Source organism: Nostoc sp. (assembly GCF_036917615.1).
Taxonomy (GTDB): domain Bacteria; phylum Cyanobacteriota; class Cyanobacteriia; order Cyanobacteriales; family Nostocaceae; genus Nostoc.
The window spans coordinates 1-57,671 of the sequence record NZ_JBALCZ010000087.1 but is presented as its reverse complement, the minus strand read 5'-3'; the positions used below and the strand labels follow the sequence as shown (position 1 = coordinate 57,671).

Here is a 57,671-nt window from a genome sequence, read left to right as displayed (position 1 = left end):
TTTTGGACTGCAATCAATTTGCGTTATGAACTAGACATCTCCAGAAAAGAATGTAGAGACGCGAAATTTCGCGTCTCTACAAGGGTTTGAGTGAACGCATAATTAATTTTCCCAGATGTCTACTGATAAGGTTAAACAGATGAGAATTGATCAATGATTGGTGATTAGATGAGTTTGGGCTACCAATTTAGGAGCAAAGTAACACATCTAAAACACCACTAATTTGTCAACTGTTTGCAATGAAGTATCAAGTTGGGGACGAGTTTTTACAAGAACTGCCATTGCTCTAATTCCCTCCTTAAAAAGGAGGGTTAGGGAGGATCAAGTCTTAAGCAAAGCAGGCGTATTGAATTTAGTTGTATATGTGGGCACTCTAGATTTAAGAAACTTACTGGAGAGTGATTTCTATGTCCACGACCCCAATTAGTGCAACATTCGCACAAACAGACAGAGATGCTGTGTTGCAAGCCATTACCACCATTAAAGAAAAGCTACCATTTTTGGTTGATTTGAGTTCCGATGATCGCAAGACTTTACCCAAGATGGGAGATAAGAGTCGGGCGTTTGTCAGCAAAGCATTAGAAGTGGCGGCGCAGAATCCAGAGTTTTTACCGCGATCGTTCGACTTGGAAGAGATGCGGAAGGATGTGCAATTATTTGAGGCGTTGTATCCGGTGTTATTGTCGTTGACGCAGTTACAAGAGTTAGTCGATGATACATCTCTTGCAGTCGGTAGTGAAGCTTATGCAGCTGCGTTGCAGGTGTATAACTACGCCAAAGCCAGTGGACAGGGCGCGGGTTTAGATGCAGTGGTAGTGGAAATGGGACAACGATTTGCTCGTAAACCTGGAAAATCCAAGTCTCAAAAGGCAGCGTTGTAGAAAATAGCTCAGTACTTGCACTTAAAAGGTGCAACGTTAAAGCTCAGAATTTGAATGTTGGAGTTAAAAGCACGACATTCCGAGTTCTGAGCTTCATTTTTTTAGTTAAAAGGCTCAACGTTCGAGTAAAAAGGTAGAACTTCCGAGTTCAGAGGCTCAACGTTCGAGCAAAAAGGTCGAAGTTCCGAGTTCAGAGGCTCAACCTTCGAGCAAAAAGGTCGGACTTCCGAGTTCAGAGGCTCAACCTTCGAGCAAAAAGGTCGAAGTTCCGAGTTCAGAGGCTCAACCTTCGAGTAAAAAGGTCGAACTTCCGAGTTCAGAGGCTCAACGTTCGAGCAAAAAGGTCGAACTTCCGAGTTCAGAGGCTCAATGTTGGTATTTTAATTACTAAAAATTGAGAATTTATCGAGTCAATTCAATCAATTAACACTCAGATTGTCATTTTGTACTTGCATCTTGAGCAAAAAGTTAATGAGTTAGTTCCAAAACTGGAAATTTGAGTTGAAAAAGATGTAACTTATGTTCTTCCTACTTCCGTTGTAGCGAGAAACCTTAGAGTCAGAGCCTTAAAGTTGATAATTCAGCACTTGTGGGCCGATAATAAGAAGGCTTTGATAATCAAAGTTAAGTTAATGGCAGATAATAACACTCCAATTTATACCTTAATTGATATCCTAAAATCTACTGATTATGCTTTAGATATTTTTGATCAAGAAAAAGAAATTGCCGCACTTCAACTCTTTGACAAAAAAGGAAAACCTTATCTCCGAGATTTCGTAGATGGTAAAGAGCGTCCGGCTAAACCAGAAGAAATTGTTCGCCAACTGTTTTTATACCGTTTAATTCATACCTACGGCTACCCAACTGCTCGAATTGCTGTAGAAAAGGGAGTCTATTTTGGCTCTAGTGTTGGGGATAAACGAGCAGATATCGTGATTTCTGAAAAGGATCATCCCAACACTGCATATATTATTGTGGAAGTCAAGAAGCCGAAGCGTCGAGATGGTTTAGAACAACTGAAATCTTACTGTAATGCTGAAGGTGCGCCTATTGCAGTTTGGACAAATGGTGGTGAAGTTGTCATTTTGCATCGAGAAGACCCAAATATCTACCGCAGTATTTCTGATTTACCTCATGCAAACCAAACGCTAGCTGAAGTTATTAATGAGCGTGTGACTTTACAAGAGCTTGAGAAACGTAACAAGCTGGTTGTAGAACGTCTTTCCCTGCGGGATGTAATTTTAGATTTGGAAAACCTGGTTCTAGCAAACGCTGGAGTTGATCAGTTTGAAGAGGTATTTAAGTTAATTTACGCCAAACTCTATGACGAGGCACAAGCAAAGCGGCGACCGGGTAAAGTTGTAGATTTTCGGGCGGCTGGTGAAACTCGTAAAGAATTATATGACAAAATTAATCGGCTATTTCATGCAGCTAGGGAAAAATGGCAGGGTGTATTTCTACCGGGAGAAAATATGGATTTAACCCCCGACCATTTAGCGGTGTGTGTTTCGTTCTTGCAAGACATTAAGCTCTTTAACTCCAACTTACAAGTCATTGATGAAGCCTTTGAATATTTGGTAACGCAAGTTTACAAGGGAGCGAAGGGGCAATATTTCACTCCTCGCCATGTCATTGATATGAGTGTCAAAATGCTCAATCCTAAATGGGAAGAGTACATGATTGATACTGCGGCTGGCAGTTGCGGGTTTACAGTTCATACCATTTTTCACGTCTGGGGTGGAGAAATGACAGCAGATGGGCCCACTAAAGATCAAGCAGAATATGCAAGTGAAATGGTGTATGGCATTGATTTTGATGCCCGGAGTGTAAAGGTTGCGAAAGCGCTTAATTTGATTGCAGGTGATGGCAAAACTAACGTCTATCGAGCCAATACCCTTGATCCGAGAAATTGGAATGACGAAATACGAGTTGCGCTAGGCCGCCGCTTACGACAATTTGAAAATCGCGCCGATGCTGAGTGGAACAAAGAAAATTTCCGCTACTTCAACTTTGATGTATTGATGACTAATCCACCATTTGCGGGAGATATTGTAGACAGCAAAATCCTGTATCAGTATGAACTTGCAAAGAAGTGGAAAGCTATTGATGTTGAGGCGCTAGCTGATCAAGAAGAACGTCAACAACAGGCTAGTGCCATTGCCAACAAACGCTATGAAAATACAGGAAGCTGGCAAACAAAGCAAAGCCGAGACGTGTTGTTTATCGAGCGGAATTTAGAGTTTTTATGTCCGGGAGGGCGAATGGCGATTGTGCTTCCTCAAGGACGGTTTAATAATATCTCTGATGCTCATGTGCGTTCTTGGATTAGTGAGCGAGCCAGAATTTTAGCAGTGGTAGGGCTGCATGTGAACACTTTTAAGCCCCATACTGGCACAAAAACCAGTGTTTTGTTCCTGCAAAAGTGGAACGATGATCCAAATTCTAAGCACTACTGTCCTCAACTCAAGGACTATCCTATATTTTTTGCCACCAGTGAAAACAGTGGTAAGGATAACTCTGGTGAATATGTTTACAAGCCGGGGGTGGACGGGAAGCCTATGATTGATGATCATGGACACATGATTATCGATCACGATTTAGATGAAATTGCCAGTGCATTTGTAGACTTTGCCAAGAAACAAAAGTTTTCGTTTTGACGGGAGGGTTAAGCAATGAGTGATTTACAAACCCAGTTACCCACAGATACATGGATTTACACCTCTTGGGAAGAGTATGAGCAGATAGTTACCAACTTGCTCGACGAGAAGGGAAAGAGTTACTACTACAAAGGATATATGAGGCTGGAGATGCCACCAGTTAGTTTTGATCATGGTCAAGACCATGTTGTAATTATTTTTGCGGTGACTCTATTTGCAGCACTTAAAGGGATTCAAGCAAGAGGTTTAGACACCACTACCTTTCGTAAAACTGGTATTCAGGATTGTCAGCCCGATGTGGCGTATTACCTCAGAGAACGCGCCCAAGCCATCCCAACAGGTACAGGAATTGTCAAACTTGATCGGTATCCTGCACCGGATTTAGTGATTGAAATTGCTAAAACATCTCTGTTGGATGACTTGGGAACAAAGCGATGTCTGACGACAAGCCGCTTCGCGTCTACGCTCTATGAAGAGTTGGGTATTGCTGAATACTGGGTAGTGGATGTGACAAATGCTCAAATCATTGCTTATGCGATCGCAGATCAAGGCAGTAAACGTATTCAAGAATCACAGGTATTGCCTGGATTGGCGATCGCTATTTTAGAAGAAGCTTTACGCCGTAGTCGTGAAACTAATCAATCTCAAGTTGGAACTTGGTTATTAAGCCAGTTTCAGCAAAAGGAGGATTGATCATTGGCAGTTTGGAGTATTGTTAATTACTTAGAACTTTCATTAGATTTACGATTGGATTCCGAATATTACCAGCCTGAGTATTTATTTCAAGAGAAGAAAATATCAAATCTTGAGCCAAGATACCTACAAAATTTAGCAATGATTTCTGATGGAAATCATTTAACAATTAGTGAAGAATTTACTGATGAAGGAGGTGTCCGCTATCTCAGAGGTCAGGATTTAGTAAATTTCTTTATTTCAGATTCAAATCCAGTTTATATTCCCTATAAAGCATATGAAGCCCTTAATCGTTCCCATATGTATGAAGGAGATGTTCTTCTGTCCGTAATAGGAACCGTTGGTAATGTTGCTTTAGTTACTAATAAACATGAGCATTTAACTGGAAGTTGTAAAGTAGCAATTATTAGACCTCACTCAATTAATCCATATTTTTTAGCCGCTTATTTAGCATCTAATATCGGCAAATCTCAAATATACAGAAGAGTTCGAGGAGCCGTACAGCAAGGTTTAATCTTGCCAGATCTGAAATATTTTCCAGTCCCAAAAGTTGATAATCAGCAAGCTAAAGAAGTTGAAGCATTAATTAAAGATGCTCACCAGTGTCAAAAAGATTCTGAGTCTCTCTATGCTGAAGCTGAGGCTTTGTTGCTGCATGAACTTGGGCTAGATAACCTCGACCTCTCTACACAGAAAAGCTATGTAGCAAATTTTAGTGAGACTGTAGAGAGCGATCGGTTGGATGCTGAGTATTATAACCCTAAGTATACAGTTTTAATAAATTACCTTCACAAGATACCTCATAGTAAATTGGGTTATTTAGTAAGTTTTTCCAACGGTGCAACTCCATCTGGAGCAAAATATTTAGATGAAGGTATTCCTTTTATACGGATTCAAAATGTAACTAAGAATCGGTTGGATTTTGATGATGTCGTCTACATTGATGAAAAAATTCATAATGGCATTCTTAAACGTTCTCAACTTCAACCGGGAGATGTTTTGATAACAATTACTGGGCGTATTGGGACTGCTGCTGTTATACCTGATAGCCTTCTATTCGCCAATATGAATCAACACAGTGTTCGATTACGAATACATAATGCTCAAATTAATCCTTACTATTTATCAGTATTTCTCAACTCAAAAGCCGGACTCTTACAAACTGATAGAGAAGCATACGGTGCAACTCGTGATGCTCTACCTTATTACTGTCTAGAGAAGATTATTATCCCGATAGCATCTCTTGATTTACAAAAGCAAGTTGAAGTCAAGATAAGAGAAGCTGAAAAGACTCTACAAGAAGCCAAGACTTTGTTAGAACGAGCCAAACACCAAGTTGAGCAAATAATCTTAGGAGGTTAAATTTATAAATGTCTACACCTCCTGAAATAATTGATGCTCTTGAATCAATTTTAGAAATTTACTTTTCAGGAGTGCGTCATCGAGAAAGGGCTGCTTTTATCCTTTGTGATAACCTTGTTGAGATGACCTGTAAGACAAAAGCAAAGCAGCACAATCATCGATTTGATATGACCTGTAACTTTCATGATGCTTGTACTGCTCCAGGTGTCATTTTAGCCGCAGATTTAAAAATCAGAGTTGTAGGTTATCGCAATACAAGAAATAATATGCAACACGCTAGCGCAGCAGCAACAGTTGATTCGATGCACTGTGCTACTGCGATTTTAGACGTAGTAAAAGTAATAGATCATTGCTGGTCTAGTACTTCAACAAGTATGTTTCTTGACAGAATTAAATGTGCCTTACGAATTGTTTACCTTTATTCTTCTGAGGGGGATGTTCCCAAAAGAGAGCCATTTGAAGACAGAATGCGGAGAAAGCGTTGGCGTACTCAGACTGAAGCTGTTCGGGCTGAGGGAAGACAGATACAACCTGGTCTTCGAGACTACTGGTATATTGCTATTCGGATGCAAACTCCTTTAGTTGATGAATGCTTGAATGATGTAGGAGTTTCATGAAAGTTTAAAGTATCATCGCCTTCCAATCTCCATCATCCAACCTCAAACCCTCAAGTTTCAAGCTCAGAACTCGAAAGTTGCACCTCAGAACCCGAAGTTTCGACCTCAGAACTTCAACATCCGAGCAAAAAGCCTGAAACTTCCCCTTCTGAACTCCAAGCCTCACCCTCTGAACACGAAACTTGGACTTCAGAAGGTCAAATATCCCCTTCAGAACTCGGACATTTGACTTCAGAGATTAAGGAGTTGAGCTAGAAGTTTAGAATTTGAGTTACAAGAAATATAGATTACTGGCAGAAGGGTTAGACAATGAGTGAAACTCAGACCCAGTTACCGACAGATATATGGATTTGTGCTTCTTGGCAAGAGTATGAGCAAGCGATCGCTAACTTGCTCAACGAGAAGGCAAAGAGTTACTACTATAAGGGGCACATGAGGCTGGAGATGGCACCAGTTAGTTTTGATCATGGTCAAGACCATGTTGTAATTATTTTTGCGGTAACTCTATTTGCGGCACTTATTAGATTCCGCAGACAGTGTTTGCGAAATTTGCCATTCGAGATAAAAACGACGCATTAACTCTAAATTACGCTCAGAAAAACCTTTGCTATATTTGGCTGTTAAATCTTCTGAAAGCCTTTTTATGACTGCTGCTCCATATTCGGCTCGCTTCTCTCCACCCTGCTCAAGTTCTACAATCCGTCGTCCAATTTCCCAGTAAGTAGCTGTCATGATTGCATTGACTGAACGAGCCGCTGCACGACGAGATGATTCGAGAAGTTTGATTAAATCAGTTAAAATATTTTCGTAGCCGTTAATCACGATGTTTTTATCAATTGCGGTTTTCAGTCTTAATAATTAATCTATTGCCTCATTTTACGATTTTTCAAATAACTATTATCAAGATATTTAGCAATCTGATTTAAATTGTCAGAATTGCAAATTGCAGATCCCCGACTTTTCAAAAAAATCGGGGATCATGTTTCTGCACATTTGATTCAGGATTGCTATTTTATGCAGAGACGCAATTTGACTCGCATCTCTACAATGTCTTTGCATGAGTTTTATTCTGCGTTCACAAATTCTAAATACCCATTGCTGAGTTCTTTCACCGCCAAATCATAAAGTTGTTTACCATGTTCAGGCGTTGCTAAAGCCGGATTTGATCCCATGCGTCCATCTGGATAACGCACTCGAAAGTCAGCTGCGCTATAAATCCTGTGTCCGCTTGCAACTTCTGGTGAAAGAGGCGCTTGCTTAATCGCATTTGGATAAACGTACTGGGTAAGGGCTACTTCACTTGGCGTTGCATGAGAACCTTCTTGATCCCCATATAACTCTTTAGCTAGCTTATATACAGAACCGCACATAAACCAGTTTGCGACTTGACATTGCACCTGTTGAGCATTGTTAATCTGCAAATCTTCTAAATGGGCGTAAGTTTCCGAGAAAGCCGCTTTCAGGGTGGCGATGTTACCGCCATGTCCGTTAATAAAGTAGAACTTGCTAAAACCAGCTTTGGCTAAACAAGTTACATAATCTCGCACTACTTGAATTAAAGTGCTGGGGCGCAGACTGATTGTGCCAGGAAAGGAAGTATGGTGCAGTGCCATCCCCACATTGATTGTAGGGCCAACGATCGCGCCAGTTGCATCACCCACACCAGCTGCGATCGCTTCTGCACAAATCGCATCAGTACCAATTAACCCCGTTGGCCCGTGTTGTTCTGTGGAACCAATAGGGAAAATAATCCCCTTTGACTGCTGTAAATAAGCTTCGACTTCTTGCCAAGTACTTAAATGTAGTAACATTTTTAATGATTTTCCTCAATAAAATTGCGGTGGGACGAAACCTTTTTCTGCTAAACAGCATCTTCTGTAACTAAACTCCCACTAACACGATTATGAACTCCCTGGCTTTCCTGTGGCGGGGATCGCTACGATTTTGATTTGTGAGAGGTTGTTTTAAAAGTAGTTGGCTGTGATTTTAAGCACTTATTGATCCCCCCTAGCCGACGCCAGTCGAGGAAAGGGGGAAACCCCCTGTTCCCGCTCTTTAGCACGTGGCGTGGATTTAGGAGGATTTAAAACGTTTTCCTACCAACAAGAGGACTTTTAAAATATCTTCTAAGAATTGCAAGCCACAGATCCCCGGCTTCTTTGAGAAGCCGGGGATCTTGTTTATCAGAAATGATTTACCATTGAGTTATGAAATGTTAGTTTTCTGGATCATCAAGAAAATAAAGGGGATCAATCTCTAATCTTGATTAATCAAAGTAATAATGCTTTTTTACGTTACTTGTAATTTCCCATATGCAAGACATTCCAGCGGGAAAAATTACTAAATCGCCTTTACCCATTTGCACTGGCTGTCCACCATCAGGAGTAACAACTACATCACCTTCCAAAAAGTAGCAAGTTTCTTGAGAATCATAAGTCCAAGGGAATTTTGATATTTCCTTTTTCCAAATTTCCCATTTAGAGACACCCAATTCATTGAGACGTTCAAGTCTTGGGTTGATGCTCAATTTTAATTTCCATATTGTGTTTTCTCTAGTTATCTTCAGCAGTAGGATTGAATATCCTCTCCACACTGATCTACTAGATAACACAAAGCGCGAAAACGCAAGTAGACAAGTTCGTTATAAAGCGGATTGAGCTTGCACATTGGCGGAATGTGACCTATTGTGCGACCAAAAAGCATGATATCACGCTCGAATGGACACTGAGCGGGAATCAGTTTAGCAATAAATTTAGCTAACTTCCGATTCTGAATCTCAATTTTGTCGAGCCATTGACGTAATGGTTGCAGTAAATCTAATTTAGGTAGAGCAAATTGTTTTTTACGGACTGTTTGATCCTTTTCTTCTAAAGGGCTAATAAAAGCAGGCAGAAAAATACGTCGATTTTTTGTTTTAAGCATAGTCGTAGACAAGGTTTTTCTGGAGTAGATGAATTATTTGCCGATTGGGGATATTACCATGCAATCTGTATGGTCAATTTGCATTGTGCTTGTAAATTAGGAAGCATAATAAGCACAATACAAAGAATTTACATGCATCTTTGGGGGGAAATCGTTTAACTAATTGTTATTTAAACCCACCAAATCAGGAAGAACTGTCCCGTTAAATACAAAATAACAAAGAAAATATAAAGATGGCATTTTTTTAACTTATGGATTGCTAATCTTGGATATAGCAATTTTATATATTAAATAGAAATGCCTGGTTCTGAAACTGCCTAGTATCTAGAGATGGACTTTGGGGGAGAAAAACACAGTTTCTCTCTGATTCCATATAGTCTTCACTAAGATTAGCCTCTAAATATCTAGCGATTTTAGGCTATTAAATATCCAGTAATCTGTCCGATATGTTACACTATCCAACCTAGATATTATCTAATAAGTAGCAAGAAACCGTTTGATAAGTCCAAGCTAATATACTTAGGACTTACAGCCTTTAGAAGAATATTTGCAAAAAATGCATCGGATCTAAGGGCGTACAGCAGTACGCCCCTACTGATATATATCAGGTATTTTGTGAAATGGTATAATTATGAAAAACTTATTTCTTAAAATATCTCAAGCCGTAACGATCTTGAGATTTGCTGATATACTCTACATTCTGTTGCTCTAATTTTGACAGCAATTTAGGTGGAAATGCTTTTGCTAAATATATAGGACGATACCAGGGTTGGTTATTAAAGTAATCTTGTAATTCAGGAGTATCAAAACGGCGACCATGACTGGCAAAAATCGAATTTCGCATTCTCGTACAGCACCAAAATCAATCAGCACTGGTTTACCGTCCCGATGACGCACAATGATGTTATCCGGTTTAGTATCGCGGTGAACGATATGCCTAGAGTGAACATAATCCAGGACGGGTAATAAATTCATGAATAATTCCTGGACAGCGCCTTCACTAAATAGCCCCTGCTTCTGGACTTTTCCAGTTAGGGTATCGCCTTGAATCCACTCTTGAACTAAGTAAAATTGTCCCCTTGAGAAGAAGTAGGCATACAATGCCGGGATTTGGTCATTTGCGCCACCGAATTCTTCTAAAATAGCTGCTTCCCGTTGAAACCTCTCTTGCACTAACTGGTAAATTTGGGGATTGTTGTGAATCGGTCATTAGCTGTTTAACCACACAACGGCGCTTTGAAGGCATATAGGTATCTTCTGCTAGATAGGTTTCACCAAACCCACCAGCGCCCAGTGTGCGGATAACTTGAATTCAGCAGGTGTATTGTCATGGGAGATTACAAGCGATATTGCTAAGATAGTTTTCCCCATAACTACCTTCATTTCAAATCTAGTAAACCTTCTTCTTTCAATTTAGGATTGAAGCGAATTTGCATTTGCAAACCACGCCCTTCTAGCAATTGCATTGAAATTTCTGCTTCTACTCTCCGTGCCACATTTTTAATAATTTTTATTTGTGCTAATTCATCATTAGCAGGATTTTGATATTTTGCCTGTTCTTCAGGTGTCATTACCACTTTGACATCAATGGGATTAGTCCATTTTTCTTTGTTCTCCCCATTTCCCCAAGGCACACTGCCATTTTCAGCAATCCAAGCATTCTCAATATTTTCTAAAATTGTGCGACTAGGGCGTTCAATAGTTTGAACTTTGACCCAATAGGATTGCTGTGGCTGACGGACTAAATGCTGCTTGAGGCTGAGATAAACATCACGGGAGTATCCGACAAATTGGAGTACTTTTTCTTGGTTAAAAATAGCATATACCCCGATTTTACCCTGAAATTGTTCGGGTAATTGACCGCGATCGTCAATGTAAGGAATGTATTCCAGGGTTGCCAAAGAAGAAAGATTCGTTTCCACCATACATCAAATATCAAACTTACTATTTGCCTTCAGAATTGAGAATTGCTAATTAGGTAAAAATTATCAAGATAATTATCCATTACCCAATTTCTGGTAAATGGCACAAAGGCGACTGGGTTTAAAAATCTTAGCACTAAACATGAAATTTGGTGGAACGTTGATGATGGCATACTCATCAGATTCATGGTATTTTTCAAATTCTGCTGGCATTCCTTTAGTGGTAGTTAAGCTGTAAGGAACTGGTTGGAAAAGTAATTCTGTAAATTTAACTTGCTCACACCGCAACTGTTGACAAATTTGGTTTAAGAAAGCAACGCTTGTCAATAAATTGAATAGAGTTTCTTGAGCTTGTGCTTCAAGAGTAAAACTGCCATCAAAGTTCTGGACGATTTTAAGGGGCATTTTCTGTATAGGTAGTTATTAACGACTAAGTAATGATAGAGGATAGGCAATATGTTGCACATGGTCATCAAAAAATGCTAGCCAACAAAGCCTATTTTTTTGAGCAGATGAACTTTGTGAAAAATCACCGCTTTAAGATCAGCCTATTGGATTGTGGAACTTCTGTCAGCTACAGGAGGAAGCTGGCATGATTAAGAATCGTGAAGTTGAGCAGATTTTCAGGGATAGGTGATTTCTGCTTGACGCTGTGCTGACAAACTTCAGATATTATACTTAGGGATATTAATGTCAAATCCATAACTAAATGTAAGGAAAATCATTTCTTCTGTATGGAGTAAAACCAAAAATATAAAGTATAAAATAGCACTTAATAGTGTAATACGAAATCGGTGCTTAGGTTGGGCTGCGCCTACATACTTACCACACCAGCCCTCACCCTTCCTAAAAACGATTCTCACACAACAAAATAAGTGGATAATCGTGATATAAATCACAACTATCCACTCAAAGTTTACTAAATCCGGGTTACTAGAAAAAACTCAATTAGATTATTGAAACTTGGCAAAGTTCAAACCAATTAACGTGACTCAGTTCCCTGATTGGGGCTACCTGCTATACCATCTTCTCCTGGTGCTTCTGGTTTAGCAGAGGGTTTAGCATCACTCTTTTCAGCATCGCCAGTTTTGCGGATACTTTCGTCAACGGGGGTTTGGTAGCCACCAGAAGAACTGGGCGTAGCTTCTTGATTATCAGATTTTTGTTTTTGTTCTTCAGCCATGATTACATTCCTAATCATTTATTATTGGCATTATCTTAAGAAGATTCGGGGTTTGAGTGCATCTATCTAGAATATAGTTATGGCTGATTCCCACCTCTATCGGAAGTATTGTTTAGTACTACTCATGTATGCTGACAAAAATCCATAAATATAGAATTTGTTAACCTTAGAACGCTTGCTGTCGTAAAGGGAGAACTTGGAACGGGTTTGATGTCCAAGATGCTTTTGAAATTGCTTTATTGATAGTTGACAGGAAATGGCAAATGATCTAAATGGATCTGAGTGAATAATATGGTGTGATAATTGTGATACAAACTATCTAAGTGTAATTAATGAACCAGAGTAATCTATCGTTACCATCTGGATGTGTCCTTCGCAAGGCAATCTCTGGGGATCAGTGGTCGATTCGATTGCTGGTATTTTCAGCGAAACTTGACCCAACCCAATTAAATTGGCAGCAATTTTGGGTAATTGAATGCGATGAGAATCTCGTTGCTTGTGGACAGCTACGTAATTTCTCAGGGGCACAAGAACTTGGTAGTTTGGTCGTTGCATCAGCTTGGAGAGGTCGCGGTTTGGGTACTTTGCTAACGCAGCATTTGATTAATACCGCAACACAACCACTTTATCTTGAATGTTTAGGTGAACGATTGGCGCAGTTTTACAGTCGCTTTGACTTTGTGCCAATATCTTTTGAAGACTTGCCACAATTTCCCAGCACAAGAGGCTTGTCTACGCTCAAGGGCAAATTTAGATTCTCGCAATTAGCTAAAAGGCTGCTCAGAGTTCCTGTGTTGTTCATGGAATATCGAGGTCAGTTAAGGCTTGATCCTCCCTAACCCTCCTTAAAAAGGAGGGAATTGAAGCAAGCTTTTTTAAGGGGAGAAAGTTATCCATCAATCCAACGGAGGTTTAGCAAAAATCGTTAGTAAGACAGGCCCTAGTAAATAGTGGTGATTCAAACACAATAGCCCAGCAGAGGAGCCAAGAAGTTGTCGTTGATTAGGACTATAGAGTCTAATTCCACGGGGAGAGACTGGCAATAATTGAGGTTCTGTCTCTTTTTTGGAAGTAATGTCAACCAAATAGAAGCGTCCATCAGCAGAAAGTACCCGTGCTATCTCACTAACCACCTGTTTAGGTTCCAAATAGTGCAAGAAGCTGATAGTGCTGAAAACAGCATCAAATTGACCATCAGCAAAGGGAAGAGACTCAGCTTTGCCCTCAATATAAATTAAACGTGGACGGTGGTAGTTGCTCTGCCTTGCTACCCGCAACATATTCGCAGAGAAATCCAATCCGGTGCCTTGTAGGTAGGGAAACTGAGTAGCAAGGCGGTCAAGTAAGCGTCCAGTACCACAGCCGATATCAAGTACATTTGCTGACTCTGGTAAATCGACGTACTCCAGTAACCGTTTGTGGACGGCTTGATAAAATACTGAAGGAAAGAGCCAGTCGTAACTTGGTGCCCATCGGTCAAAAAGTAGCTTTTTGTTACTAAAAAAGTTATCAGTCATCAGTTTTCAAAGCTTCCTTGAAGCTTGATGCTTTTTTAGGGTAAGTTTAGCTGCGCCTCCAAAGAAGTTGGTTATAGCTTTGCAGTCCAGCAATATCTAGCCTAGCGTTTGGCACAATACTATTTCACAAAATTCTTGTTAAAAATACGTTGCTAGAGGCGTACAGATGTAAGTCTCTATAGCCGATTCATTGATTGCAAAAATTTTGGGAATGGTCTAAATCATCCGGAATTTTGGCAATCGGATGTGTAGTTAAAAGTGTGCCTAGAGACTCATTCTATCTCTGTAGAGAACCAAAGAACGAGCAATCACTGCATAAAACTATAGAACCTAAGCGTATGTATTTATAGAGGTTCAAATACAACAGACTCAATCTAGTTTGAAATTATCAAGGTGAACAATTATGACAAGCTTTATTCAAGTCCGGTTACACAATGAGCTACTGCACCCAGTCCGGGAGTGGTTGGAAAAAATAGAAATTCATAACTCCAAATTGGCTCATTTCCTGTGCAAAGCTATTCCTGCTCAGTGTCCCTTTGAGCGAGACATGACGCTGTTTGGTCGGAAGCTATTTCACATTCCTCCGATGTGTAAATTAAATCCCCTATACGAGGAAGTGGTTGGTTTGCGTTTTAAAGCGCTCTGTTATCTTGCCGATGAATGCGGTGAAGATGTCACAGCCTATTGCTAATAGCCAGTTGGATCGTTCTTTGATCAAGCAGCCATCAGTATTTGCAGACTTACGGTTGTTACTTACTTAGGTTTATACTAAGCTAACGTACACCTAATTTAGATGTTTGGCTATTCAGTAGCCGGCACCTCGAAGACAGTGTTTCCAGACCGTATTGTTGCTTACCATACCCTGCTGAAATCATTAACATCATCATGACGCACATCTTACTGGTTGAAGATGAAGTCAAACTGGCACGATTTGTCGAATTGGAATTGAATTATGAAGGCTATCAAGTCAGTATTGCCTACGATGGATTAACTGCACTCACCGCAGCGCGTAAGTTACATCTAGATTTAGTAATTTTAGACTGGATGTTGCCAGGTTTGTCGGGGTTGGAAATTTGCCGCCGCCTGCGAAGTATTAGTGATAAAGTGCCGATAATCTTATTAACCGTCAAAGATGAAGTGAGCGATCGCATTGCAGGCTTAGACGCTGGTGCTGATGATTACCTCGTTAAACCCTTCAGCGTTGATGAATTATTAGCCAGAGTCCGCACCCACCTGCGAAGAAGCCACCAAGCAGACGCCGCAGATGTTTTAGAATTTGAAGACCTGAGTTTAAATCGTCGCACGCGCCAAGTGTACCGAGATCAGCGGTTAATTGAGTTAACTGCTAAGGAATTTGATTTACTAGAATATTTACTGTCCCATCCACGACAGGTAATTACATGCGATCGCATTTTAGAAGAAGTCTGGGGTTACAACTTCATGGGTGATGCCAACATCATCGAAGCTTACATTCGTTACCTGCGTCTAAAACTTGAAGCCAATAACGAAAAGTGCCTGATTCAAACTGTGAGTGGTGTCGGCTACACGTTGCATGATTGAATTGGGCATTAGTCATTAGTCATTAGTCAAGAGTTAGGAATTATTATTCTCCCCCTGCTCCCCCTACTTCTTTCCTAGTCCCCAATCCCAGTGTTAAATTTAGACTAACGTAGATGCCTCAAAGTCGAGTATACTGAACGGATTACAAATGCTGGCTTTAGTCAAGTTGAAATTCGCGCTCGTCGTCCTTATCGTCTACTAGATTGCCAGACTTACAATTTAGAAAAACACCTACTTTTAGAAAGCCTGGATTCTGTCTCCTTTAAAGTTGCTATTCCAGAAGATGGTGCTTGTATCTTCACGGGAAAAACAGCAATTTATGCTGGATTGGAACCCTTCTTCGATGATTCAGCAGGCCATTTACTTCAGCGCGGTATTCCTGCAGCAGTGTGTGATCAAACCGCTGGTAAACTTGCGGCTATAAAGCCAGCAGAAATAATTGTTACGAATTCGACCTGGCACTAAAGCGGTAGTGGTTGCTGTTAATTTATAAACCCCAAAATGTTGTTAATTAGTCTATTTATCGCTACGCTTTTTTTAGCATATTCCAATGGTGCGAATGACAACTTTAAAGGGGTAGTAACGTTGTTTGGTAGCCGAACCAGCAGCTATCAAACAGCAATTTTGTGGGCAAGTTTTATAACTTTGACTGGTGCAGTAACTGCGACTTTTTTGGCAAGTACACTAATTAAAAACTTCTCTGGAAAAGGACTAGTGCCTGATGCGATCGCTAACGCCCCAGAGTTTCATATGGCAGTAGCGATCGCGGCTGGTTTAACAGTGCTTATAGCCACCCTCATGGGGTTTCCCATTTCGACAACTCACAGTTTAACAGGTGCTATTGTTGGCGCCGGATTAGTAGCGATCGGACTCAAAGTTAATTTTGCAGCTTTGGGAACTTCCTTTATTTTGCCTCTATTACTCAGTCCAATCATTGCTATTCCCTTGGGAGCAGGAATTTACAGCTTATCTAACTATATCAATTCAAAATGGCTTCTACCAGTCAATCAGAAAATGATTGATACTTGTCATTTTATCAGCGCTGGAATTGTCAGTTTTGCTAGAGGATTAAATGATCCTCCTAAGATTGTTTCACTCATCCTAATTATTGAGTATTTCTCGATTCAGGGAGGAATGATCACGATAGCGATCGCAATGGCACTTGGCGGTTTACTAAACTCCCAAAAAGTTGCAGTAACCATGAGTGAAAAGATTACCTCAATGAATCATATTCAAGGCTTATCAGCAAATATAGTAACTGGAGTTCTAGTCATTGCAGCTAGTCGGTTTGGGCTTCCAATTTCCACCAATCATGTTTCAGTTGGTTCTATTTTTGGCGTGGCTTTGATTGGCAAAAAATCTAATATGCGTGTTTTTTATCAGATACTACTATCGTGGATTTTAACTTTACCAACTGCCGCAATTATTAGTGGAATAACCTACAGATTATTGCAAGGTTAGAAAATTTGAATATATTTGTACCATGTTTAAGAGATTGCTGGGTGTGGTTCTAATTGTGGTGGTGCTTTGCTCTAAGGTGAACTAAAGGATTAAAGTTAGAAGGAGTCAAATTTGAAACTCACCCTTCAGACTGGCTTCTTGAGTGAGGATGAAATCAATATCCTTTGGGTTAGTAGGCTGTAATCTCATCACACCTTACGCCTGAGAGTGTCATCGCCAAAAAAGTCTGTTACCAAAATTGTTACGAGTGCGTTGTTGTTGGGCAGTTACTTTATCATGATATTTAGTTAAGCTCCTCACACCACACCGAAAGCCGTGAAACACTATATTTCACGGTTTTTTTCTTTTTTCAAAATTGACGTAGGGACGTAGACACGGAGTCGTTTGTCATCAGACATTACGTTGTTAAGATAGAGATATGCGATCGCATTTTTCCACCCCTTCTAAAGAATTATCGCTCCTTTCAAAAGCAAATCTCCCCTTTATCCAATTTTTCTTGGAGTTTTTTTCTCACTGCACCGGTAAATTTTAGATCAGATGCCAGACTTTCTAAATGAATATAACTTTCACGTCGTCTAAGGTTTATTAGCTTATCGATAGTTGTTTGTTTTATACCTGTACCCTTGAAAGCAACAATAAGTCTATCTTTGTCAGCCTTATTAATATTGATAGCAGTAGATGGTGGTGATGGCGGTGGTGGCGGTGGTGGCGGTGGCGGCAGTGGCGTGTCTACTTTAGGTGGTGGAGCTACTTTTTTAGATTCAATAAATTGAATATTTTTAAGCTCTAGCTTTCTTTGTAAAAGAGATGGGCATGAAGGAGCAATCATAAAAGCCAGATCAGGTGGGTTTGCACCTGGCTTGAAATTAACATCACTTAACCATTTCTCAAACGTCTGCAAGTGTCCGCTCAAAAGCTCATAGTTTTTTGCTTCACCAAAAGCTCTAGCTACACTTGTACGGTTATGCAACAATTCCACGTAGCAGTCAAATGCATGACCTGATAGCACAGTTGTAGTTGAAACTGCTGATAAAGTATATGCAGATTTACTCAAATAACTTGCCCACTTTGTTCTACACTGCGCTTCCACTAACTCGCGGGCATTGCCTTCAAAGACTTGCTCAGGTGCTTCGCTAAAATATCTTTCATGTATTTCCAGTACTGATGATGCGTAGTCCTGGCAAAACTTCCTTAAATTATTAGTAGGGTTCAAGGGGATATTTTTAATTTCTTCCCATGCTTTTGCAAAATTATTATATCCCTGATAAGCACCTTGAATCCGCTCATCAATCTTAGCTCTGATCATCTCAAGCTCGTTGCTATAGCCCTTATGTAGATTAATAACCGCTCTATCTACGATGCTTTCTAATATAATATCTCCAGCAATAAAACCTTTTACATTATCTGTAGTGCCTACCAGATAGATTAGCAGATTTACTTTTGAATTAAACTGCTGGCGCACTCCCTTAATTAATGCCTTAAAAAGTGATCTAGTGTCTAGAATGTAATTGGGATATTCTTGGAGATGATCTAGCTCATCTGTAAGGTATACAAAGGTAAAAGCTGGCTCTAAAGCTGCGACCTCAGAGATAACATAAAAGAAAAAATCTTCAAAACTAACTCCACTGTCAACAAGATACTTGTTAAACTTAGGATAAAATTGAATTTTGAAATTTTTTGCCGATTCAAGTTCAGCAACTTGGCTTCTTTCTAATAAATCGCTAAGAATACGCTTTGCGACTTCTTTAACTGACGGAGATAAGTTTTGGTTGTGTAGTAACTCCCAGAAAGTGTGAGCTAATATATAACAGTATAATTTGATGCCAAAGTTATGAGCTCCACCTATTCTTAACAAGTCAGAAAGTGGGAAGCGAACTATTAAAGAAAGACTTCTGTAATTACGTTGAGTCTTGGTTAATTCATGTAAATAAGTTAGAAGTGAAGTCTTACCACTACCAAGCGCCGCTGCAACAAATCTAAAGGCAAAGTAGCCCTCATCAAAGGTATATCTTAGATCATCTTCCAGTAACTGAGTTATATTAGATATTGATCGCATAGAAAGACTGAGGGCGGTAGATCCCTCACCATCTGATCCTGGAGGTCTAACAACACGCTCAATCCAAATATCTTCTATGAAACCTTCACCTCCTTTAACTTGTTGCAAAAAGTCTTTTATAAATTTTTTCTTACCTGCATCTTCTGGCATTATTTACTCCACCCACTGAATTATTTCTTCTTCTTTTTCGGTAACAGCAAAAACTTTTCCAGTCAATTTAAGTGTATTGAAGTAGTTATCCAATGTAGATTGAGAAATAGGGTGATTCTCCCTAAATTTCCGACCAATATCTCGACTGTAAATAGCAACAACGCCACGCAATTCTTGTTGCTTTCTTTCAGCAAAATATAGTTCTTTAAACTTTTCTACGAATGTGTCAAAGTCCATATCTTCTATAGTCATAGAAGATACATAGTCTTTCAACGATGTCAGTTTAAGGCAATGCAGAAGAGTGTTTAGAACTTTTTGCCCTTTTGAAGAGTCGAATTCGTAGTCTGTAGTTTGTAGATTGGCAACAAGCGCTTTCCTGCCCTCTTCTGTGACTGAAATCCGCCTTCTCTTCGGAGAATCTAGTAAATTTTGCTGGTATAGAGTGTTGTATATATCATCAGCATGTTTTTTGAGTTCTTTAGACAAATGCTCTTTGACAGTACCTTGAGTTACCGTACCCTCATCTGAGTAAGCAACTGTGTAAAGCAAGTAAAGCATTTGCTCTATGGAGAGTTTAGTCATAAATTCCTTTTACTGTTAAACAATTTTACTTAAACTCCTTTGGTGAACATAAAGATATGACTAAAGTAACATATAATACTTAAATACAAATAGTATTTGTTACATTGCGTCAGTTCACCGACGAGTAAGTATGCAGAATTCCCCAAATTACTAATCTTGGGGATACAAATAACATTACCAAAAGTAATCGCCCCTTGTATAATTTGCTAATCAAAAACGCGTAGTTTACCGCCGCAGGCATCGCCCCTTCCTTTTTACTTCATCCCCTTCTCTGCCAGAGGCGCAAGGGACGCGGTTCAAATCCGAAACCACTTTTTTATAAGTGCTTATATGCAAAGAAGCTTATCGTCAGACATTACTCATTCCTCCAACAATCTCTGCAAGAGTGGATAAATGTCCCCTTTGTCACCCTCTTTCCGTAGTCCTACCCCAACCACTAAAACCACGACTTTTTCTAGCTCTACTTTATTAATAATTCTGTAGCGTTGACCCACAGCCCTGACACTGCGATATCCCTTAAGCTTGTCAACGAGAGGTTTTCCCTGCTTTTCTGGATCTATTTTGAGTTTATCGATTCTGTCGCTCAAAGATTTCTGATGACGCTGATCTTTAACACTAGTCAACATTTCTAAAGCTAGCGGTGTCAGTTGAATTTCATATTCTATATTGGTGGGTTGCGGTGTCTCAGAGTCCAAGTTGGGCTTTGACTTCCTTCCAGTTAATGGTTTCTCCCCGTTCTCCCTGGCCTATACTCTCCCGTAGCTGATGGGCAAACTCCCGATCAGATAAAATTGCTAGGGTTTCCAACAGAGATTCAAATTGCTCAAAACTAAGTGCTGCCATCACGGGCTTACCATGCTTGGTGATGATCACTGGCTCATCTTTCAATTCATCTGGCAAATCTAGCAATTGTCGTCGAGCTTCAGTTATGCTTAGGTATTTTGGCATCTAGATAAGTGTACATTTAAATGTACGTTTATTATAGCGTTAGGGCGATGTCTACGACGGGCTACGCCTACGCAGTTTTCCCTAAAACATAGCTCTGTATCCACCCTCTTGCGCTAAAGTTGCAAATGAACGTGCATCTAAAGCCAGGAGGAAAGAGTTGTGAAAGCAGTCTTGATGACAGCAGCTGGCAGTTCGGAAGTTCTGCAAGTACAGGAAGTGCCAAACCCTGTTGTTCCTGTAGGTAATACTGAACTCTTAATACGTTTGGTGGCGGCTGGCATTAACCCCATTGACACTAAACTTCGTAGCCGAGGCACTTTCTACCCCGATCGCCTGCCGACAATTTTAGGATGTGATGGTGCAGGTATAGTCGAAGCGGTAGGTGCTGGCGTTCAGCGTTTTCGCCCAGGCGATGAGGTATATTTTTGCTATGGCGGCTTGGGCGCACACCAAGGAAATTATGCTGAATATACCGTTGTGGATCAGCGGTTTGTGGCACGTAAACCCGCGTCTATCTCCTTTGCAGAAGCAGCAGCAGCGCCTTTGGTGTTAATCACCGTCTGGGAAGCTTTATATGAACGGGGACGATTGCAACCTGGGGAACGGGTTTTGATTCATGCGGGTGCTGGTGGTGTCGGTCATGTAGCAATTCAATTGGCGAAACTCAAAGGTGCTACTGTTTCCACCACAGTGGGTTCTGAGGAAAAGGCTAATTTCGTCAAAGAACTCGGTGCAGACCATGTAATTTTTTACAAGCAAACAGACTTTGTGCAAGCGGTATTAGATTGGACTGGCGGCGAAGGCGTAGACTTAGCTTTTAATACCGTAGGTGGCGAAACCTTTCACAAAACATTCCCCGCAGTGCGAGTATATGGCGATATTGTGACGATTCTCGAACCAGATGCCAATACTGTTTGGAAAACTGCTAGACTACGTAATCTCCGCATTGGTTTGGAATTAATGCTGACACCAGCGTTGCTAGGATTGGAAGAGAGTCTCCAACACCATGCAGAAATTCTCGAACAATGTGCCACCTGGATCGATGAAGGCAAGTTAAAAATCCACGTTAGTCACAAGTTTCCTTTGAAAGAAGCGGCTAAGGCGCACCAACTGATTGAAAACGGGTCTGTGGCAGGTAAAATTGTTCTGCTGATTAACGATGAATGATCGAACAATTTGCATAATTTATTTTTTCAACGCATAGGCAGGCAGACGTTAAACGCAAAGGTATGCAGAGGGCTTTCTCTCCCCTCCTCTGCGCTTTCCTTCTCTGCGAGACGCTTCTCTACGAGAGGCTACGCCAATGCGAAGGCGTTCCTTTGCGTTTTATCAATTCTTCTCCTCTTCCTCTCCCTACCTACTTTGGCGGCACAGGCACAACCAGAACGCACACCCTTAACTCTAGAATTATTACAAGTGCGACTACGCACACCGATACTTCGCGAAGGAAATTTGACTGTAGATTTGCAGAAGATGGTGATTGATTTACGGGCAGAGAACGCTAGCTTTCGTGATGCTTTTTACCAACTGCTGCGAAAAGAATTAGGTGCAAAACCTCTGGGTTTAGACCTCAGCTATGCTCTGATTCTGGGGGATTTTGTCGGTAGCGATTTGGGTTTAAGAACACCCTTGTATGCTCAGGCGATGTCTGGCAACAAGCCCTTCTCTACGAGAGGCGTCTATGCACCCATTTTCACAGCTACCGAATTAGAAGAAGTAGAACGTTTGCGCTTCGTTTGTTTAGAGTCACTCGCGATGTCTACGAAGGGCTACGCCTACGCTTTACCCAACTCCAAAGATTGTCGATCGCTTTTGGGAACTCAGTCAACTCCATCGAGTGAAATCACCGTGTTTCGTGGTGTCTTGACACTGGTGCAAACTCGCTTTAATGGCGAAGTCAAGTTCTCCAATACATTTTTTCTTCAGTCTGTAGATGCCCAAAACGCAACTTTTATCCAACCCACTAACTGGACTGAAACCAGATTCAGTCGTCCCGTCAGCTTTAGCAGTGCTAACTTCCAGCAATCAAGTAATTTTCAGGGCAGCATTTTTTTTGAAAAAGCTAATTTTAAAAAAATCAAATTTCAGGAACAGGCTGATTTTAAAAGTAGCATATTTGAAAAGACTGCTAACTTTAACCAAGCAACTTTTAAGCAGTTGGCTAAATTTAGTAGTGTGCAGTGGCAAGGAAATGCTGATTTTTCTGATGTGCGCTTTGCCAATCAAGCACAATTTACTAAAGCGAATTTTAATCAGTTCTTCCTTTTAACAGAAGCGACTTTTGAGCAAGCTGTGAGCTTCCGGGAAGCTGAGTTTAACCAATCCGTAAATCTGCAAGGGGCGAGCATTCTCAACCAAGCAGATTTTAGCGATGCCAGGTTTACTACAGAAGCTTGTTTAAGCGTACCTGGTTTAACTTTTAACTCCAACCAAGCAAAAATTTTAGGTAATCCCGGTGAAATTGGTAAGATGTTCTGCATCCCAACATTGCAAGGTAATCAAAATATCTTGCGGAATTTGGGGCAAAATTTCCGTCAGCAACAGCAAGTTGCTGATGCTAATGAACTGGAATACACAAAACAACGACTGCGATTAATAGAGTTGGGCCGTCGTCTGACAGCTACAAATATTAATAGTGCAACTGTTGCAAGTTTGATTAAACTGGGTTTTTCTGCACCTCAAGCCGAAGCGATGTCTAACGATAAGCAGCGGCTTGTCGTTGGACATCGCTTAATTGTAGGTGAACCACTTTCTATAGGTGCGTGGTTACTGCAAGCTTGGAGTTGGTTGGCATTAAGTGTAATGCTGTTATTGAGTGGCTATGGTACGAATTTTTGGTTAGTGTTTGGCGTCGGAGGAATAGCGATCGCTTATTTCGGCTTACTATTTTGGCTAGTGGATCGTTATCGTCGGCTGCATCCCAAACCAATTATTCCTACATCCTACGAAACCATTTCGATATTAGTCAGTTTTAGCGTTTTAGAATTTTTTAGCTTATTAGCTATCTTTCGCAATTCTGAACAACCTTGGCTGACATTGGGGTGTCTTTTAATAATTATTGTCCCCGTCCCAATGGCTTTATTGATCCGACTTTACCAACAAGGTCGTTATCACGATTTAATGGACGTTTCTTACTTCACAGAAGACGGCACATTTCGCCAGTTACGATTGTTGATTGGACGTTTACCAGTGATACCCAGGAATGAGACATTTCGTGAACGATATATGCCATTGTTGTGCGATCGCCGTTGGAACTGGCTCAACTACTATGATTTTAGCCTCAACAACCTACTTAAATTAGGATTTAACGACATCCGCCTGCGAGATGAACACTTACCAGGTATCATCTCTGCACTTGCTTGGTATCAATGGAGTTTGGGTGTAATTTACATCACGCTAGTTTTGTGGACACTTTCTCGCACAATTCCGGGATTGAATTTGCTGATTTATCTGAAGTAGCTTACCACACAATTAGATAGCGGTAATGAATTCATTAACTGTAAGTCCAGCAGTCCGGATGAGACTACGTAATGTTCCTTTTGCCACCTCACGATGATCTGGAATAGATAAGGTTACTGTTTCGCCTTTCTTAACCAGGATGATGTGACTAGCACTTTGACGGGCAAACTCCCAACCGAACGATTCAAACACACGGACAACTTCACGCCCACTGAGAACTGGAAGGGCAGATGCCATGATTACGCTGTAACCTCTACTTGATGAGTCTCCACAGTCAGCGGTAAACCAAGTTCTGCACGAACTTCAAGGCAAGCTGCGATCGCGTCTTTGATATTTTCCAGGGCTTCTTCTCTTGTTTGACCTTGACTAACACAACCAGGAATACTGGGGCACTCGACAATCCAAACCCCATCTTCATCACGATCAAGTGTTACATTGAACTTCATACACTGTTGTTGGCAAGAGAGTTTTAGTTATTTATTATTGTAACCTGCAAACATTTAACCCAAAAAAGCAGCCGAGCGATCGCACTAACAACCAAGTTTACTGGATGCAGATAACCTCTGCAACTCAACCAACCACTTCAGCATGTTTCCGTGCAGCGATTTGTTATGCTACTTTAGGCTTGAATTAAACAGGGGAAAGTCTCTAGCTACCCGCAGGGTGTGCTGGCTACCCTCTGAAAACGCCTAAAGGCGAACCGACGACCAGAACTTTCTGAGAAAGAGAACACAAAAAAATGGGACTTTGTGTTTCCTGTGCTTTCCAGAGAAAGATAGAAGTTACAATTAAAGCCATGAAGCCAATGGCTATAGGACTAGTTGACTATGCGAATTAAGCAAATTTCCGTCAGTGGCTTATTTGGAATTTTTAACCATGTGATTCCATTAAACATGGATGAACGAATCACCATTATTCATGGCCCAAATGGTTTTGGGAAAACAGCGATTTTAAGAATTTTGAATAGTTTTTTTAACTCCCGATACGCACACTTGAGAGCTATCCCGTTTAGGATTTTTAGAGTTGAATTTAATGATAATACTAGTGTTGAAATCATCAAAGATGCCGATAATGCAGAAGACTTAGAAACGAATAATATTGTTTTCAACTTTTATAAACACGATTCCAAACCAGCTTTTTTTACTTTAAAGGCAGTAAATACTCGTTCTGACAGAGAAATTTTCCTTAGTTTTGAATCAGATGATATGATACCAGTAAGAGGACAAACATATCCTATAAGAACTTTTCCTCTTGAAGACTATATAGAGTTTTCTGATAATTTTTTGTTATCAAACTTGAAGTCACAAGAAGAGCCTGATTGGCTAGAAAATTTTAAAAGCAATATTCATATTCGCCTCATTGAATCACAACGTTTGCTTAATTTTGTTCCTAACCGTTCTTCCAGACGGTCTGCTGAAACACCTTCAATGTTGTCAACTATGTCTGCTTATTCTGATGAACTTGCTAAACTAATGCAAGATAAATTTAAGGAATACGGTACAACATCTCAATTTCTTGACAGAACTTTTCCAGTTAGGGTAGTTAAGCAACACCCATCCACAGATTTAACAGATGAACAACTTCGTCATCAACTAAACGAACTTGAAGCGACTCGCTCTCGTCTCATAGAAGTAGGTCTTTTAGATAAAGATGAAGATGCAGAATTTCAAATTCAGCCTCAAGATATAGATGAAAGTACCAAAAATGCTTTGTCAGTATATGTTCAAGATGTGGAAAAGAAGCTGAGTGTTTTTGCTGAAATAGCAAGCAAAACTGATTTATTAAGGAAAATTATTAATAATAAATTTGCCTATTCCTACAAAGAGATAAACTTTAGTAAAGAAAAAGGATTCGTTGTAACAACAAGTTATGACTCTTCATTATCTAATTCAAAAAATCTTTTACCAACAGATTTATCATCTGGTGAGCAACATGAGTTAGTTCTTCTATATTAACTCTTATTTAAAGTTCAACCTAATTCTCTAGTTTTAATTGATGAGCCTGAATTATCTCTTCATGTAGGATGGCAAGTTCAGTTTTTAAAGGACTTGCAAGACATTACACAACTTGCAGATTTAAATATACTAATGGCTACTCATTCACCAGATATTATTCAAGATCGCTGGGATTTGACGGTTGAACTGAAAGGGCCACAAAAGTGAGAGATTTTCTTACAGTTGACCGTGTTGCTAACCAAATACGATTACGACGAAGCACATATACTGGAAATTTTTTATTAGTGGAAGGAAGTTCTGATAAAACTTTCTATAAGCGATTTGTTGACAAATTAGTTTGTGAGTTAGTTGAAACATCGGGAAAACCCTCTAGCAAGCAGCGTGCTATTGACATTTTAAAAATTTTGGAACAATCAAATTTTCAAGGAGTTTTAGCGATTGTCGATGCAGATTTTGATCGCCTTGAAACTTTGTTATACACCAGTTATAATCTGCTTCGCACCGACAGCCATGACCTTGAAACTATGCTGATTAACTCACTAGCATTTAACAAAGTAAGTAGGTAGGCAGAAATAAACCAAACTGTGTTACGAAAAATAAACATGCCTAAAAACCTTACGAATGAGCAATGACAAAAAACAAATGACGACCCTCACCAGTTAACTTTATTGACGCCCACTTACTTACTCGCTGAGTTTGGTTCTGAAGAGAAAATTGCTCAGTTTAATCGAGACGTAAAATTAGTATTACTTGAAAATGGGATGTCGGTAGGTTATTTGCTTTGGATCTCTAAATGTGACGGATTAAATCTAACTTTTGATGCTATTACATTTAGCAAGTTCATTGATGAGCAAACTCTGCAAATTGATGAACTCAAGCTGATTCAGGAGATTAAGAATAAATCTCAAGCTTTCTCTTTGAACGAGAAATATCTGCAAGAACGGCTAAAGAATCAGAAAAGCAATAATCACGATCCTTGGCAAATCTGCTGTGGTCATGATTTAGTGGAAATTCTGTCCTTTAGCCTACGCAAAGTGCTTGGCTCTAATAAAGCTGCTGATGTTGAACCGAATAGTCTTGAGCGTAGTTTGCGGCTTGCTTACGAAGAAATCTACTTTCGCCAGACACAACTCTACTTGGACATTCGGACATGGGAAAGTAATAATCAGCCATTTAGGGTTTTGCGGAATGACACATAATACCAAATTTGTAACCTATATATAGTATTGTTATTTTTAACACCCCAACGGCTGAAGAGTGTTGGCGTCGGTAGAAAATCAGGCGATCGCACTACAAAGTTAAGTTAATGCATCGGCTTGCATTGTGAATACGGCAACCGCTTTGTGAATGCGTTGGCTGACATTGTGAATGCAGCGGCCGCCTTGTGAATGCGTTGGCTGACATTGTGAATGCGGCGGCCGCCTTGTGAATGCGTTGGCTGACATTGTGAATGCGTCGGCCGCCTTGTTAATGTATCGGCTTGCATAAACTAACCTGCTCTTTCTACGACTTTGTTTTAAACTGTCGCATTTACAATTTGCATTTTTTTAAGTTTGGGGAAAAGCTTTAAATCCTTTCCCCATCCCCCTATATGTGCAAGAAGTAAAATTAAGAGCTTTACAGTTTATCTAAAAACTTCACCTCATTGTTATTTTGTGCGTTGGATTGGGCAGATTAAATATATAGCTTATCACGTATGCATGTATGCCTAACCAAGATACAACACGTCGTTTACGTCTTCAAGTCATTAGTCAAGATATTACCTCATTCCACGGTTTGCAAACCGTCAGCACCTACGATACAACCCGTTCTAATGCTTCTGTTGCAAACATCCAGCAAGCTTATCAGGCTATGTTGACACAGCAACAAGCTGAAACCGAAAAACTAGCTTTATACCGTGCTGCTGTCGATGCTGCTCGATTAGCAGAATGGGAATTTCACAATGCTGTATTAGCCATGAAAGAAGTTGTGCGCGGACAATATGGCTCAGATAGCGATCAAGCCCAAGCGGTTGGACTGAAGAAAAAATCAAATCGCAAGCGTCCCACTCGCAAAAACTTGGTTGCAGTTGCAAGTCAATCAACTTAACTATATCAACCAGACCAATAAAGACGATTATCCTGGCAGATTTTCACCAGTTTCAAGATTCTGTTTCATTGCAGCACCTATGGCATGAACAGTTGACTCTGTACTTTGTAGCAACGCATGTGCAACATTATTCTGGTCAGAGTGACTGCGATTTTGGCTAAGTTTGTATTTGCCTTCCAACCGCGTCACAGTCATCTCAAAACCAATAATGCCATTCATCATTCCCTCACGAAAGTTATCAGATAAACTATGCCATTGAGATTTATACTCAGAGCCATAGGTGTCAATCATCTCCTCAATCATCTTATCCATCAATTCTGGCGAATCACCGAGGGTAATAACTTGGGGCACACCATAGGCGTGTACAGCGATGTAGTTCCACGTCGGTACACTCTCTTCTTTCTCATACAAAGATGGTGAAATATAAGCATGGGGGCCAGTGAAGACAGCAAGTGCCTCGCCTACCCCAAAGACCTGCCATTGAGGATTTGGTTTAGCAAGATGACCCGATAGCTTAATCACATTATTTTGCACTGTCACAACTAGCGGAATATGTGAGGCAACAGGGACATCATTCAGAATAGACACCAATGTAGCAAAACTATTGGCACGCATGAAAGCGACAAGTTTCTCAATGTCATCTTCTCTAAAAGCATTTGGGATGTACATGATGCTTTAACCTCACTCTCATTCATTCGGACATAATAACGAGAGATGTCGTAGTTTTTTGGGGTCTAATGACTTTTTAGATGCGTTTGATAAAATCTTGATGGAGCAGCATATATAGCAATTCTGGTTTGGATGCAACACATGGTAGGGGCACAGCAATGCTCATACGTGTCAACTTAACGTCAAAGCCTAGTCTGATAAGAAGAGTGAAAATTCTTCGATGTAATACCTAGATTTTAGATCCCCCCTAATCCACGCCAGTCGACGCCAGTCCGCTCAAGTCGGGAGACCCGCCCATGCGGCTGGCTCCTCCACTTGGGGAGACCCCTGTTCCCGCGCTGGCTAAGAGATAAATTGGGGAGAACTAAAATCGAGTGCCCCCAATTGATTGGGGTTGGGGGATCTAAAACGAGGATAAATAGAGTGTTTGAGCTTAACCCTCTTTTATGGAGCGCGTTCAATTTTTACTATCGTTGATCAGATACAATCTTAGTCAAAAAAGGAAGCATACAAGGCGCTGAAAATATTCTTGAAATGCCTCCCAAATAGACTTGTCAGGTTCAAAATAACTAGCTTTGAATGTTGCAATTTGAGCAGTTCTTGTCTGGGCGGATTTTTGCAAATATGATTGGCGATCGCTAAACTCAAAGTCAGCCTAAGTTCCCAACTAAACTTTTGCTTCCAAAGACTTGAGTAACTCGGTATTCACACCCGACTCACGAGTCAGGGCAATTTTGCCAGTGCGGGCGATTTCTCTCAAACCAAATTTTTGCAACACCTGCACGATCGCTACCATTTTCCCTGGATCTCCCACAACTTCTAAGGTGAGAGAATCTTCCGCCACGTCCACGACTCGCGCCCGGAAAATCTGAGACAGTTCGATCACTTCTGAGCGATTGCTGCTACTAGCATTCACCTTCAAAAGCATCAATTCCCGCTCTACGCAAGGAGTTTCGGTAATGTCCTGTACTTTAAGGACATTGACTAACTTGTACAGTTGCTTGGTAAGTTGCTCGATGACGCGATCATCACCAGGTATAACCATCGTAATTCGGGAGACTCCTCCTTGTTCAGCAGGGCCAACAGCAAGGCTTTCAATATTAAAGCCGCGACGCGCAAATAAACCAGAAATGCGGGAAAGAACACCCGCCTCATCTTCTACGAGAACCGAAAGGGTATGTTTCATCTTCGCCAACAGAGGCTAGAGCAGGAATTGAGTAACGCAGACACCAGCTAACGGCTACGTTAGACGGACTACCGCACTAAAAAAGTCAGTGCGACCTTTTATTTTAAACTTAATAGTTGCACTCATTGCATTCTTAGAGATAAATTGGGCAGAAATCATACTGCAAGCAGGAATTTGATTGAATGCATATCTTTTCATTGGCAGATGCGGCATTTTTGTAAAGCCTTTATACTCAGATTTGATAAGCCTCTAATTAGGAGAAAAGTTTTTATGGGTTGGTTACAAAGATTATTTGGAATGGAAAAACCTCAAAATGCAGAAGTAAATCCGACTGCACAGGCAATACCGGAAGCTGCGACTAGTAACGTTGCATCTACTTCTACGCAATCGACACCGCCAGAACGTGTGGGCTTAAACGGAGAATACGACCAAAGTGGTTTAGCAAAGCGGGTAGCGTTGGCATTTGATGAAGACCCTCAACTCGATGATGTAAATACCCTTTGGGTTGCTCAGACAGGCAGTACTGTAGTATTGAAAGGTAAAGTTCCCAGTCAAGAAATTCTCAACAAAATGATTTCTGTAGCCAATTCTGTGAATGGTGCTACAGATGTTGATACTAACCAAGCCACGATTGGCTAGGTGTTAAGGAATTAAAAATTCAGAAATTCAATCGTGGCGATCGCACTGCTTACCCCATCGCACAGAAACTATCACATTTAGGGAATCAACGCCTGGCGATCGCCAACCCATCTCTCAATCCAATCTAAAATAGCTTGGTTGACTTGTTCTGGACATTCATCATGGGGACAATGCCCTACACCCTCCAAATTCAGGACTTCCAACTTCTCGTTGTACTGGGCAAATTGGCTAGCCAGGGCTGGCGGAACAAACCGATCTTTTTCTCCCCAAATTAACAACATCGGAATTGTTAAGGTTGGTAATACTTTCTTGACACTGGGACTAAAGTTAATTCCGATCGCAGCTTTGAACAAAGCACTAAAAGCCCTCGCCGAACCTTTATCTTGGGGAGGGTCAGCTAAAATTTCTATGAGTTCATCGGTAATCGCCTCTGGGTTAGCGTAGGCGAGACTAGCCCAGCGACGCAGCACGCCAGGACGGCGCACGAAGTTAAATACAGGTTTAAGTATCAACGGCGAAGCAACAATATTTTTAATTGCTCTGACAACTGGTTGCAAGACTGGAGGAATTGCTTCTTGTTCTAATGAGGGGTCGGGTAAACTCATCATCACCATACCCAGCACCATATCGGGGTGAGTGGCGGCAGCGGCCATAGAAATCAGTGAACCGTTGGAATTGCCTATTAATATTGCTGGTTGACGGATAAATGTTTTCCAAAAGTCGTAAACTTGCTCTACCCAGAATTCGATGCTGTAATTAGCTGCGGCTTTTTCAGAAGCGCCAAAACCCAGCATATCGATGGCGTAAACTGTGTGATGTTCACCCAACACTTCTAAATTATGTCGCCAATGACCAATGGAAGCGCCAAAGCCATGTAGCAATATCAGGGGTGTTGTGTTGTGGTGATTTTGGCTAGGGCGAATGTAAGTGTAGCGGGTTTGCCAGCCGCGCCAAACCCAATCCCTTTGATTACCAACCCGTTCCTGCCAGTGTACCGCAGTGGTCACACTTACCTCCGATTTATCAGCGTTAAATTCTATTATAAAACTTTGATTTTTCACGTTATGTGGAAAAAGCAACGCGAAACCTAACAATAACAGCCCCAACCCTTGTAGCGTTGGAGAGTACGCCTCAAAGCCTCTCCCCTCTTAGGCTACGCTGTACACACAAGTCATCGAATCACCCAAAACAAAAGCAAAACCTCATCCTGCCTTAGTAAGGAGAGGGACAGGTTTTACGCAGCAGAACCAGGGTGAGGTTTCTTTGGCTATTCGATAAACTTAGGCCAGAGGAATGGAAGTGAGGTTAAAACTAATTCCGTAACTTCTCAAGCTCTGCATTAGTAAACGGATTCTTCCCCGCCCGTAAATCTTTCAGCTAGCGCTGCCGTTGTGCTTTACTTTTTTATCCAAATTGAGCAGCGGTTTTTGACTATGAATACTATTAAGCTTACTGTATGTAAGATAATATGTTACATTAATTTTGCTAGATGTCTTGCATCTGTGAACTTAGTGTTCTGGAGAGATGATATTGCTCAATGCGATCACCTACGGTGGGCGGTTACGCCATCGCAAAAAGTATTGCTAAATAATTGTAATAATATTTAATATGAGTCTAGGTTGTGTAATTTAGATTAACTATTGCAAAGAAATTCTCTCAGAGTGAGTAGAATGACAAATACAACGGCGCAACTAGTTTATGGATTAGCTACCCTAGAAGTGTAGACTATTTTTTCAGTCCTGAGTCAATTCAGTATTTTGCCTCTGAGGCATACCAATTTAGACCACACTAAATCCTTCATTAAGATCTCCCACAAATCATAATGCCTGTGATTGAGAAGAAAAGAACTCGCGATCTGCCCCAAATTAACGAACGAATTCGCTTCCCGAAAATTCGGGTCATTGACACTGACGGTGCCCAACTGGGAATTATGCCCCCACAGGAAGCACTACAACTAGCAGAAGAAAAAGAGCTAGATTTGGTGCTACTCAGTGACAAAGCTGACCCGCCAGTTTGTCGGATTATGGACTACGGGAAATACAAGTTTGAGCAGGAAAAAAAGGCGCGGGAAGCCCGGAAAAAGCAGCACACGGCTGATGTCAAAGAAGTTAAGATGCGCTACAAAATAGAAGAACACGACTACAACGTGCGTGTTAAGCAAGCAGAGCGTTTTTTGAAAGATGGTGATAAAGTAAAAGCGACTGTGATGTTCCGGGGTCGAGAAATTCAACACAGCGACCTAGCAGAAGATTTGCTCAAGCGAATGGCAACGGATTTGGAGCCATTTGGTGAGCTTCAGCAAGCACCAAAAAAAGAAGGGCGAAACATGATGATGCTCATCTCGCCCAAAAAATAATCCTCTAAATGTTTAATAGTCGAAGTTTGAAAATCCCCTGACTTCTAGCCAGGGGATTTTTTCATGTTTCGTTTGGATGTAACATGCGTCTCTACCTCTGAGGTCATTTAAATTTATCTAAAATCGATAGTCTTGAAGGCTGAGTGGGAAACATAATACTCAGTTGCTCAGGACTTTTGCTATTTCCAGGGGATGAAGGACAAGGAGGACAAGGAAGTCTTTTCTTCCCCTGCTTCCCTTGCTCCCCCTGCTCTCTGCCTCCCCACTCGCCCATTGCGCGGTGATACTACCAGAAAATAAAACTGCATGGAACTGAAAAATCACTGGTTGGCTGCAAATAAAGTTGCTTTACCACGACTACTACAGTGGGTGAATCTCCGACCAGAGGAGAGCGAACGGACTCAGCTAATGTTTGTTTTTTACACTACCGTATCTGTAGGATTGCGGTGGGCAGAGGACAGTACGGTGGCGCTGTTTTTGGATGAATATGGAACTAACCTACTGCCGTGGATGTATATTGCCAGTGCCGTGATGAGTGCAGGACTGGTTTTTTTATACTCTTGGCTGCAAAAGATTTTTCCTTTACGCCGCGTGATTGTGGCGATCGCACCTTGCATGTTGATGCCATTAGTTTTATTAGTTGTATTACGTTGGGGATCGCATTTTTCCTACCTAGCAGTGATTTCGGTATTTCTGCTGCGGCTGTGGGTAGATGCACTTTATGTGGTCAATGACCTCAACACCTCCATCGTCGCCAACCAACTATTTAACATTCGGGAGATTAAGCGGACTTACCCACTGGTGAGTAGTGGTCTTTTGGTAGCAGATGTGATTAGTGGCTTTAGTTTGCCTTGGCTAGTGCAATACACCACGCTGAATAAGATCATCCTCATCGCCTGTGTAGTGATTTTATTAGGATCGGGGATTTTATTCTATTTAACTCATCACTATCGAGCTGCTTTTCCTGAAACTCCACAAAGACTAATTTCTGAAGAACAAGCTTCACAACAGCGTTTTCTCAAAAGTCCGCTGAAGCGCTATGTCTGGCAGTTGTTTGCTTTTGTGGGTCTGTTGCAAGTCATTGGGCTGTTAATAGATTTTCAATATCTGCGCGAACTCCAATCCAATTTGGGCGACCGAGAACTTGCTAGCTTCTTGGGTCTTTTTGGGGGAATGTTGGGACTGTGTGAGTTGTTGTTGCAGTGGTTTATTTCCAGCCGACTTATCGAACGGATGGGGGTATTTTTCACAGCCACGCTTTTACCAATGATCGTAGGCTTTTCACTACCAGGAGTGCTGGTATTTCTGCATTTAATTCCAGCCATACAATCGCAAAGCTTTTTCTGGGGTCTGATAATTGTCAAATTCTGCGATGAACTTCTGCGCTACACCTTTGTCATGAGTAGCGGCCCCATCCTGTACCAACCGATTCCAGAGGCAATTCGCAGCCGGATGCAGACTTTATCTGGCGGAACCGCCGAAGCGATCGCTACAGGTTTGACAGGAGGGCTAATTTTTGTAACTCTATTGTTTTGTGGGGAGTTTGTACCTGTACCAATGCAAAAGTGGGTGTCAGTAGCAGAAACAATGCTGATAGCTGGCACCTGTATATCAGTAGTTTGGGAATTGCGATCGCGCTATGTTGAGCTGTTAGTCTTGAGTGTGGCACGGGGTCACCTGAGTGCAACCAATGTCGGCTTACGATTTTTTAAGCAAGGGGTAGTCAAAGCTTTAGCAGAAAAAGGCAGTGAGGCTGATAAACGCTCTTGCATTGAACTTTTAGCCCAAATTGATTCCCTTGGAGCTGCGGAAATTTTAGCACCTCTATTAGTCAAGTTAACCCCAGATTTGCAGCGCCAAAGTTTGGAAGTGATGCTGATGGCAGGTGCAAATCTCGCTTATCTAGCCGCCATCCGTCCCTTGTTAGAACAATCCCAAGAAACTAACCCGGAAGTTTTTGCCCTAGCGCTGCGCTACGTTTGGCTGGCTGAACCAAATCCCAATTTAAGCCTTTTAGAAGGATACCTCAACCCTCGCCAAAACTCACTCATCCGCGCTACCGCCGCCGCTTTAGTCTTACGCCAAGGAACGCCCATGCAAAAGGTAGCAGCCACCCAAACTATGCGCCGGATGTTGACTCATAAGCAAGAACGGGAACGGGTGAATGGAGTCAGAGCGCTCAGAGAAGCAGTTTATTTACAGGCGCTGCGGATTCACATCCCGAATTTATTACAAGATGAGTCGTTACGAGTGCGCTGTGCCGTATTGGAAATGATTGCAGCAACCCATTTAGAAGAGTACTATTCGGCACTGATTGCAGCACTTTATTATAAATCAACCCGCAGTACAGCAATGTCAGCCCTAGTGCGATTAGAGAATGAAGCTCTAGAAATGTTGTTGCGGTTGGCTACGAATATTTACAAACCGGAAGTAGTGCGGATGTACGCTTGGCGCACCATTGCTCAAGTCGGCACCCAGGAAGCATTGAAGACTTTATGGGAAAACTTGGAAACATCTTGGGGTACTACCAGGGATCATATTCTCCGCAGCTTACTAAAAATACACAAACAACCAGGAAGTACAGCTTTAGTAGATCGGTTTTATGAAAGTCGGGTAGAAAATTTAATCAAGCAGGAATTAAAGTTTTTAGGTGAGATTTACGCTGCATACATAGACTTTAAAACATTAGAACAAAAAGAAAATCATCAATCCAGTGAAAGGATTGTGATTGTCTGGGGGTTACTGCAACGCGCTCTTTTAGAATTAGAATTGGATGTTAAAGAGCGGCTGCTACTGCTACTAAAACTGCTTTACTCGCCAGAAAAGATGCAGGCAGCAGCATTCAATCTGCGATCGCTCTCAGTGGTAAACTTAGCGCGGGGGTTAGAAATCTTAGAGCATACCGTAACTTTGTCTTCAAAGTCTCTATTGCTGAATATTTTAGATAACCGACCACAGTCAGAAAAATTGCAACATCTTGTAGAAGCCAAGATCGTAGAATATGAGAATATGGTAGTTAGCGATCGCCTCCACAGATTGCTGATCTTGGGTAACTTCCTTTCTGACTGGTGCCTAGCTTGCTGTTTCCATTTTGCTAAAGTGACTCGCATCCGACTGACCAGTTCTGAGATTTTAGTGAGTTTGCGTCATCCAACTGGCTTTGTTAGGGAAGCTGCGATCGCATACTTGCATATGGTTTCACATCGCGTTCTCCTGCAAATCTTACCGCAGTTACAAAAAGATCCACATCCTCTGGTGGCTGCTCAAGTTAAAGAGCTACTCGAAAAATACCAGTTTAAAAATTACAATTGAAAAAACCTCCACTGGAATAATTTTGTTTTTTGTTGACTTTTCACTCCGTCAATAATTCCCCGCACCTGTTCGATAGGAACTTGAGCTAAAAATTCTGGCGCAAACCATTCAGTCTGTATTTCTTTGCTAGTAAATAATCTTTCTAAAGCAGCTTTAGCAGAAATCGACTCACTTGAGGTTAGCATCTGATCTAAAGGTAGTAATTGAGGTTTAACATCTGCTAACGCCACCTGAAAAAAGATGAAATTTACTAACAGTAAATTAGTCAACAAAAAACTGATGTAATATTGATGCATTATAAGTTTTTAAATGCCTGATAAGTAAGTCGGTGCTAATATTTCAAGCTATGTTAAGAAATTTAAATGTAGAGTGCGTTGTCGTGCAGCGCAACGCACCATCAACGATTCAAGGTGCCTTAGCCTACGGCGTAACACACCCTACAACAAGAATATATTTCTTCATATACATTGAATTTTTCTCGCAGACTTACTTAGTAGAATAGTTTATAGTTTTTATATTACCAAAGCTAATTGAAAAAATCTTTGCAACACATCCAACCTTCGTTGGGGCGCAAGGACTTGCGCCCCGACGGAATATATTTGTTGTATTCTTTTTTATTTCCTGGTATCAGTATTGTGATATATTGCAGCATTCTCAATAACCGTAGGGTGGGCATCGCCCACAACGTAAAAATAAGGGTTTGAATGAACATTAAGCGGTGCCTACCCTACAAAAATTGCAATAAAGCAACTGGTGCAAAATGTTAGTATCTTCACTCAGTACTCAGCACGGGCTACGTCCCGCGACGCTAACAGCCCTCAGTACCCAGCAGTCTCTCAAGCTACATCTTCATTTCATTGTTAGCCTATAGAGTGAAGTAAGAAGTTACAGAGCATCAAGAACAGCTATGTACGTACTGATTGGTGGAGCAGGATTAGTGGGGCTGAGTTTAGCCCAGAAACTGGTAGAACTGGGGCATATTGTTGCCGTTATTGACATTGACCCTAACGCTTGCCGCTATGCCCGTGAACAAGTAGGAGCAATGGCTTTTGAGGGCAGTGCTGTGAGTACAGAAGTATTGTTAGAAGCTGGGATTCGCAAAGCCGGCTCCTTGGCAGCTGTTCTGAGAAGTGATGCCTTAAACTTAGCAATGGCGACTCTTGCTAAACACTACGGTGTCCCCCATATTTTAAGTCGGATGCGCCACCACGATTTTGCTGAACCCTTGCGTATAGCTGGAGCCAACCATATCATCAGTACTGTTGAACTAGCGGTTTCAACGATGGTGAATGCGATTGAGTTTCCGGAAGTGGAATCAATGATGCATTTTGAGCAAGGGCAAATTGAGGTTTTGAAACTTCCCATCCCAAACAATTGCTATGTTGTTAATCGTAGTGTTGCCGAAATCGCTCAGGATGCCCGATTCCCTACTGGCTCGCTAATTATTGGCTATCAACCCCATCCCCATGAAGATTTGATGATTCCTAACGGCAGTACAATACTGGAACCTAATTCAACTGTACTGATTGTGACTAAACCAGGATCTTTACATCAAGTCATTGATTTTATTGAACAAAGATGTTAAACGCAGTCCCTACCTAAACTCTTTATTAGGTGGGGTTAGCTACACATCTATAAATAATTGGTGTAAATAGTTTTGATGAAGCCTTATCCACATATTTATTTAGCGATCGCTGTTATTTTTCTGGCATCTTGTCAATCAACAAATACTCCACCCAAGTCACAACCCGATATTACTCAAGCAACCCCATCTCAAAAAATAGTGACGGTGGATAAGAATTTTAAGATAGCAAGCGGTCAAACTGTTTATGTTCCTGTCTATTCTCATATCTATCATCACAATCGGCAGGAGATTTTCGAGTTAGCAGTTACGCTCAGTATTCGGAATACAGATTTGACCAATCCCATCATCATTACTTCTGTGCGCTACTATAACTCAGAGGGGAAATTAGTTAAACAATATTTGGAGCAACCTATTCAACTTGATGCCCTAGCTTCTACAGATTTTTTTATAAATAGAAATGACACGAGTGGAGGTTTAGGCGCAAACTTTATTGTCGAGTGGGTAGCCCAGACAAAAATGTCTGAACCTATAGTGGAAGCAGTCATGATTGGTACTGACTTTCAACAAGGAATTTCTTTTATCAGTCCTGGGAGAGTCATCAAAAGTCAAAACAACTAAATAGTTAAACTAAAAAAATAAACAAAGTAGGGTGTGTTAGGCGAAACCGTAACGCACCGAATGTTCAGCAAATGGTGCATTACATTTCACTAACGCACCCTACTAGTATGACATGGCTAAAATGATGCATGAAAAATCTCTGGAAAATTCAAGTTTAAAAATATAATCCAATTTTTATATTGCACTATTTTAGCTTTGCCACGTTATTACACAGGTTTTATCGAAACAGAATTAAGGAGTCAGGAGTCAGAATACAGGAAAGGTATTCTGACCGAAAAAGCGAATGAATAAACGGGTTTAAGACCCCCACAAAACAAGAAAATTTGGTGGTACAACAATTCAGTGGCGGGTCTGAATCCCCCACTGATTGATTCTGACCGGAGGCGGAGTGTCTCCGGCTCCGCTCCCGAATTCTGAGTTTTGAATTCCTCTTCAAATTTTATTTGGTTGACTTTTGCAAAATTGAGATGTTCCCGATAATTGATCTGTAGTTCCAAATAATCAACCAGGATTTTTGTCAGATGTCTAATCATCTTCTAGCTTCAGCAATTGTTCATCAAGAGTTTGTATCCGTCCGCGCACAATTTCTTCTGAGAGAATTCGCTTCCGCATTGCCTCATTGAGCGCTCCTTTTTCTGCCAGCAGTAAACGGCGGCGAATGGCATCAAGTTTACTAATTTTGCCACTTTTGCCTTCCAACTCATCAGGGCGACGATTATAAAGTTCCCGCAGGATCTTTTCTGCTCCTGCGATTCGCACCTGATAAGCTGAACGCATCTCTTCATAAACGGCTTTTGGTAACACCCCTGATTTCAACAAGCTATCTAATTCATCCTGTGCTGCCTTACCTGTCATCAACTGGGCTTGTAATTCTTCAACCTGTTGTTGAACTTCTGAAAATTTAGATAATTTTAAGCGTTTTACCACCCAAGGCAAACTTAAACCCTGTGCGACTAACGACACCAGCACACTGCCGAAGACTAGAGCAATCAGGACTTCTCGCTCTGGTAATGTAGTGGGTAAGCTCAATGCCAAAGCCATTGAGAGTGAACCTTTGATGTTACCTAAAAACAGTAAATGTTGCCAGCGTAGGGGAATTGGGCGGTCAAACCAACGAACTACTGCTAGCAGTGGATAGACGGTAACAACTCGTGCGACTTGATAAGCCAAAACTGCAAGTAGAATTGCAGGTAAAGTTTTCCAGAGCGTTACCAGGTCTATTTCTACACCAATCAATAGAAAAATAAAGGTGTTGACAGTAAAACTGGCATATTCCCAGAAACTCAACAAGGTAATACGACTAGAAGCAGAAGTATTGCCAGAAAGCCCTAAATTCCCGAAAATTAATCCAGCTACAACTACGGCGACAGCACCTGATACATCTAGAAATTCTCCAGCCTGGAAAGTGCCTAATGCAACTGCTACCGTCAGTAATAGACTGCTAAGGGGATCATCCAAACGGGCGAATACAGGTATGCTCAAGTAGCCTAAGACTAACCCCATAAGGCAGCCTCCTAGAGAGATAAATAGGAATTGTTGGATTCCCTGTAGTAAGGTGAGTGAACCTGTCGAATATACTTGCAAAACCAGGTTGAACGTAACTAGGGCAGCAGCATCGTTAAATAGGGTTTCTCCTTCAACGATGGTGGAAAGCCGGGAGGGCACCGGTATTTCCTTAAAGATGGCAATCATTGAAACTGTATCAGTATTTGCCAGCATTACTCCTACAAATAAGGCAGGTATCCAACTCAGCCCCAGCCCAAATTTCAACAGGACGGCAATAATACCACTGGAAAGCATAGCCCCTGGCCCAGCTAGTAGGGCAATTGGTTTAAAGGTGCTGCGTAGGCGACTGACATCTGTATTGATACCAGCTTCAAAGAGGAGAATTGGCAGGAAAAGATTCAAAACAAGGGTTGGATTTAAACCAATCGGACGAGACAATAGCTCAGTGATGGGCAAACCTGCTAATACTAAACCCACAACATAAGGAATTCGCAACCGCCGGGATAGCAAAGCTACACCTGTAGCAACGAGCAAGAGAATAATTGAAACTTTGACTAATTCAGTAACATCCACTATTACGTTTTGGAAAGTTATTTGGACTCGACTGATAGATTCTCTCCTCATTCATGCCAAATTAGCAACTTCAGCGTGTGGGTTCAGAACTGAACGGGCCAGTACCTCGCTACCGCTAACAGTGTACCCACTACCCACTGCTATAGCAATTACCCCCTTGTGTAACCCACTCAGATTTCACACACTCATTCAAGAATCTATCCCACTAATACGAGAATGTGGTAATCTATCTATTTATCGAAGTAGAAGGTGTATGACTATATGCCTGGACGAGCGACCGTATATATATAACTATGATCCAAATAAATTTTATTCTGAACTAACAATGTTAAACCAAAAAATTATCAAAAATACTTCGATATTACCTTTTCATTCGCCTTGGTTTATTATCATTATTTTTTCTGTTCTTGGTTTAATAGGTATTCTCAACCATTCGATGTGGCGAGATGAACTAAATCCCTGGCTGATTGTCAGAGATAGTGAATCGTTAGGAGATTTAATTACAAATATTCATTATGAAGGTCATCCTGTTCTCTGGTATTTTTCTCTGGCAATTCTCAGAAAAATAGTGGATAATCCTATTATTATACAAATTTTTCATTTGGCGCTCACAGTTGTTTCAGTTGCTGTTTTTTGTCTATATAGCCCTTTTAATTATCAACAAAAATTTCTGTTTTCCTTTGGTTTCTTTCCTTTTTATGAATATCTTTTAATTTCTCGAGATTATGCCTTTAGTATGTTGTTCATCTTTACATTCTGTACGATTTTTTCATCCAGAAAAAGAACTTATGCTTATTTGGCAATTTTATTGGGTTTACTAGCAAATAGTAATGTTTATGGTTTATTCGTATCATTTTCTTTATCATTGACTTTGCTAGCTGAATTTTGTTTTGATAGCCAACATCGCCAGCAGTATTTTAGTCAAAGCCAAAAATCCGACTTATTTTTAAGTATTGTAATTATTATATCTTCTTTTATTTTATCCATTTATATTCTGACTCCTCCGACCGATAGTTATCTTTATGGTGGGTTAAATAATGGTTGGCTAATGCAATTAGATATCCGTCATTTATTGAGAAGCATAGGTAGAATATTTGGGAGTTATTTATTAATCATTCCTGCACACAAAAGATGGCTGGATTTAATTGTTTGTGCGGCAATTGCTCTATTCATTGTAATTTTAACCTTGATTAAATTATCTAAAAAGCCAGTTCCCCTCTTTTTCTACATTATAGGTACTTGTGTAATATTTGCTTTTACATACTTGAGATTTATCGGGATGCCTCGGCATTTTGGACATTTTTATTTAGTTTTGATAGCGGCTTTATGGCTGGGAAGTTATTATCAAGAGTCTACAGTTTTACTTAACAAGTTTTCTGTTCGTCCAACTTCAATTACATTTGTTCAAAAATGGCATTACATCGCTTTTATGCTAATTCTTTATGTCCAGTTTGGGGGAGGTATTTATAGTTTTTCAAGAGATTTAGTTGTACCATTTTCTGCGAGTCGGGAAACAGCTGAATATATTCAAAAAACTGGGTTAAATAATGAGTTTATTGTTGCCAGCCGAGATGCAAATATGGCTCCTTTAGCAGGTTATCTCAATCGAAAGTTTTACTATCCTGAGCTTCAAAAAATGGGAAGCTTTACCCTATTTAAAAAAGGTCGTCAAGATGTTGAACAAGCTGAGATATTAAGCCAAATTAATTCTCTCCTCACAAAAAAAGATGAGCAAAAGAAAATTTTGCTGATTTTAAATAAAAAACTGAATGTTAACCGCAATGATTTGAAGATTGTTCAGATCAAAGATTTTCAGAGAGGCTGGGTAGATAGTGAACGATATTATCTTTATTGGGTAATTGATTAATCCCCCTGTGGATGCTCATCCCACAAAGTTGTCAGTTCCCGTAAACTTTGATGATTGCCATTGCCCAAAATCAGATGATCTAGCAGCGGAATGCCCAAAAGCTGTGCCCCTGCTAACAATTGGCGCGTCAATTCTATATCTTCCTGGCTGGGTTCAAGGTTCCCAGAAGGATGGTTGTGGGCAACTATTACCCGCGTTGCGCCTTGACGAATAACTTCTCGAAAGATTTCACGGGGAGAGGCTAAGGTTTCGGTTGCGGTGCCAATAGTAATTACTTGCGTACCCAGCAAACGATTCTTCACATCTAACAGCACCACTGCAAAACGTTCTTTTGTTTGCCACATCAAATCTTGACTGAGGGTAGCAGCCGCAGCAAGTGGGCTATCAATTAGTGTGCCTTCTGAAGGACGAGATTGAAAGGCGCGTTTGCCCAATTCAATCGCTGCTAAGAGACTTGTCGCCTTCGCTGGGCCAACACCAGAAATTTGCATCAACTCTGCGGGTGTCACTTCTCGCAGAGCTGCTAAAGGATCGCGCTGGTGTTTGCCTAATTCACTCAAAATATATTGTCCCAAACCCACAGCCGACAGTTTCCCTGGTCCTTGGCCAGTGCCTAGAAGAATTGCAATTAACTCTGCTGTGCCTAAAATTTTAGCACCATGCGTCATTAGACGTTCACGCGGACGCTCATTTGTAGGTAAGTCGGCAATTCTGAGGCAATAGGTCATAAACTAAGATAATCGTCACCACACATCAAACTATCCTTAGTTATCCCTTGTTTGCTCTAGAAATCATCTTTATTTGAGAAAATCTTTAATTTTGGGGAATTTTATCTCTAGTTCCTCTGTAGAGACACCTTTGATAACACCATCTTCCCAAATACTTGCCACAAGATTCGGATAAAATTGGATTTAGTCTATTAATCGAAACATACTTGAGATAGAAGATGAGATGAAGGTATTTATCAGCCACAGCTCTAAAGATACAAAGTTAGTTAAGCAAATTGTTGATGCTCTGCGAAATGCAGATTTCCAAGTTTGGAACGATACTCAAATCTTTCCGGGCGATAACTGGGCACAACTCATTGCTAATGAACTTCGAGAGTCTGATGCAATGGTTGTTTTACTAACACCTAACTCGGTTGATTCTCCCTATATAAATGCCGAAGTAGGTTATGCTCTAGGCGAACAGGGCTATAAAGGCCGGGTAATTCCTGTCCTTGCTGCTCCTTCTGAACAACTTTCTCAATTAGAACTGAAAATTCCCTGGATTCTGAAAAAATTTGGGATGATTTACATATCAAATCTTGAGCACGATGAGGAAGGTTTGAGAAATATTACCCAAGCTCTTAAAAAAGCTGCTGCTTAACAGGAGTAGAGTTGCCAAAAATGATCCCAAGTGAAGCTTTTCTTTCCCATTCAAGCCGAGATCAAGAATTTGTTTCTAAATTGGCAGAGGTTCTGCGTCATCATGGCATTCCAGTTTGGTACAGCAAAACGAACATCTTAGGCGCACAGCAATGGCATGATGAGATTGGAAATGCACTAAAAAGATGTGATTGGTTCCTTGTAGTGCTCTCTCCAAACTCAGTAGATTCAATGTGGGTTAAGCGGGAGTTAATATTTGCCCTTCAACAGAATCGTTTTGAAAATAAGATTATTCCAATTGTCTATCAACATTGTGATTATGATCAGCTTTCTTGGGTGTTATCGAGTTTTCAAATGATCAATTTTCAAGAAGCTTTTGAAGATGGTTGTCGTGATATTTTACGTCTATGGGGCGTAGGCTACCAGATACTTTAGTAATCCTCTGGTTACAGAGTTAGTCCAGATGGATCAAGCATTCTGCTATTTTATGCAGAGGTGAAAATTGATGCAGAAAATCGATACCACGTCACTCCTGGCACCTGAGCCAGTGAAGAATAACTAAGAGTTTGGCGAGGGAAGTCTGGATTCATGCAATGCTGTCGCCTCCCTATGTGTTGTTACTTCTTGTTGATCGATAGGGAAAGTGTTCTGTATACGATCCTGCCGAGGGTTATAAAGTCATATTTACTTGTTAAAGTTACGAAGAGGCTCAATTCTGGTTGCTAGAAGATGAGTATGAGCCAATAGAAGGGTGCGTTTCTGCATCTAAGTTTGAGTAAGCATAGTACGTAGTTTACCGCCGTAGGCATCGCATAATTCAACAGCCCAACACTAAACGCGATCGCAAACCCGTTAAATCCCTTGAGCTTCGCTGATTACTGAATGAATTTGCGTTGCTTTCAGCATATGGTAGGTAATGATCAACTGAGTAAGGGCGAGGGGATAACTCTGGAGTGTTTCTCCAGTTGTACCAGCAATTCTGCCCAGTTCTGGGTTACTTTCGCGATCGCAAATATTTCGTAAATGAGGCATATCAGAACAAATAATATGCTCTAGTTTATTCACCTGTTCTAAAGTGGCATGACCATCAACTTCTAACACATCTACGGGCTTACTCATATCCCTGTCTAGCCCCAGGCGGATTGCTGAAGAGGAATTACCATAGCCAGAGCTGATAATCTGGGTAAAATCTGGGTGGGGAATTGTCGGACGTAGTACCAGACGGACATTCAGGTGTCCATTGGTTTCATCTTCTTCTTCAGTGGGTGGATAGAAACTAATGACTATATCAGACCATTGTCGTTGCGGACGAATAAATTGTCCTGAGTCTGGTTCCCGCTTTTCTAGTTCCGCCAGCACTTGTTGGGCAGTGTAGCCGCGCTTTTGGGTGTCTCGCTTGACTTTCCACTTAGCGCGTAGTTCTTCAGGGGGGGCAAGGTAAACTTTAACATCATAAGAATCACGGGCAGCACGAGTCGAATAACCGAGTAATCCCTCAATAATCACGAATTTATTGGGCTTGATATACTGCGGTGGCTCGAATGTGCCGGTTTTATGGCTGTAAACTGGTTTGAGAATCGGTTGTCCTGTGCGTAGCAACGACAGGTGTTGCTGCATAATATCTAAGTGGTTGCAGTCCGGGTGGAGGGCAGTGATGCCAATTTCTGCACGTTCTTTGCGATCGTAACGGTGGTAATCATCTGTACAGATGATTGTGACATTTTCTGGGCCGAGTACCTGAGCGATTCCTCGCGTTAGTGTTGTTTTCCCAGCAGCGCTGTCGCCGACAATACCAAGAATTATTGGACGGCTCATCATACCTCCCAGAATAAAAGCAAGTTTATTTATACAATTTCCCTACAATAGTTTTAATTCTAAAAGGGTTTAGGCGAGTAACTCAAGCAAAGGCTTGGTATGCAATATGTCTACATATATAGAATGTCTGTGCGCTGGTTTATTGCATAATAATTACAATCTACATCACTTTCAGAGTCATTTGTACCCATAATGATGGATGTAGCCACTGAGTTTCAGAATAAGCATCCGAATTTTGTGGTATTTCTCTCTGGCGATAAAAATAGGTCGGGAGCATCCCAATTTGGGAACAATAATGCTTTTACAGCCGTTTAACCCTCGTAAGTTGGCTACAGTATTGTTTAGCAGGAACAATTGCTACAAAGCTTAGACTTTTCCCCCTTTTGGTAAAATTATAGTTGATTAGTTAGTGCAATTGCTACTGACCCCAGTAGCCTTTTCTCGGCTCTAATATTATGTAGTAAAAATGGATTCTAGAGTGAATAAATTGTTGACCAGACAGCAGCATTCAAGACTAGGTAAGGAAGTGCTACAAGATTGTAATCTTGCAGACTTGACACAGCAACAAATCCAGGAATTGAAGCAATCTCTTTGGGAACACGGGGTTATTGTTGTCAGAAAGCAAAAACTGACGGCATCACAGTTGAAGCACTTTGCCATAGATACGTTCGGTGATTCAACCCTCGGTTATCGCCCCAAGCCTCTAGATCCCAAAATCAATCCAGACTTACAAAGTCCTGGAGTCGCCATTTTAGGTAATCCCAAGGGTCTTTCTCAAGAGGTCGTAGGCAAAATTGCTTGGCAATGGCATCACGACAAAGACCACCTCCCGAAAACTGAGGGGCTGGATATGAATAGCCTCTATGTGGTGATACTTTATGGCGTGGAAATCCCTAGCGAAGGAATAGATGGACAGCCTCACACCACCAATTTTCTCGATATGGTAGAAGCTTACCAGAATCTTGATCACCAACATCAGCAGGAATTACAGCTATTGTCGATGTATCACTTGTCGCCTATGTCCCCACAACCAGGGGGGGAGATTCCCAGAAAATTACATCCCATTGTCTCTACTCACAAAGTAACTGGGCATTATTGTCTATATTTGGGATCAAACAGTTCAATTCTCAAGGGGCTAGAAGACAAGCCCGAAGAAGCTAAACAGTATTGGCAAGATTTATTTGCCACAATTATCGACTGTACCCCAGTTTATGCCCATATTTGGCAACCTGGAGATATTGTGTTTTGGGATAACTCCCAAGTCATGCATACAGGTGTACCCTACAATGCAAAAAAGTATAAGCGGATTGCCTTACGGGTTGGAGTCGTCAATAACACATAGTCCCAGAATTTCTCAACAGAAATTTGGTGAAAAATTAGAGGAAGTTTTAGACTACACATAGACTTGAAGTTCTTGATAGAAGACTGCCAAGAAATAATAGGTCAGCCCCTTCAGGGAAGTCAAAAGTCAAAAGTCTGGTTCAAAAAGAGGCAAGGGAGCAGGGAGCAGGGAGCAGGGAGCAGGGGGGATAAGAATTGGGATTCCCCCACCTGTTGCGCCAGCTTCCCGTAGGGTACGAGAACCACACTTTGGAGAATTAGGGGACTCAGACCCATGCTCCGCTTTGCTCTTGATGGAGTGATTTCCCCCTGCCTCTTCGTTGAAGTCCCAAACCTGACATAAACATGATCTTTCACTGAGCGGCATCGAGATTAAACTAGAGCGTACACTTTTGCTTCCCAAGGGAAGATACCTTCTCTGCCTACCCATTCAGATGGAACTATCCGCTCTTGAGTAATTTCCTTCCACTGCTTGCCAACTGGGGTTGCAGGCCAATTCGGAACTCTGTACTCAGAACCAATAGGAGTACCGTAGTCAGAGAAATTCGCCACAACAACTACTAATTGATCGGCTTTATTACCACGCTGCCAAACTAGAACTCGTTTACCATCATTAAAGTCAACATGCAGAAATTGAGTATCATTTACAGCTAAAGCATCGGAAGTCTTACGCAAGCGAACCAACCTGGCAACGTATTGGAAAATGCGTTGCCGCCAATCGTCTTTCACACGGCTGTAGTTAACAGGGTCAATCTGCTTATGATCATCTGTTGGAGGCAAATCCTGCTGATCGGCAAATTCGTCTCCGGCAAGGATCATGGGAATTCCTACAGCAGTAAGCAAGCAGACAAATGCCAACTTAATCCGCGGTTCAGTATGATCAATTCCATTACTAACTAGGTAGCTGAAGAAACGCTCGTTACCATAACCGCCAACATCATGGGAAGTTATATAGTTTACCGCCTGAGAACCATCTGTAAAGCCTAAGTTTCGGCAATCAATTAGTTTGCGGATACTCCACTCAAAGCTGGATTCATCCCAGGCATTCTTACCTAAAATCACCTGTCGGATGATTTGCTTGAACTTTTCATTCCAAAGTCCATCCAGACGATTTTGGTGGATGAGAGATAAGGGTACACTCAACTCTTCGCCAACTACGAAGAACCTATCGCCGATTCCACCTCTTTTGTCCCAAAGGGTGCGGGCAAAATCTTTGAATTCCTGCAAAAAGTCATAGTTGGCAATATTGTTGACGCTATCCAACCGCAGACCATCAACCCGATAGTATTCCAACCAGTGGGCAATATGGGCTTTTAAGTATTCACGGGCTGGGACAAGCCAGGACTTTTGCCCAGTAATCGGGTTATAGCCCTCTACCCAATAGTCGTACTTAAATAAATCCCCACCAAAGCCATCTCTTGACCCTTGTTCTGGATCACCACTGGCCCATTTGATGTAAAATTCCAAAAAATTAACGTTATGGTAAGGATTATTCCGCGAGAATGCCATCACCACATCCACAAAAAAGCGCAACCCTTGCTGATGACAAACTTTGATCAGATTAGCTAAATCAGTCGAAGCAGTAGGTGCTGACTCGCTATCTGGACTTCCTAAGTCAAAATCCGCTGCAAAATAATTTGCTGTACCATAGCCCCAATTGAGATTATCATCACTGTCTTCTGGTGGCAGAAGTTCTAGGGCGTTGATTCCCAGTTCCCCAAGATGAGCGCGGTTATTCAAGGCGCTGAGTATGGGAAAAGTAGGAGCGATCGCTTCTGGGATCAACAGTGCTAGTACGTCACGAAATGTGCCGTTTCCTTCTTCAATCAATCCATTTGAGTTAATCTTTGTCCAGCGAGTTGGTAATTCGTAAATCACCAGTTGATTATTGGTTGGCAGCGTCTCTAAAGCAGCATCGCCTTCCCAATTTACAGTTTGCCCTTGGGGATCACAGGGAATCAGCGTCTCATTTTGATAAAGCACGACGCTTGCTGGATCGAAGCTAGCAATACCTCCCGATTCTGATGGCGTTGGTGCACGTAAGCGTCGATCCACAGTTGTCGCTGTTGGATCTGTGCAGTAGAGAATTTGGTTAGCATTGGCAGAGTCGTAGGGGTCTGAGTTGCGGACTTTAAACCAGTAAAAGTAGACCTGTCCTTCAGTCAAACCAGATTCTTGAGCCGAAACTTCCCACAATTCTGGAAATTCTGTTGATTGACGAAGCGGAATTTCTCTGAATTGAGCTAATCTGTCTGGGTTTTCGGGAGCAGTGTTGCCAATGTAGAGAGCGGGAGCTAGTTCTGAAGCATCGGGACGCCACAAGACAAAATGAGTTTTTTTGCGGCTCAATAAATCGATAGGCATTACAAAAACCTCTGGGTGAGCAAAGTTCAGTTATGAAGTTCTTACACAACAGCCGAGTCTTATTCCAGACGATAGGTTGAATTTCTTTAAAGTGTCAATATTAGGCAGTGGATTGAGTATTTTGCTGGTAAATTTAGGAAGTTAACTTTATATATATCAAAGTCTCGATATTTACTGCTATTGGCTTTTATCCCTGAGTTAAAAGACATTCAATCCTCAAAAGTTTTTGGATTTTGAAGATTGCATTTTGGGGTTTTTTGGATATTTATGAGCAAAGGTAAAGAAAAAGACTATACATTCAGTACTAAGTACAGCTTTGTGTAAAAGCGTAGCATTATTAATGCAAACCGATACATTAACAATGCAAGCCGACGCATTAACAATGTAAGCCGACGCATTGGCATTGCCCGATATTGCCAAATTTAATTCGCTACGAATTAATGACAAGACTTACGCAAAATCATGAAAAAACGAACCGCAAAGGACGCAAAGGACACAAAGGAATAAAGTTTCAGAGAGTTATTGCATAAGTCCTAAATGAAATGTTGTACTAATTGTAGTGTTGAGTTGGCGATCGCTAACTCTCAAAAAAAGGAACGCACGTTATGACAACTCAAACACTAGGACTCGAACAAAACCTCTATGACTATTTACTGTCAGTCTCTCTGCGAGAACCAGGGATTTTGACCCAACTGAGACAGGAAACAGCTCAGTATCCAATCGGGAGGATGCAGATTGCTCCCGAACAGGGGCAGTTTCTGGCGTTACTGGTGCAGTTGTTGGCAGCTAAGAAAACTTTGGAAATTGGGGTATTTACTGGCTATAGTGCCCTGGTGGTGGCATTGGCGTTACCGAGCGACGGTAAGGTGGTAGCCTGTGATGTGAGTGAGGAATTTACAACGATCGCTCGGCGCTATTGGCAGCAAGCAGGAGTGGCGGATAAAATTCAACTGCACATTGCCCCAGCTTTAGAGACTTTGGATCGGCTACTCGCAACAAATGAAGCGGAAACCTTTGATTTTGCCTTCATCGATGCAGATAAGAGCAACTATGATGGCTATTATGAGCGATCGCTGCAATTAGTGCGATCGGGGGGACTGATTGCGATCGATAATGTCCTCTGGTCAGGCAGGGTTGCCGACCCCCAAGTGCAAGATAATAGAACTAAAAAGATTCGTGCCTTTAATCAAAAGCTGCATCAAGACCAGCGAGTTAGTCTTAGTTTAGTCGCGATCGCAGATGGCTTGACTCTGGCACTGAAGAAGTAAGGGACTTCCAAATAAAAAAATGTCCTATCGCTTTTAGGGCAGGGGGCAGGGAGGAGGGGGAGAGAAAATCGTTTTGACTCGGTGAAATTGGATAATTTATTTCTTGGAAGTCCCTAATGTCTTTAAATCCCCATTTCTCCATTTGTAGCGGCTGACTTTTCTCACTAAAATCCACTTTTACTACTCTGAAGTGTCACAATAATAATTTTCTTTATTTGAAGATTAATCATGGCGGAAAAGATTGTACCCGTACAGATTTTTTTTCTTTTTTTAGGTATTTATTCGGTAGTATATTATTACTAAGGCAAAGTGGATAAATACATCTACTAATTGTTTAACCTTTAATATCCGTGGAAGATATTCTGCAAGCAGTAGAAAGAATTTTGCAAGACAAGCCTCTTGCTTCCATTCAGTGGTTTGTGCTCTCTCAATCGTGGTTGGGCAAAACTTACGGTGAAATGGCAGAGGCATCAGGCTACGGCGACAATTACATCAAGGAAGTTGGCTCTCAGTTGTGGCAAGACCTTTCCGTTGCACTTGGAAAAAGAGTAACGAAAAAAAATCTGCATTTAGCTTTGAAGAAACACCTGCAAGACAAGATAGGTGATCAGGAGAATCAGAGCCAACAAAAGTTCGGCAAAGAATCTAGCATAGAAATATTTCCAGACTTTTTTTCAGCAAGCAAGATAGAATTTCCTAGCGGGCCTATACCACTGGGTTCTCCTGTTTACATCAATCGCCCTCCCCTGGAAGAACTTGTTTGTAATGAGATTTTACACCCTGGTTGCTTAATCCGGATCAAAGCACCTAGAAAGATGGGAAAAAGTTCACTGCTCAACCGGATGATTGCTTATGCTAGAGAGCAAGGTTATCAAATTGTCTATTTGGACTTTCAAGAAGCTGACGAAGACGTTTTTGCTTCCCTTGATAAATTTTTGCGTTGGTTTTGTGTCAATGTCAGCAGGCAGTTAAATCTCCTTCCCTGTATAGATGATTTTTGGGATACGGAAATGGGCAGCAAGGTAAGCTGCAAAATCTATTTTGAAGCCTATCTGCTGCAATACATTGATCATAGTCCTGTAGTTTTGGCTTTGAATGAAGTCCATCGAGTTTTTGAACATCCCAATATTGCCCAAGACTTTCTGCCAATGCTGCGATGTTGGCATGAACAAGCAAAGCAGGATCAAATCTGGCAAAAACTGCGGATGGTGGTAGTTCACACAACAGAAATTTATATTCCGCTCAACCTCAACCAATCGCCTTTCAATGTAGGGATAACAATTACGCTGCCACCGTTTACTCTTAATCAGGTACAGTATTTAGCATTACGTTATGGACTACATTGTGCGGCAGACTCCGAAGGGGCAAAACGCCTTGTACCCCTACAAACAATGTTAGGAGGACATCCCTATTTGGTGAGCCTTGCGCTTTATCATCTATGTCAGAAGCAAATAACATTAGAGGTGTTACTAGAAACCGCATCTACACCAGTGGGAATTTACAGTCAGCATTTACGAGAACTGTTAACCCTACTCCAAAAAGAACCAGAATTAATGTCAGCCATGCAACAGGTAATTGCAACATATGAAAAAGTGGAGTTAGACGCGATCGCTGCTTACAAACTAGAAAGCATGGGTTTGGTTAAACTAAACGGCAATCAAGCTCACGCTATGTGTGAGTTATATCGCCTTTATTTTAGCCAACAGCTTGGAAAGCACTTAGGGTACTAATAGTTATAGTACTTTGTTGAGCAAGTTTTGAAGGTTTGTAATAAGCATGAAGAGTGCTTAGAAAATCATGACTAAAGTCCTTACTATGAACTTGCTTAGCCATCAATTTAAACTTGACAGACTACTAGTGAATTGTTAGAAGAAAAATCCTAAAAATACTCGGTGTTTTCGGAATTTTATCAGCTATCCCAATCCAAATTTCTTGATTTAGATATAGAAATAATTTAAAATCAATCAAATGAAGAATTATCGATACCAAGTTGGCGGTACACTCACCACTGACGCTCCTAGTTATGTTAAGCGCAAAGCGGATGTGGAACTTTACGAAGCCTTGAAGCAGGGTGAATTTTGCTACATCCTGAGTTCTAGGCAAATGGGCAAATCCTCACTCATGGTAAAAACAAAGCACCACTTGCAACAAGAGGGCTTTAAATGTGCCACCGTTGATATGACTAATATTGGTTGTGAAAATATAACTCCAGAGCAGTGGTATAAGGGAGTTGTAGGCGACCTATGGTTGGGTTTTAAACTGTTAGGAAAAGTCAATTTAAAAACCTGGTGGCAAGAACAAAATGATATTTCTCTGGTTCAGAAACTTAGTCGGTTTATTTCCGAAATTCTGTTAGCTGAATTTCCTAACGAAAAACTATTTATTTTTATTGATGAAATTGATAGTATTCTCAACCTCGATTTCTCTGTTGATGATTTTTTTAGCTTGATTCGGTTCTGTTATAACCAACGAGCAATTGATCCAGAGTATCATCGGATTACATTTGCAATTTTAGGTGTGGCGACACCTTCAGAATTAATTCTATATCGAAATCATACTACACCGTTTAATTTTGGTAAAGCCATACAAGTAAATGGTTTCACATTTGAAGAAGCTCAACCACTATCTTTGGGACTGGATATTAAAGACAATCATCCTCAGAAAGTTTTGCAAGAAGTATTAGCTTGGACAGAAGGGCAACCATTTATTACTCAAAAGCTGTGTCGGCTACTTGTCAGCTTATCTCAAGATGATATGGGTCGAAAGCTCAAAATTCCCCCTGGCACAGAAGAATTTTGGATAGAAAATGTGGTGCGATCGCACATCATTGAGAAATGGGAATCACAAGATGAACCGGAGCATCTCAGGACAATTCGCGATCGCATCCTCAGAAACGAGCAAATTGCCGCCAGATTGCTAGGAATTTATCAACAAATTCTCCAGGGAGTGGAAGTACCAGTTGACGATAGTCGAGAACAGGTAGAACTGTTGCTGTCTGGTTTGGTGATCAAAAAGCAAGGTTTTCTCCAAATCAAAAACCGAATTTATCAAGAAGTTTTCAATTTAGAATGGGTTGGAAAAAAATTAGCTTACTTGCGCCCCTACTACGAAACCTTCAATGCATGGGTAGCCTCAAACCAAAAGGATGAATCTCGCTTATTACGTGGACAAGCCTTGATTGATGCCCAAACTTGGGCAAATGGTAAAAGCTTGAATAACTTAGATTATCGATTTTTAGCTGCTAGTGAAGAATTAGATCGGCGAGAAGTGCAGCAAGCATTAGAGGCCGAACGTGCCAAAGAAGTTGAAGCACGACTTGCAGAACAACAAAAAAGACTGGCTCAACAACAGAAATCTACCAGAATAGTAATACTTTTGCTCTTGGGCATGACAATTAAGTTAGTGATTTCTATAGTGTGGGGAATATCGCTTTTACGAAAGATTGATGCTTTAGAATCACAGGGAAAATGTACCCAGATAGAGCATAAAGGCAAAGTAAGAACTGCAAATTCTCGGTTAGGTGGATGCTGAGGCGATTTTCTAGCCACAGCCCGTCGTAGACATCGCTAATCTTATAGTGACTGTTTAATCTTCAATTTTATCACTGTCCAAAGTCGAGAGCCGTTAGGGAAAGCCCAGAATAATGGTCATTAAAAAATTTAGCTAGGGACTCTGCTTGAGATTGACTAACTTTCCGTTGACCATTAACTACTTCCCTAATAATCTCAACAGAGTCAAAAACCTCGACTAAAGAACTTGGCTCCACATTAAACTCATGCATGAGGGATTCCAAAGTAGCCACAGGTTTTGATTCACCCATCAAATAATGACATTCTTCGTAATTCTCAATCAGAAGAACCAACAACTCAAAAAGCGCAGTTTCAGCTTCTGTCAACTCGCCAGACATCATCCCCTCTACTGCTGTTAAGGCTCTGTTATACTCCTGTTCTGTTTTAATTGGCTTAGGCTGATACTGAATTAGTAAGTCAGTGTAAGTTTGTTGACTAGAAGTAGGGGTCATCTTTCCACCTTTCCTTATCGTATTCAGGATGGGTAAAAACGTATTTAATAAAAATTGTCTGGCTGGAATATCTAATGTCTACTATCAAACGATAGTTATTACCTTTGATGTTAAACACTGTAAAGTTACCAACCGTTTCAGCCTTCGGATATCTTTTCTGAACATCTACTAAATTAGACCAGTTCGCAATAGATGCAAACTTGTACCAGTCATTAAGAGCATCTTCAGAATCAGCGTGTTGAACCCAGAATTCCCGCAATTTCACTTTGCTGATTACGTGCATCCCTAAAGTGAGAAATTTGTGCTAATCATAGCATTGATTGAGCCGAATGCTAGGGGAATAGAACGATCGCCGATTTTATAGCAACTGTCTTGATCAAGCGTAGGCGTAGCCCGTCGTAGACATCGCTCATATTATGATGGTTGATTTAGTGCGATCGCCAACAGAAACACAGGTCTGACCAAAGCTGCCGATGATGTGAGTTAAAATCCTGATATCTTCAATAACTACTCACGCAGACAGCCCCGGAAAAAGCGATCGCTATGCTTCAGTACCCCAATCTCGAACAAGCGCTGAAATATCACTTCGGTTACGACAGATTCCGCCCCGGACAACGGCAAATTATCGAAGATGCGCTGCAAAATCGAGATTTATTGGTTGTGATGCCTACGGGTGGGGGAAAATCTTTATGTTTTCAGTTACCTGCATTGATTAAAAAAGGTTTAACGGTGGTGGTGTCGCCATTAATCGCTTTGATGCAAGACCAAGTGGAAGGATTGCGAAATAATAACATTGCTGCCACATTTCTGAATAGTAGTCTGAATCCCTATAAAGTGCGATCGCGGGAAGAAGCCATCCTCAGCGGTAAAGTTAGATTGCTTTACGTCGCCCCAGAACGTCTGTTGAGTGAAAGATTTCTCCCGTTTCTCGATTTAGTCAAGGAAAAAATTGGGATTGCGGCTTTTGCCATTGACGAAGCCCACTGCGTCTCTGAGTGGGGACACGACTTCCGCCCAGAATATCGGCAGATGAAATCTCTGCGGAAACGCTATCCTGATGTCCCTACCCTCGCCCTCACCGCCACCGCAACCGATCGCGTCCGTGCTGATATTATCCAACAACTAGGGCTAAAGCAACCCAGTATCCACATTGCTAGCTTTAATCGCCAAAATCTTTACTACGAAGTTCGTTCTAAAACCAAGTCTGCTTACGCTGAATTGTTAGAACTCGTTCGGGAAAATGAAGGTTCAGCAATTATTTATTGCTTGACGCGCAAAAAAGTTGATGAACTCACCTTTAAATTGCAAAATGATCAGATTTCCGCCTTGTCTTATCATGCCGGATTAACTGATGAAGAACGCAGCAGCAATCAAACTCGATTTATTCGAGATGATGTGCGCGTTATGGTGGCAACAATTGCCTTTGGTATGGGAATTAATAAGCCAGATGTGCGGTTAGTAATTCACTTTGATTTACCACGAAATTTGGAAAGTTATTATCAAGAATCAGGTAGGGCGGGAAGGGATAGTGAACCTTCACGTTGTACACTTTTTTTCAGTTTCAGTGATATTAAAACCATTGAATGGAGTATTAACCAAAAAACTGACCCCCAAGAACAGTTGATTGCTAAACAACAACTGCGTCAAGTAATTGACTATGCGGAAGGTACTGTTTGCCGGCGGACAATTCAGCTAGGTTATTTTGGAGAACGTTTTAGTGGGAATTGCGGTAACTGCGATAATTGCCGTTATCCCAAACCAATGCAAGACTGGACAATTGAAGCCATGAAGTTTTTATCTTGTGTGGCGCGTTGTAAAGAAAGATTTGGGATGTTGCACATTATTGATGTGTTGCGGGGGGCAAAAAACCAGAAAATCACCCAAAATGAACACGATAAACTTTCTACCTATGGTATTGGCAAAGATAAGAGTGTAGATGAATGGCGGATGCTGGGGCGATCGCTTTTACATCAAGGGTTGCTAGAACAGACTAGCGATGGTTACTCAGTTTTGAAACTTAACGCCCTCAGTTGGGAAGTGATGCGGCGACAGCACACAGTTTCCCTTGCTGTTCCCATAGCACAGAAGATTACTTGGGAAGAAGGGAGTGAAAAAGCTGCTGAAGCAGAGATATTAATGCAGAGATTGCGATCGCTCCGTAAACAACTTGCTGATGAACAGTCTGTTCCACCTTACGTTGTCTTTCAGGATTCTACCCTGAAATTGATGGCACAGGTACAACCTACAACAATAACCGAATTTGGTAAACTTTCTGGCGTAGGCAGTCACAAACTTTCTCAATATGGCGATAAATTCCTCGCAGAAATTCGCGCCTACCGTCAAGAAAAAGGTTTGGTAGATCCACCACAGGTTAATTTTATACCCTCTCTTAGCTTACCTTCAGACACAGAAATATTCACATTCCAATTGCATAAACAAGGTTTAAGTGTTACGGAAATTGCCCAAAAACGTAATATTCGTCCCACTACAATCATTCGTCATTTGACAGATTTAATGGAAAAAAATCAGCCTGTAGATTTAAATCAGTTAGTATCTCTCGAACATCAACAAAAAATTTGGCAAGTTTTAGAAGTGCTTGGTGATATTTCTTTAACGCCAATTCGAGAACAACTAGGTGAAAGTTACAGTTTTGATGAAATTCGCTTAGTACGGGGTAAGTGGCGGCGTGAAAATCGCAAGTGATAATTAAATTTTAAAGGAGATTTTCAAAGTATTGGGCGAATAGAATTCGCGGCTACACAAAGCTTAGTCCACCTCCGTGGACTAACATAAAATCAAGGGTTTCAAACCCACGGAAGTCAATAGGGTTCGGATAAGATCCCCCCGCCTGTGGCGACCCCCTCAAAAAGGGGGTAATAAGAAAAAAAAGCCCCCCTTTTTAAGGGGGGTTGGGGGGATCTTCGAGGAATAAACACGTTAACCGAACTGTATTGCCACGGAGGTGGGTTTTGTCTGTATAGCTGCGATTTATAATCGCCAGGGCTAGTATGAATTGAGACTTGACGTGCGATTCGTTGCTTAGTAAATCGCGGTATTCAGCCCGTAAATAACTAATCCAGCCCGACAGCAGATTACTGTTACTAAAGGCTGAACTCTCGGTCAGATGCAAGTGCAAGCCTTGCCATTCAGACTCAGAATTGACTCCTTATC

The 57,671-nt window shown here is 41.2% G+C and carries 53 protein-coding genes and 4 pseudogenes; 31 read left to right on the top strand and 26 right to left on the bottom strand.

The window, feature by feature from the left end; genetic code table 11:
• Positions 1-407 precede the first annotated feature (407 nt).
• The 5 genes from V7K85_RS31900 to V7K85_RS31880 all read left to right on the top strand — a co-directional run bounded on the left by V7K85_RS31900 (position 408) and on the right by V7K85_RS31880 (position 6,210).
• Positions 408-881: a hypothetical protein gene (locus V7K85_RS31900; RefSeq protein WP_334820027.1), complete on the top strand. Its 474-nt coding sequence runs from the start codon at positions 408-410 to the stop codon at positions 879-881.
• Positions 882-1,513: 632 nt separating this feature from the next.
• Entirely contained in the window at positions 1,514-3,538 is a 2,025-nt protein-coding gene (locus V7K85_RS31895) for an N-6 DNA methylase (protein ID WP_334820025.1), read from the top strand.
• A 15-nt stretch (positions 3,539-3,553) separates the two neighbouring features.
• Positions 3,554-4,231, top strand: a complete 678-nt coding sequence (locus V7K85_RS31890; protein ID WP_334820023.1) for a Uma2 family endonuclease — start codon at positions 3,554-3,556, stop codon at positions 4,229-4,231.
• Positions 4,232-4,234: 3 nt separating this feature from the next.
• Positions 4,235-5,593, top strand: a complete 1,359-nt coding sequence (locus V7K85_RS31885; RefSeq protein WP_334820021.1) for a restriction endonuclease subunit S — start codon at positions 4,235-4,237, stop codon at positions 5,591-5,593.
• A gap of 8 nt (positions 5,594-5,601) precedes the next feature.
• A complete protein-coding gene (locus V7K85_RS31880; protein WP_334820019.1) occupies positions 5,602-6,210 on the top strand; it encodes a hypothetical protein in 609 nt (202 codons plus the stop codon).
• A gap of 504 nt (positions 6,211-6,714) precedes the next feature.
• On the opposite strand, the gene V7K85_RS31875 is transcribed toward V7K85_RS31880, so the two are convergent.
• The 9 genes and pseudogenes from V7K85_RS31875 to V7K85_RS31835 all read right to left on the bottom strand — a co-directional run bounded on the left by V7K85_RS31875 (position 6,715) and on the right by V7K85_RS31835 (position 12,237).
• A complete protein-coding gene (locus V7K85_RS31875) occupies positions 6,715-7,032 on the bottom strand; it encodes a DUF1016 N-terminal domain-containing protein (protein ID WP_334820017.1) in 318 nt (105 codons plus the stop codon).
• A gap of 242 nt (positions 7,033-7,274) precedes the next feature.
• Complete coding sequence (locus V7K85_RS31870) at positions 7,275-8,021, bottom strand: creatininase family protein (RefSeq protein ID WP_334820015.1); 747 nt, start codon at positions 8,019-8,021, stop codon at positions 7,275-7,277.
• A gap of 455 nt (positions 8,022-8,476) precedes the next feature.
• A pseudogene (locus V7K85_RS31865) lies at positions 8,477-8,750 on the bottom strand (cupin domain-containing protein).
• Between the two features lie 22 nt (positions 8,751-8,772).
• Entirely contained in the window at positions 8,773-9,132 is a 360-nt protein-coding gene (locus V7K85_RS31860; RefSeq protein ID WP_334820013.1) for a Mo-dependent nitrogenase C-terminal domain-containing protein, read from the bottom strand.
• A 640-nt stretch (positions 9,133-9,772) separates the two neighbouring features.
• On the bottom strand, positions 9,773-9,976 hold the full coding sequence (locus V7K85_RS31855) for a YARHG domain-containing protein (RefSeq protein WP_334820011.1): 204 nt from the start codon (positions 9,974-9,976) through the stop codon (positions 9,773-9,775).
• A pseudogene (locus V7K85_RS31850) lies at positions 9,976-10,444 on the bottom strand (protein kinase domain-containing protein); the annotation flags it as partial. The gene V7K85_RS31855 and the pseudogene V7K85_RS31850, both read right to left, overlap by 1 nt.
• 67 nt (positions 10,445-10,511) lie before the next feature.
• Positions 10,512-11,057 (bottom strand): GIY-YIG nuclease family protein, encoded by a 546-nt coding sequence (locus V7K85_RS31845; protein ID WP_334820009.1) that lies wholly within the window; start codon positions 11,055-11,057, stop codon positions 10,512-10,514.
• Positions 11,058-11,129: 72 nt separating this feature from the next.
• Positions 11,130-11,459: a hypothetical protein gene (locus V7K85_RS31840; RefSeq protein WP_334820007.1), complete on the bottom strand. Its 330-nt coding sequence runs from the start codon at positions 11,457-11,459 to the stop codon at positions 11,130-11,132.
• Positions 11,460-12,036: 577 nt separating this feature from the next.
• Positions 12,037-12,237, bottom strand: a complete 201-nt coding sequence (locus V7K85_RS31835) for a hypothetical protein (protein WP_334820005.1) — start codon at positions 12,235-12,237, stop codon at positions 12,037-12,039.
• Positions 12,238-12,569: 332 nt separating this feature from the next.
• On the opposite strand from V7K85_RS31835, the gene V7K85_RS31830 reads away from it, so the two are divergent.
• A complete protein-coding gene (locus V7K85_RS31830; RefSeq protein ID WP_334820002.1) occupies positions 12,570-13,076 on the top strand; it encodes a GNAT family N-acetyltransferase in 507 nt (168 codons plus the stop codon).
• Between the two features lie 57 nt (positions 13,077-13,133).
• Here the strand turns inward: V7K85_RS31830 and V7K85_RS31825 are convergent, their stop codons facing one another.
• On the bottom strand, positions 13,134-13,754 hold the full coding sequence (locus V7K85_RS31825) for a class I SAM-dependent methyltransferase (protein WP_334820000.1): 621 nt from the start codon (positions 13,752-13,754) through the stop codon (positions 13,134-13,136).
• 403 nt (positions 13,755-14,157) lie between these two features.
• On the opposite strand from V7K85_RS31825, the gene V7K85_RS31820 reads away from it, so the two are divergent.
• From V7K85_RS31820 to V7K85_RS31805, 4 genes and pseudogenes are all read left to right on the top strand, one after another.
• A complete protein-coding gene (locus V7K85_RS31820; protein WP_334819998.1) occupies positions 14,158-14,445 on the top strand; it encodes a Mo-dependent nitrogenase C-terminal domain-containing protein in 288 nt (95 codons plus the stop codon).
• A 194-nt stretch (positions 14,446-14,639) separates the two neighbouring features.
• The gene (locus tag V7K85_RS31815) at positions 14,640-15,314 is read left to right on the top strand and encodes a response regulator transcription factor (RefSeq protein ID WP_334819996.1); all 675 of its coding nucleotides are present in this window, start codon (positions 14,640-14,642) and stop codon (positions 15,312-15,314) included.
• A gap of 126 nt (positions 15,315-15,440) precedes the next feature.
• A pseudogene (locus tag V7K85_RS31810) lies at positions 15,441-15,779 on the top strand (arsenosugar biosynthesis arsenite methyltransferase ArsM); the annotation flags it as partial.
• 36 nt (positions 15,780-15,815) lie between these two features.
• Positions 15,816-16,775: an inorganic phosphate transporter gene (locus V7K85_RS31805; protein ID WP_334819994.1), complete on the top strand. Its 960-nt coding sequence runs from the start codon at positions 15,816-15,818 to the stop codon at positions 16,773-16,775.
• Between the two features lie 463 nt (positions 16,776-17,238).
• On the opposite strand, the gene V7K85_RS31800 is transcribed toward V7K85_RS31805, so the two are convergent.
• From V7K85_RS31800 to V7K85_RS31785, 4 genes are all read right to left on the bottom strand, one after another.
• The gene (locus V7K85_RS31800) at positions 17,239-18,981 is read right to left on the bottom strand and encodes a hypothetical protein (protein WP_334819992.1); all 1,743 of its coding nucleotides are present in this window, start codon (positions 18,979-18,981) and stop codon (positions 17,239-17,241) included.
• Positions 18,982-18,984: 3 nt separating this feature from the next.
• Positions 18,985-19,563 carry a hypothetical protein gene (locus tag V7K85_RS31795; protein WP_334819990.1) on the bottom strand — a complete coding sequence of 193 codons (579 nt, stop codon included), beginning with the start codon at positions 19,561-19,563 and terminating at the stop codon, positions 18,985-18,987.
• Positions 19,564-19,922: 359 nt separating this feature from the next.
• Positions 19,923-20,258, bottom strand: a complete 336-nt coding sequence (locus V7K85_RS31790) for a type II toxin-antitoxin system RelE family toxin (RefSeq protein WP_334819988.1) — start codon at positions 20,256-20,258, stop codon at positions 19,923-19,925.
• A complete protein-coding gene (locus V7K85_RS31785) occupies positions 20,248-20,511 on the bottom strand; it encodes a type II toxin-antitoxin system Phd/YefM family antitoxin (protein ID WP_334819987.1) in 264 nt (87 codons plus the stop codon). The genes V7K85_RS31790 and V7K85_RS31785 overlap by 11 nt, the downstream gene beginning before the upstream one ends.
• 159 nt (positions 20,512-20,670) lie before the next feature.
• Here V7K85_RS31785 and V7K85_RS31780 point away from each other — a divergent pair, with 159 nt between their 5' ends.
• Complete coding sequence (locus V7K85_RS31780) at positions 20,671-21,678, top strand: zinc-dependent alcohol dehydrogenase family protein (RefSeq protein WP_334819985.1); 1,008 nt, start codon at positions 20,671-20,673, stop codon at positions 21,676-21,678.
• A gap of 306 nt (positions 21,679-21,984) precedes the next feature.
• Complete coding sequence (locus V7K85_RS31775; protein WP_442940639.1) at positions 21,985-23,970, top strand: pentapeptide repeat-containing protein; 1,986 nt, start codon at positions 21,985-21,987, stop codon at positions 23,968-23,970.
• Between the two features lie 12 nt (positions 23,971-23,982).
• Here the strand turns inward: V7K85_RS31775 and V7K85_RS31770 are convergent, their stop codons facing one another.
• Together V7K85_RS31770 and V7K85_RS31765 are read right to left on the bottom strand one after the other, a co-directional pair.
• The gene (locus V7K85_RS31770) at positions 23,983-24,207 is read right to left on the bottom strand and encodes a type II toxin-antitoxin system HicA family toxin (protein ID WP_334819981.1); all 225 of its coding nucleotides are present in this window, start codon (positions 24,205-24,207) and stop codon (positions 23,983-23,985) included.
• Between the two features lie 2 nt (positions 24,208-24,209).
• Positions 24,210-24,416, bottom strand: coding sequence for a type II toxin-antitoxin system HicB family antitoxin (locus V7K85_RS31765; RefSeq protein ID WP_334819979.1), 207 nt, complete (start codon positions 24,414-24,416; stop codon positions 24,210-24,212).
• 381 nt (positions 24,417-24,797) lie between these two features.
• Between V7K85_RS31765 and V7K85_RS31760 the strand changes: the two genes are divergently transcribed.
• The 5 genes and pseudogenes from V7K85_RS31760 to V7K85_RS31740 all read left to right on the top strand — a co-directional run bounded on the left by V7K85_RS31760 (position 24,798) and on the right by V7K85_RS31740 (position 28,013).
• Positions 24,798-25,925: an AAA family ATPase gene (locus V7K85_RS31760; protein ID WP_334819977.1), complete on the top strand. Its 1,128-nt coding sequence runs from the start codon at positions 24,798-24,800 to the stop codon at positions 25,923-25,925.
• Between the two features lie 15 nt (positions 25,926-25,940).
• Positions 25,941-26,132: pseudogene (locus V7K85_RS31755) on the top strand (AAA family ATPase); the annotation flags it as partial.
• Entirely contained in the window at positions 26,129-26,491 is a 363-nt protein-coding gene (locus tag V7K85_RS31750; RefSeq protein WP_334819975.1) for a DUF4435 domain-containing protein, read from the top strand. The pseudogene V7K85_RS31755 and the gene V7K85_RS31750, both read left to right, overlap by 4 nt.
• A 102-nt stretch (positions 26,492-26,593) precedes the next feature.
• Positions 26,594-27,124, top strand: coding sequence for a DUF4435 domain-containing protein (locus tag V7K85_RS31745; protein WP_334819973.1), 531 nt, complete (start codon positions 26,594-26,596; stop codon positions 27,122-27,124).
• A 505-nt stretch (positions 27,125-27,629) separates the two neighbouring features.
• Positions 27,630-28,013 (top strand): hypothetical protein, encoded by a 384-nt coding sequence (locus V7K85_RS31740; RefSeq protein ID WP_334819971.1) that lies wholly within the window; start codon positions 27,630-27,632, stop codon positions 28,011-28,013.
• A 27-nt stretch (positions 28,014-28,040) separates the two neighbouring features.
• On the opposite strand, the gene V7K85_RS31735 is transcribed toward V7K85_RS31740, so the two are convergent.
• The gene (locus V7K85_RS31735) at positions 28,041-28,682 is read right to left on the bottom strand and encodes an FMN-binding negative transcriptional regulator (RefSeq protein ID WP_334819969.1); all 642 of its coding nucleotides are present in this window, start codon (positions 28,680-28,682) and stop codon (positions 28,041-28,043) included.
• Between the two features lie 667 nt (positions 28,683-29,349).
• Positions 29,350-29,868, bottom strand: a complete 519-nt coding sequence (ilvN, locus tag V7K85_RS31730; protein ID WP_292771441.1) for an acetolactate synthase small subunit — start codon at positions 29,866-29,868, stop codon at positions 29,350-29,352.
• Between the two features lie 270 nt (positions 29,869-30,138).
• Here ilvN and V7K85_RS31725 point away from each other — a divergent pair, with 270 nt between their 5' ends.
• Positions 30,139-30,507, top strand: coding sequence for a BON domain-containing protein (locus tag V7K85_RS31725; protein WP_334819967.1), 369 nt, complete (start codon positions 30,139-30,141; stop codon positions 30,505-30,507).
• A gap of 77 nt (positions 30,508-30,584) precedes the next feature.
• Here the strand turns inward: V7K85_RS31725 and V7K85_RS31720 are convergent, their stop codons facing one another.
• Positions 30,585-31,514, bottom strand: a complete 930-nt coding sequence (locus V7K85_RS31720) for an alpha/beta fold hydrolase (protein WP_334819965.1) — start codon at positions 31,512-31,514, stop codon at positions 30,585-30,587.
• A gap of 815 nt (positions 31,515-32,329) precedes the next feature.
• Here V7K85_RS31720 and infC point away from each other — a divergent pair.
• The gene (gene infC / locus V7K85_RS31715) at positions 32,330-32,863 is read left to right on the top strand and encodes a translation initiation factor IF-3 (RefSeq protein ID WP_334819963.1); all 534 of its coding nucleotides are present in this window, start codon (positions 32,330-32,332) and stop codon (positions 32,861-32,863) included.
• A 306-nt stretch (positions 32,864-33,169) separates the two neighbouring features.
• Entirely contained in the window at positions 33,170-36,175 is a 3,006-nt protein-coding gene (locus V7K85_RS31710) for an MFS transporter (RefSeq protein ID WP_334819961.1), read from the top strand.
• On the opposite strand, the gene V7K85_RS31705 is transcribed toward V7K85_RS31710, so the two are convergent.
• Complete coding sequence (locus V7K85_RS31705) at positions 36,166-36,471, bottom strand: hypothetical protein (RefSeq protein WP_334819959.1); 306 nt, start codon at positions 36,469-36,471, stop codon at positions 36,166-36,168. The genes V7K85_RS31710 and V7K85_RS31705 overlap by 10 nt on opposite strands.
• 611 nt (positions 36,472-37,082) lie before the next feature.
• Between V7K85_RS31705 and V7K85_RS31700 the strand changes: the two genes are divergently transcribed.
• The gene (locus tag V7K85_RS31700; RefSeq protein ID WP_334819957.1) at positions 37,083-37,760 is read left to right on the top strand and encodes a potassium channel family protein; all 678 of its coding nucleotides are present in this window, start codon (positions 37,083-37,085) and stop codon (positions 37,758-37,760) included.
• A gap of 75 nt (positions 37,761-37,835) precedes the next feature.
• Positions 37,836-38,378: a DUF3124 domain-containing protein gene (locus tag V7K85_RS31695; protein WP_334819956.1), complete on the top strand. Its 543-nt coding sequence runs from the start codon at positions 37,836-37,838 to the stop codon at positions 38,376-38,378.
• A 525-nt stretch (positions 38,379-38,903) separates the two neighbouring features.
• Here V7K85_RS31695 and V7K85_RS31690 read toward each other — a convergent pair.
• Complete coding sequence (locus V7K85_RS31690; RefSeq protein WP_334819954.1) at positions 38,904-40,457, bottom strand: cation:proton antiporter; 1,554 nt, start codon at positions 40,455-40,457, stop codon at positions 38,904-38,906.
• Between the two features lie 325 nt (positions 40,458-40,782).
• On the opposite strand from V7K85_RS31690, the gene V7K85_RS31685 reads away from it, so the two are divergent.
• Entirely contained in the window at positions 40,783-42,324 is a 1,542-nt protein-coding gene (locus V7K85_RS31685) for a hypothetical protein (protein ID WP_334819952.1), read from the top strand.
• Here V7K85_RS31685 and radC read toward each other — a convergent pair.
• Positions 42,321-43,052 (bottom strand): RadC family protein, encoded by a 732-nt coding sequence (radC, locus tag V7K85_RS31680; RefSeq protein ID WP_334819950.1) that lies wholly within the window; start codon positions 43,050-43,052, stop codon positions 42,321-42,323. The genes V7K85_RS31685 and radC overlap by 4 nt on opposite strands.
• 223 nt (positions 43,053-43,275) lie before the next feature.
• Between radC and V7K85_RS31675 the strand changes: the two genes are divergently transcribed.
• The 3 genes from V7K85_RS31675 to V7K85_RS36735 are packed head-to-tail and all read left to right on the top strand — an operon-like array spanning position 43,276 to position 44,234.
• Positions 43,276-43,692: a toll/interleukin-1 receptor domain-containing protein gene (locus V7K85_RS31675; RefSeq protein WP_334819948.1), complete on the top strand. Its 417-nt coding sequence runs from the start codon at positions 43,276-43,278 to the stop codon at positions 43,690-43,692.
• 20 nt (positions 43,693-43,712) lie between these two features.
• Entirely contained in the window at positions 43,713-44,126 is a 414-nt protein-coding gene (locus V7K85_RS31670; RefSeq protein WP_334819946.1) for a toll/interleukin-1 receptor domain-containing protein, read from the top strand.
• Positions 44,127-44,165: 39 nt separating this feature from the next.
• A complete protein-coding gene (locus V7K85_RS36735) occupies positions 44,166-44,234 on the top strand; it encodes a hypothetical protein (protein ID WP_442940638.1) in 69 nt (22 codons plus the stop codon).
• 309 nt (positions 44,235-44,543) lie between these two features.
• On the opposite strand, the gene V7K85_RS31665 is transcribed toward V7K85_RS36735, so the two are convergent.
• Positions 44,544-45,506 (bottom strand): phosphoribulokinase, encoded by a 963-nt coding sequence (locus V7K85_RS31665; RefSeq protein WP_334820232.1) that lies wholly within the window; start codon positions 45,504-45,506, stop codon positions 44,544-44,546.
• 490 nt (positions 45,507-45,996) lie between these two features.
• Between V7K85_RS31665 and V7K85_RS31660 the strand changes: the two genes are divergently transcribed.
• Positions 45,997-46,848 (top strand): TauD/TfdA dioxygenase family protein, encoded by an 852-nt coding sequence (locus V7K85_RS31660; RefSeq protein WP_334819944.1) that lies wholly within the window; start codon positions 45,997-45,999, stop codon positions 46,846-46,848.
• 371 nt (positions 46,849-47,219) lie between these two features.
• Here V7K85_RS31660 and V7K85_RS31655 read toward each other — a convergent pair whose 3' ends face one another.
• Positions 47,220-49,211 (bottom strand): alpha-amylase family glycosyl hydrolase, encoded by a 1,992-nt coding sequence (locus V7K85_RS31655; RefSeq protein ID WP_334819942.1) that lies wholly within the window; start codon positions 49,209-49,211, stop codon positions 47,220-47,222.
• Between the two features lie 605 nt (positions 49,212-49,816).
• Here V7K85_RS31655 and V7K85_RS31650 point away from each other — a divergent pair.
• The 3 genes from V7K85_RS31650 (at position 49,817) to V7K85_RS31640 (ending at position 54,010) form a co-directional block, all read left to right on the top strand.
• Positions 49,817-50,479 carry a class I SAM-dependent methyltransferase gene (locus tag V7K85_RS31650; protein ID WP_334819940.1) on the top strand — a complete coding sequence of 221 codons (663 nt, stop codon included), beginning with the start codon at positions 49,817-49,819 and terminating at the stop codon, positions 50,477-50,479.
• A 350-nt stretch (positions 50,480-50,829) separates the two neighbouring features.
• The gene (locus V7K85_RS31645; RefSeq protein ID WP_334819938.1) at positions 50,830-52,209 is read left to right on the top strand and encodes an AAA-like domain-containing protein; all 1,380 of its coding nucleotides are present in this window, start codon (positions 50,830-50,832) and stop codon (positions 52,207-52,209) included.
• 238 nt (positions 52,210-52,447) lie between these two features.
• On the top strand, positions 52,448-54,010 hold the full coding sequence (locus V7K85_RS31640) for an AAA-like domain-containing protein (RefSeq protein ID WP_334819936.1): 1,563 nt from the start codon (positions 52,448-52,450) through the stop codon (positions 54,008-54,010).
• A 70-nt stretch (positions 54,011-54,080) separates the two neighbouring features.
• Here the strand turns inward: V7K85_RS31640 and V7K85_RS31635 are convergent, their stop codons facing one another.
• Both V7K85_RS31635 and V7K85_RS31630 read right to left on the bottom strand, forming a co-directional pair.
• Positions 54,081-54,500, bottom strand: a complete 420-nt coding sequence (locus tag V7K85_RS31635; protein WP_334819934.1) for a helix-turn-helix domain-containing protein — start codon at positions 54,498-54,500, stop codon at positions 54,081-54,083.
• Entirely contained in the window at positions 54,484-54,783 is a 300-nt protein-coding gene (locus V7K85_RS31630; RefSeq protein WP_334819932.1) for a type II toxin-antitoxin system HigB family toxin, read from the bottom strand. Before V7K85_RS31630 ends, V7K85_RS31635 begins: the two co-directional genes overlap by 17 nt.
• A gap of 260 nt (positions 54,784-55,043) precedes the next feature.
• On the opposite strand from V7K85_RS31630, the gene recQ reads away from it, so the two are divergent.
• Positions 55,044-57,203: a DNA helicase RecQ gene (gene recQ / locus V7K85_RS31625; protein WP_334819930.1), complete on the top strand. Its 2,160-nt coding sequence runs from the start codon at positions 55,044-55,046 to the stop codon at positions 57,201-57,203.
• The last annotated feature ends 468 nt before the right edge of the window (positions 57,204-57,671 follow it).

What these genes read in the sequence shown, in the direction of transcription:
- V7K85_RS31900 (WP_334820027.1), top strand. Translation starts at nt 408, where the DNA reads ATGTCCACGACCCCAATTAGTGCAACATTCGCACAAACAGACAGAGAT.
- V7K85_RS31895 (WP_334820025.1), top strand. Translation starts at nt 1,514, where the DNA reads ATGGCAGATAATAACACTCCAATTTATACCTTAATTGATATCCTAAAA.
- V7K85_RS31890 (WP_334820023.1), top strand. Translation starts at nt 3,554, where the DNA reads ATGAGTGATTTACAAACCCAGTTACCCACAGATACATGGATTTACACC.
- V7K85_RS31880 (WP_334820019.1), top strand. Translation starts at nt 5,602, where the DNA reads ATGTCTACACCTCCTGAAATAATTGATGCTCTTGAATCAATTTTAGAA.
- V7K85_RS31870 (WP_334820015.1), bottom strand. Translation starts at nt 8,021, where the DNA reads ATGTTACTACATTTAAGTACTTGGCAAGAAGTCGAAGCTTATTTACAG.
- V7K85_RS31860 (WP_334820013.1), bottom strand. Translation starts at nt 9,132, where the DNA reads ATGCTTAAAACAAAAAATCGACGTATTTTTCTGCCTGCTTTTATTAGC.
- V7K85_RS31855 (WP_334820011.1), bottom strand. Translation starts at nt 9,976, where the DNA reads ATGCGAAATTCGATTTTTGCCAGTCATGGTCGCCGTTTTGATACTCCT.
- V7K85_RS31845 (WP_334820009.1), bottom strand. Translation starts at nt 11,057, where the DNA reads ATGGTGGAAACGAATCTTTCTTCTTTGGCAACCCTGGAATACATTCCT.
- V7K85_RS31840 (WP_334820007.1), bottom strand. Translation starts at nt 11,459, where the DNA reads ATGCCCCTTAAAATCGTCCAGAACTTTGATGGCAGTTTTACTCTTGAA.
- V7K85_RS31835 (WP_334820005.1), bottom strand. Translation starts at nt 12,237, where the DNA reads ATGGCTGAAGAACAAAAACAAAAATCTGATAATCAAGAAGCTACGCCC.
- V7K85_RS31830 (WP_334820002.1), top strand. Translation starts at nt 12,570, where the DNA reads ATGAACCAGAGTAATCTATCGTTACCATCTGGATGTGTCCTTCGCAAG.
- V7K85_RS31825 (WP_334820000.1), bottom strand. Translation starts at nt 13,754, where the DNA reads ATGACTGATAACTTTTTTAGTAACAAAAAGCTACTTTTTGACCGATGG.
- V7K85_RS31820 (WP_334819998.1), top strand. Translation starts at nt 14,158, where the DNA reads ATGACAAGCTTTATTCAAGTCCGGTTACACAATGAGCTACTGCACCCA.
- V7K85_RS31815 (WP_334819996.1), top strand. Translation starts at nt 14,640, where the DNA reads ATGACGCACATCTTACTGGTTGAAGATGAAGTCAAACTGGCACGATTT.
- V7K85_RS31805 (WP_334819994.1), top strand. Translation starts at nt 15,816, where the DNA reads ATGTTGTTAATTAGTCTATTTATCGCTACGCTTTTTTTAGCATATTCC.
- V7K85_RS31800 (WP_334819992.1), bottom strand. Translation starts at nt 18,981, where the DNA reads ATGCCAGAAGATGCAGGTAAGAAAAAATTTATAAAAGACTTTTTGCAA.
- V7K85_RS31795 (WP_334819990.1), bottom strand. Translation starts at nt 19,563, where the DNA reads ATGACTAAACTCTCCATAGAGCAAATGCTTTACTTGCTTTACACAGTT.
- V7K85_RS31785 (WP_334819987.1), bottom strand. Translation starts at nt 20,511, where the DNA reads ATGCCAAAATACCTAAGCATAACTGAAGCTCGACGACAATTGCTAGAT.
- V7K85_RS31775 (WP_442940639.1), top strand. Translation starts at nt 21,985, where the DNA reads ATGGTGATTGATTTACGGGCAGAGAACGCTAGCTTTCGTGATGCTTTT.
- V7K85_RS31770 (WP_334819981.1), bottom strand. Translation starts at nt 24,207, where the DNA reads ATGGCATCTGCCCTTCCAGTTCTCAGTGGGCGTGAAGTTGTCCGTGTG.
- V7K85_RS31765 (WP_334819979.1), bottom strand. Translation starts at nt 24,416, where the DNA reads ATGAAGTTCAATGTAACACTTGATCGTGATGAAGATGGGGTTTGGATT.
- V7K85_RS31760 (WP_334819977.1), top strand. Translation starts at nt 24,798, where the DNA reads ATGCGAATTAAGCAAATTTCCGTCAGTGGCTTATTTGGAATTTTTAAC.
- V7K85_RS31740 (WP_334819971.1), top strand. Translation starts at nt 27,630, where the DNA reads ATGCCTAACCAAGATACAACACGTCGTTTACGTCTTCAAGTCATTAGT.
- V7K85_RS31735 (WP_334819969.1), bottom strand. Translation starts at nt 28,682, where the DNA reads ATGTACATCCCAAATGCTTTTAGAGAAGATGACATTGAGAAACTTGTC.
- ilvN (WP_292771441.1), bottom strand. Translation starts at nt 29,868, where the DNA reads ATGAAACATACCCTTTCGGTTCTCGTAGAAGATGAGGCGGGTGTTCTT.
- V7K85_RS31725 (WP_334819967.1), top strand. Translation starts at nt 30,139, where the DNA reads ATGGGTTGGTTACAAAGATTATTTGGAATGGAAAAACCTCAAAATGCA.
- infC (WP_334819963.1), top strand. Translation starts at nt 32,330, where the DNA reads ATGCCTGTGATTGAGAAGAAAAGAACTCGCGATCTGCCCCAAATTAAC.
- V7K85_RS31710 (WP_334819961.1), top strand. Translation starts at nt 33,170, where the DNA reads ATGGAACTGAAAAATCACTGGTTGGCTGCAAATAAAGTTGCTTTACCA.
- V7K85_RS31705 (WP_334819959.1), bottom strand. Translation starts at nt 36,471, where the DNA reads ATGCATCAATATTACATCAGTTTTTTGTTGACTAATTTACTGTTAGTA.
- V7K85_RS31700 (WP_334819957.1), top strand. Translation starts at nt 37,083, where the DNA reads ATGTACGTACTGATTGGTGGAGCAGGATTAGTGGGGCTGAGTTTAGCC.
- V7K85_RS31695 (WP_334819956.1), top strand. Translation starts at nt 37,836, where the DNA reads ATGAAGCCTTATCCACATATTTATTTAGCGATCGCTGTTATTTTTCTG.
- V7K85_RS31685 (WP_334819952.1), top strand. Translation starts at nt 40,783, where the DNA reads ATGTTAAACCAAAAAATTATCAAAAATACTTCGATATTACCTTTTCAT.
- radC (WP_334819950.1), bottom strand. Translation starts at nt 43,052, where the DNA reads ATGACCTATTGCCTCAGAATTGCCGACTTACCTACAAATGAGCGTCCG.
- V7K85_RS31675 (WP_334819948.1), top strand. Translation starts at nt 43,276, where the DNA reads ATGAAGGTATTTATCAGCCACAGCTCTAAAGATACAAAGTTAGTTAAG.
- V7K85_RS31670 (WP_334819946.1), top strand. Translation starts at nt 43,713, where the DNA reads ATGATCCCAAGTGAAGCTTTTCTTTCCCATTCAAGCCGAGATCAAGAA.
- V7K85_RS31665 (WP_334820232.1), bottom strand. Translation starts at nt 45,506, where the DNA reads ATGAGCCGTCCAATAATTCTTGGTATTGTCGGCGACAGCGCTGCTGGG.
- V7K85_RS31655 (WP_334819942.1), bottom strand. Translation starts at nt 49,211, where the DNA reads ATGCCTATCGATTTATTGAGCCGCAAAAAAACTCATTTTGTCTTGTGG.
- V7K85_RS31650 (WP_334819940.1), top strand. Translation starts at nt 49,817, where the DNA reads ATGACAACTCAAACACTAGGACTCGAACAAAACCTCTATGACTATTTA.
- V7K85_RS31640 (WP_334819936.1), top strand. Translation starts at nt 52,448, where the DNA reads ATGAAGAATTATCGATACCAAGTTGGCGGTACACTCACCACTGACGCT.
- V7K85_RS31635 (WP_334819934.1), bottom strand. Translation starts at nt 54,500, where the DNA reads ATGACCCCTACTTCTAGTCAACAAACTTACACTGACTTACTAATTCAG.
- V7K85_RS31630 (WP_334819932.1), bottom strand. Translation starts at nt 54,783, where the DNA reads ATGCACGTAATCAGCAAAGTGAAATTGCGGGAATTCTGGGTTCAACAC.
- recQ (WP_334819930.1), top strand. Translation starts at nt 55,044, where the DNA reads ATGCTTCAGTACCCCAATCTCGAACAAGCGCTGAAATATCACTTCGGT.